Consider the following 57,191-nt stretch of genomic DNA (forward strand, 5'->3'; position numbering starts at 1 on the left):
TAACTAAAGTTTGAAAAACCGAAATTCATCCTGTTAATTTAAACACAAAACAACTTCTTTGTGATATAATATCTACGCACTATTTAGAGGAGGTTTTCAATATGAAGAAACACATCAAGACACTGACAAAAAGCACTCTAAAGAAAAGCGTTATCAAGGGAGGCTGCGGAGAATGCCAGACATCCTGCCAGTCCGCGTGCAAGACTTCCTGTACTGTTGCAAATCAGGAATGTGAGAATGCAGACAGATAGATAACGTGAAGTGAAGGGCGTGATGATGCATCATTCCCTTTTCTTTTTGCCCTATCAGATCAGAGATTCAGGAGGAATGGAAATGATACATAAATACAGAATGAACGGCCTTAATATCGTCATGGACATCAACGGAGGTTCCGTCCATGTGGTGGATGACATCACATACGAGCTGCTTGACCACTACGAGGATTTCAGAAGCGGTGCCATAGACGAAACCGAGATCTATATCAGAATGTCCGGATACGCCATGGAGGAGATCAAGGCTTCCCTTCAGGAAGTGAAGGAGCTGGAAGAGGAAGGTCTCCTTTATACGGAAGACACCTATCCCGATATGGCAGGATTCAGAAACAGAAAGCCTGTGATCAAAGCTCTGTGCCTGAACATCGCCCATGACTGCAACCTGAAATGCAGATACTGCTTCGCGCAGCAGGGTGATTTCGGAGGAGCAAAATGCCTTATGCCTCTTTCTGTTGGAAAGAAGGCACTGGAATTTCTTGTGGCGAATTCAGGAAACAGAAGAAACCTCGAAGTGGACTTCTTCGGCGGAGAGCCGCTCATGAACTTTGATGTGGTGAAAGAACTGGTCCATTACGGAAACAGGCTGGGACAGGAGCATAACAAGAACTTCAGGTTCACCATCACCACCAACGGAGTGCTTCTGGACGACAGAAAGATAGATTTCATCAATGAATACATGCATAATGCCGTGCTTTCTCTGGATGGAAGAAAGAAAATCAACGACGACATGCGTCTCACCATGGTGGATACAGGCAGCTATGACCTCATCGTGCCCAAGTTCAGAAGACTTGTGGAGAAGAGAGGAAACAAGACCTACTACATCAGAGGAACCTTCACCAGAAACAGTCTGGATTTCTCCGAAGATGTGAAACACTTCAAAGAACTGGGCTTTGTCCATACCTCCATGGAACCCGTTGTTTCAGCAGATGAGAATCCATATGCCATCCGAGAGGAGGACCTTCCGGAAATCCTGGCGGAATATGAAAAGCTTGCCCTGGACTATGCGGAAATGAAGGTCAAAGGAGATCCCTTCAGCTTCTTCCATTTCATTGTGGACCTTACCCAGGGACCCTGTGTGCTCAAGAGAATCACAGGATGCGGAGCCGGCACCGAATACCTCTCCATCACACCTGAAGGAGACATCTATCCCTGCCACCAGTTTGTAGGAAATGAAACCTACAAGATGGGCAATATCATGGAGGAAGAAGTGCATCTGCCTAAGGAAATGCAGGAACACTTCAAGAACGCGCATGTCTACACCAAAGAAGACTGCAGAACCTGCTTCTCCAAGTTCTACTGCTCCGGGGGATGTCATGCCAACGCCATCAGTTTCAACGGGGATATCCACAAACCCTACAAGATCGGCTGTGAAATGCAGAGAAAACGTCTGGAATGCGCCATCATGATTGAAGCGAAGAGAATGCTGGAAGGCCCTCTGGAGGAGTCCTCCACAGAGACAGACGAGCAGGTGCTTTTCCTATGATGAACTATGACAGGCTTCCGCTCATTAAAGGCCTGAAAGACTATATGGAAGAGAAGAATGCGCGATTCCATATGCCGGGACATAGAAACGAGGACAGTGTGGAGGAATTTTCCGTTCTGAAGGAGAACCTCTACCGTTTCGATGTCACCGAGGTGGAAGGCACGGACAACCTTCACTATCCGGAGGAGATCATCGCCAGGTCCCAGAAGCTTCTCTCAGAAGCCATGGGTTCCAGAGAGAGCCTCTACTGCATCAACGGAAGCACCGCTTCCAACTACGCCATGATCTTCGGACTGCTGAAAAGAGAAGACACGGTGCTGGTGCAGCGAAACTGCCACCAGAGCATCTACCATGCCATTTCTCTTCTTGAGCTGAAACCGGCCTATCTCATGCCCGAGATGATAAAAGAGTTCAATCTGCCTTCTTTCATAACCCTGTCAGAGCTGGCTCGAGTGCATGAAGCGTATCCCGAAGCCAAAGCCGTGATTCTGACTTCTCCCACTTATCATGGAATCGTCACAGACCTGTCACCTCTTGCAGAGTACTGCGAAAGACATGGACTGTATCTTCTGGTGGATGAGGCCCACGGAGCGCACTTCCCTTTTTCACCGCTGCTTCCTGATTCTTCCATGAAGACAGGCGCCCACGCTTCCAGTGTCAGCTTTCATAAGACGCTGCCGAGCCTTACCCAGGGATCTGTACTGAACCTGTCGGAAAAGCTTACGGAGGATGAAATTTATCGGATCAGGCACTACCACAGGGTTTTCCAGAGCAGCAGTCCTTCCTACCCTCTGCTCGCCTCCATGGAAATGGCAAGATATTATATGGAGGAAAACGGAGAAGCTCTGTACAGGATTCTTCTGGATCGGGTTGCCCGCCTGAAGAAGGATCTGAAAAATATTTCAGGTATCCGGATCCTCGACAAAGAGCAGGTTCCTATTTTTGATGAAACAAGACTTGTCATCGGCACTCCGCTTCCCGGTGCGGAGATGGACAGAATCCTTCGGGAAGAATACCATATACAGTGTGAAATGAGCGAAGGAAGGAGTCTGATCTTCATTCTGACCCCCTTTGACACGCAAAAGGACTTGGAAAGCATTTTTCATGCCCTGAAATCCATCCGCAGTAAACATGAAAAGAGATGGCTTGAAGAGGAAGAGGTAGAAGAACCACCGCATCCTATGAGCAGCCATACTCCGGTGCGCAGGTACACGGAAGACGATACGCTCTATCTCCCCGCTGAAGAAGTGCTTCTGAAAGATGCTTCCGGTAGAGTCTCCATGGAAAAGGTCGTGCCTTATCCGCCGGGAATTCCGCTTCTTCTGCCGGGAGAAGTGATCACAGAGGAGATCCTTTCCGCACTTACGCTATACCTTTCGCAGAATGCGAATCTACTGAAGACGCGTTCTATCAGAAAAGACCGCCTTTCCGTTGTGAAGGAAGGTTCCATGCAATAATTTCCATCAGAAAAGGAAGAGCTTCTTATCAGGTTTTCATGATAAGAAGCTCTTCCCTTATTTTCTCAGATTCTGGATATGAAGTTTCCGTTTTCCTCTTTCAGGATGGGATCGTCCGATGTTTTTCGGAGTATCTTTCTTGCCCTTTCCTCCAGCTCTTCGTTCCCTCTCGCATATCCGAAGATCTTCAGCACTTCAGCGATGAGACTATCCTCCGGAATGGAAACCTGCTTTTCCACCACATCTTTGACGGCCAACTGTATTTCTTCTGGTGGAATGTCTGCCGCCTCTCTTTTCATTTCCCTGGTGGCATACCTGTAGAAGGTCACACCGGCGTCCTTCACCTCTCCATAGATGTAATACTGCCCGTCCTTTTCCGCGATCTCATATCCGAGACCGGAAAGAATGCTGTCGATGGTATCCACGCTTTTCTGGGTGTATCTGACGCCAAATGCCTTCAGTGTCTGTCTGTAGAGTAGATTCAAGCTGATGGGCGCCTCCACATGAATGATCTTCATCAGGGCGTCTTTGATGTCTCTTGTGTTCTTGGGCATCCTGAATTCCTCTGCGCTCATGGGTCTGTGTTCAAACTTCGCTTCCACATAGGACCTTGAAATACCGTCTTCCAGCGAAGCGCTTTCTTCATGATGGGCATCCTGATGGATGAGATTGCCTGTTTTCAGATCTTCCTTCTTCTCAGAATCCTCTCTTTTCAGATTTCCGCTTCGGATCTCTCCGACCTTCTCAAGAATCTTCTCCACTTCCCGCTCCCTGTTTTCCATCCAGTCCATGGGATAGACTTTCATGAGATGCCAGCCGAGCCCCTCCAGCACCATTTCCTGTAGGATGTCACGATCTCGTGCGCTTTTCGCATTTCTGTAGGATTCACCCTGACAGAGAATGCCAAGCAGATATTGCTCCGGATGCTCCTCATCCACCACAGCCAGGTCCACTTTATATTTTGATGCGCCTACCCGGATATCCGTTTTGAGTCCTCTGGCAGCCAGTTCTTTTCGGATCGCATCGGCGAAGGTGTCCTTCCGGGCACGGGACTTCACCTCTACAAGATCCACAGGCTGGCTTCCTCTTCGCGCATACTCCAGAAAGCCCTTCAGATCATGAATACCCTGGGAAGAGGTTCTGGAAGTATCCATCATTTCAGGCCGGATGCTTGTGAAGATCTTCATCTCCTTCTTGGATCTCGTGATGGCGACGTTCAGTCTCTTCCATCCGTTTTCCCGGTTGAGCGGTCCGAAGTTCAGTGTGATCTTGCCTTCTTCATCAGGACCATATCCGATGCTGAACAGAATCACATCTCGCTCATCTCCCTGGACATTTTCCAGATTCTTCACGAAAACCGGTTCCTCCATGGCAAGGATTCTTTCTTCGATTTCAGGGTATGCCTTCAGCGCTTCAGATAGAGTATCTTCAATCATGTCTTTCTGAGCCATGCTGAAGGTGACGACGCCGATGGAATCCTCTCTTCTTTTCTCATCCTTCAGTCGCTCCATGATCTCACTGACCACCGCTTCCGCTTCCTTCCTGTTTGCTCGGGTTCCTCCACGGCCATAGGTGGCGTCCACATACTGATAGCTCACCTTTGATTTCAGCTCTCCTGGTGATGGATAGGTGTAAAGATCATTATCATAGTAGGTTCTGTTGCTGTAGGCGATGAGACTTTCATGACGGCTTCTGTAATGCCAGAGCAGTGATGTCTCCGGCATGGAAAGTGCCAGAGCGTCCTCCAGTATGTTATCCAGATCCTCCATAACCCCGTCTTCTTCTTCCAGCTTGCCGCTGGCAGTGCTGAAGAAGGTGGTGGGCGGCAGCTGCTTGGGGTCTCCTACGATGACCACTTCTTTCCCTCTGGCCATAGCACCGACGGATTCTGCCGTAGGCATCTGGGATGCTTCATCGAAGATGACCAGATCAAAGTACTCTCGTGACGTGCCAAGATACTGGGCCACAGATAGCGGACTCATGAGCATGCAGGGTGTGATCCGTGGCAGAAGGTTCGGCAGTCTGTCAAAGAGCGTCCTTAAAGTCATGCCGCGGCCACCGCTTCTGATGGCTCTCTGTAGTATGCCCACTTCAGAAGATCCGTTGGCTTCTTTCATCATATTCGGTACCCTGGATGCAAGAACATGCTGTATTTCCCTCTTGGCCAGGTCCTCGTACTTCGCCGTGACTTCCTTGAAGTAGGCGATCTTCTCCTTATACTGCCTTCCTGTGACCTTCTGCAGGAGCGGTTCTTCAGATAGGATATAGAGGAATGCGCCTTTATACAGGGTCTTCTTCAGTGCATCTTCCGCTTCCTTTCCTGAAAGGCTTCCGTTTTCAAAGGCTTTGATCATCGGTGTCAGCTTGTTTCTTTCCGACTTTTCCACGAGCCTGTTGTAGGCCGTCCATTCTCTCAGTTCTTCCAGGTTGTAGCTGTAGGTGGTGAGTCTGTCGAAAAGCCGATAAGCCCAGTTCCCTTCCAGCTCAGGAAGGCTTTCCACCTGAAGTGAAAGTTTCTCTTTCATCCTCGAAAAGTCCTTCTCGAAATCCTCATAGGTGTCCAGAAACTGTTTTGCTGTCTCCATGGGTACTTCTTTAAAAACAGCTGGAGCACGCTCCTCTCCTTTCGGGTCGAAGAGACGGAAGAGGGTCCGGAATTCCTCCATCTCTTTCATGATGCTTCTTAGAAGAGAGGAGGTTTTTTTCTCGGGGCTTGGGATTTTAGTTTCAGGAACCGGGAATCCTCTTAAGGCCTCTTCGATCTCCGATTCCAGCTTCTTCTTCTCTTCCATCTGGTTGAGAAGCGTCAGCGCTTCTTCTTCCGTCACATCCTTTCCTCTTCTCTGAGCGGACAGGACTCTTGTGACCTTTTTTCGGGTCATCCCTCTGAAGAAGATGAACTTTTCCTCCGCCTGGAGAAGGGTATCTCTCAGATCCTTCTCGTTCAGGAGAAACAGACTGGGTTCATACTCCCTGAGCAGCGCTTCCTCCAGATTCTCCTTCTTTTCCGTCAGAAGAACTGCATGATGAAGTTTCTCCATGCGGTACCCTTGCTCATGGAAAAGGAGTTCTCTGAAAAGCGTCGTCTCTTTCAGCTTCTTCATGAGCGCATGAAGGCTGTCTAGCTTCCTCTTCTGACTGATGTCCGAAAGAGACAGTTCTTTCATGAGCGCATCCGTGATGCTGCCCAGTTTTTCGGCTTTTCCCCTCAGCGCGCTGATTTCTTTTTCCACCTGACTCTTCAGATCGAAGGTGTACGCTGTAATGCCGATGCCTTTCAGCGGTGCATCCGCATATTCTCCCACTTCCTGTGCGATGGAGGTAAGTTCTCTGCCCAGAAGAAAGAGCTCCTCTATCCTTGTTTTATCGAGATCTTCATAACGGATTTTCAGTCCTTCTATTTCCGGAGCATTTTCCAGATATTCCAGTTTTCCCATGAGTTCATAGGCGTTCCTGTCGAACCCGTAGGTCCGATACAAGGCCGCTACCACTTCATTGAGTTCCCCTCTGAGCTTTTTCAGCTTCTCCGCTTCAGCTTTGAAATCCACTTCCCCTTTGGAGACCATCTTCGTGGTCTCTTCCAGTTTCTTCAGAATATGCGTCTTTTTACTCTTATTGGAATGCACTTCCAGTGAAAAATGACCCAGTCCCAGACCTTCCAGTCTTCTCTGAACCACGGACAAAGCAGCCATTTTCTCCGCCACGAAAAGAACCCTCTTCCCCTGGTAGAGCGCATTGGCGATGATGGTGGTGATGGTCTGGGATTTCCCGGTGCCGGGAGGTCCGTGCAGGACAAAGGACCTGCCCTTTACGGCCGCATCCACGGCCTGAAGCTGACTGGCATCCGTACTGACGGGAAGAAGAATTTCTGAAGGTGAAATCACCTCATCGAGCATGATCTGATCCCGGAGTATCTTCTCCGCATCAAAAGCCAGCTTACCCTCCATGAGAGATTGAATCACTTTGTTTCTTCTCAGCTCCTCCCCATGATTCCTGATGTCGTTCCACATGATGAACTTGGAGAAGGAGAAGAGTCCCAGATGCACTTCATCCAGCACATCCCATCTCTTCTGACTGAGCACCGCATTTCTTGCAATGCTCATGACCTTCATCACATCGACACCTTTCTCATCCAGTGGAAGTTCGGAAAGCCCCTGTATTTCCAGTCCGAAATCCTGCTTCAGCTTTTCAAGCAACGTGATGTTCACTAAAGTATCTTCTTCTCTTGCCGAAATGCTGTAGGCGTTTTTGCCCACCTTTTTCTTCATTTCCACTGGAATCAGAAGAAGCGGTGCAAATCTTTCCCTGGTTGACCGGCTGTTTTCATACCACTTCAGTACACCCATGGTCAGAAACAGACTGTTGGCCCCTGATTCCTCCAGATGGATTCTGGCATCTCTGTACATCCTTGTGAGTTTCTTCTCCAGATTTTCCCCATCAAGAAGGGTGCGAAGTTTTCTCTGCTGGAATTCTCCTTCCAGCAGTTCCCCATAGACGGAAAAGTACTCTGCAGCTTTCCCAGGGCCTTGCCCTTCTCTCTTTTCATGATCCGAGACTCTGGGAAGCAGCTGAAATTCTTTCCCTTCGTAGAGGATGTCCTCCAGGGCACGCTGATCCTTCACCAGAAGTTCTATGCCCTTTCTCCCGGGAACGTAGTTGAGCAGATTGTTCCTGAGACTGAGGTCCAGAAGCTTTCTTTCCCAGAGGGTCTTTCGGTCCACCGTCTTTTCCGTAGTCTCCTGAACCACTTTCACCACTTCCTTCAGCTCAGGAAGCCGTTTTGTCCGCTCCTCCAGATTCTGCTCTCTGACCTTCACATACTGTCCATCCACCAGTAGCCGTTCCGGCAGCGGCGTGATTCCGCCCGCTCTTGCTCTCTTCACATCAATGGTCATGATGAAGTCCTCTTCGCGAAGAAGATGGTTCTTCGCATTTTCTTCTGACTGTGTGAAGGTGAAATTCTGCCCGCTTCGGATATCTGTGGTTTCCAGAACACCGATGATGCTCATGCCTTCCGCAGAGCGTTTGGTCAGTGAGGAAACATCATACTCCACCGTATCCTGAAAGAATTCTTCCTCCTGCCAGTATCCGAGAAAGGAATGCCCTTTTATGAGAACAATCAGAGGATGTATGGAAACTGCCTCCAGGCAGGATGCGAAGAGAAGCGTCAGGTCCAGACAGGTACCCATCTTCTTTTCCAGCACTTCACTGGAAAGCCGTATTCTCTGTCCTCTGGCCACAAAGGACGCAGGAGGACCTATGTAGGTGATCTGCTGATTCCGAAGGGCTGTGAACACTGCATGGACCTGTTCCCGAACACGGTTCACATCACCGCTCTGATATCCTTCAAAGGAAGGATCTTTACCTGATTCCTTCAGGATATGAGAGGCTTCCACAAGGATATTGTCTATGGCAGGGTGATTCGGAGTCACAAAGGCTGCAAGCACCTCAGGCATGGTATCCATCCCCTGCCATTCATTGTAGGCAAGGACATGCACCTCTCTGGTCTCTTCCGCAAGCTCTTCCCCTTCCCGCTGGATGGTGATCGTCAGCTGGGTGGTCATGGCTTCCGTGAGATGAAACAGATACTCCGGATTCAGCTCCATGGGAATCTCACCCAGGTCCACCTGAAGGCCGGGCGGCATCACATCGATGGTTCTGCTGAAGTCCTTCGCGATATCTTCCTGGAAACGGACGATGACCTCGATCTGCTCCATTTCATTTTCTGTCTGATTCATGATTGTGATTTTACGTATAAACGGGATTCCGTTTAATACCATGGCGTAATTCAACGTATCGGAGTAATCCACTTCTATGCCCAGCGGCTTTCTGATTTCCATATGTCCCTCCTTAGACTCTTCTACTTCCATTCTAGTACATTATCCGAATATTTTGTAGATATTTCCATTCTGAAAAGATTTTGGCATCTTTTTGTAATTACTTTGCTTCACGAAGCATATACAATGAACTTAGGAAAGAGCACGAAAAATAGACGACGATGGACACGACCTTACACAAATCCATAAAGGGGGAAAACAGCATGAAAACCGGAAAGAAAATCTTCATCGGCATCAGTTCCATACTCCTATTGTCTTTCATTGGTGTCTTCATCTTCACGCTTCTGGGCGGAAGTCTTGTGAAGAACGCCGTAGAAGACTCCATGGGCTATGCACCTGGCATGCCAGTGGAATCACCTGCAGAGGTACCATCCTATGACGAATCAGGGGGCGACTACGAGCAGGGATATGGACGCGACGGCTCCATCGGAGACAAAATCATCGGAACCTACTCCATGAACTTTGAAACGCTGGAGTTTCAGGAGACCATCACAGATCTGGAAGCTCTGGTAAGTAAATACAACGGCTACATCGAGAATTCCCAGATCTACAACCAGTCTTCCAGTGAAGGCAGAGTCTATAAATATGCAAGGCATACCCTTAGAATTCCAAAAGAAGACGTCATGGCCTTCAACACAGAACTGAAGCTTATGGCCCACATGGTGCAGGAAAACTCCAGTGTGCAGAATGTCACGAGATACTACAGAGATACGGAAACAAGACTGGATACGCTGGAAGCGCAGAGAAAGAGACTGAACGAACTCTATGAGCAGGCGGAAAGAATCGAAGACATCATAAACATTGAATCCAAACTCAACGACATCATCTATCAGATTGAATCTCTAAAGGGAGAGCTTCAGTATCTGGATGAAGAGATCAACTACAGCACCGTGACCACTTATGTCCAGGAAGTATCGAAACTCACCACAGGAGAAAGCATTCAGGCTTCCTTCAGCGAACGGATCAGTAACGCTCTCAGCGAATCCGTCTATTTCTTCCAGGAAGCCATGATCAGTTTCTTCATCGTACTGATCTATCTGGTACCGTTTCTTGTGATCTTCGGCATTCTGGCTTATGCAGGAAACAAGATCATCAGAAGAAGAAAACCCAAAGTGAAAAGCGGATCTTCCGGAAACTCCCATATTGAAGAATCAGAAAGCGGAAAGCAGTAATATGACTTCAGCTGGAGAGGAGTATGAAGGATTTCATCACACTATCTCATAACCGTTTATTTCAGAAGGAAAGTGCAAATCGCTTTCCTTTTTCTTTTTGTGTATGGATAACCGGCGGAAGATGGACTAAAATGGGAAGTGAAGTTAACCATCAGCGGGTTTCGAGAAATCTGCTGAATTGAATTTAGGCGGTGCATAAAATGAAACTAAACGGAGACCGAATCAAGGAACTGACCCTGGACCTTGTAGGAATAAGAAGTGTTGTGGGAACCAGTGATGAAAACAACGTGAGCGAAAGAATACAGGAGATCCTTCTAACCCTTCCCTACTTCAGAGAAAATCCGGAACACCTTTTCTATGTGGAGAACAAGGACGATCCTGCCGGGAGAAAATCTCTCATGGCCATGGTGAAGGGAAAGAAGGACCAGAACAGAAAAACCGTGGTGGTCATCGGTCATATCGATACCGTGGGCACATCTGATTATGGAGATCTGGAAGATCTTGCTACGGATCCCGTTGCACTTACAGAGAAGTTCAATGAGCTGGAACTCCCGGAACGTGTAAGAGAAGACCTGGAATCGGGAAATTATCTCTTCGGCCGAGGCGTTCTGGATATGAAATCCGGGGTCTCCATTCTGATTCATCTGCTGGAAGAGGCAACCAGAGAACCGGAGAATTTTTCAGGGAACCTGGTAGCGTCTTTCGTTTCCGATGAGGAAGGCAATTCCAGAGGCATGCTTTCCTGTGTTCCTGAGCTTGTGAAGCTGAAAAAGAGATACGGTCTGGATTACCAGATCGCTCTGGACACGGATTACACCTCCACAAGGACCCTTATGGACCCCAACCGTTATCTTTATGCGGGAACCATCGGCAAGCTCATGCCTTCCTTCTATATCGTCGGAAAGGAGACCCATGTGGGAGACCCTTTCGGAGGACTGGATTCCAACGAGATCGCAGCGGAGCTCACGCGAAGAATCAATCTCAACGTGGAGCTTTCCGATGACGTCATGGGTGAAGTCACGGTGCCTCCAGTGACCTTGAGGCTAAGAGACCTGAAACCGGAATACTCGGTGCAGACCAATCGGGACAGTTATGTCTACTTCAATTTCGCCACCCACGGAAGCACGCCTTCGGAGGTGCTTCATAAGCTGATGCATGTGGCCAATGATGCATTTCTTGATGTCATCGAAAAACTGAACAGACAGTATCATGCTTTTACGCAAAAGATGAATCTGCCCCATAAGAAACTTCCCTGGGTGAGTAAAGTCTATACCTATGACGAAGTCTATGATGCTGTGGCAGAGAAGATTCCTCACATTAAGAACGTGCTGGATGACTATGCGAGAGGACTTATGGATAAAGGAATCACGGATGAAAGAGAAGTATCGCTTCATCTTGTGAAGAAACTCCATGGCTTATGGGGGAAAAAGGATCCCATGATCATCCTCTACTTTTCACCCCCTTACTATCCCCATATGGCGGTCAATGGAAAGAATGAAGTGGAAGAAACCCTCATAAGAACATTGAAGGGCTTTTCCGACGAAACGCTGGAAAACCCCATCCGTTTCAGAAAGTTCTATCCCTATATTTCCGATCTCAGTTACTTCTCCCTGCCGGATGAAGCCTCCGTCACGGACCTCAGAAGGAACATGCCGGGCTTCGGCATCTCCTACACCCTTCCACTGGAGGACATCAAGGAGCTGAGCCTTCCCGTCACGAACATCGGACCCTATGGCTTCGATGCCCATCAGTTCACCGAGCGCATCGAGGTGGAGTATTCCTTCTACAGACTTCCCGATCTCGTACTGAAGACTGTTCTCGAGATGCTGAAATAATCCTCTCTGAAAACGGAAGAATCATAAAAAAGCGTTGCAGGATCTCATTTCAGCCTGCAACGCTTTTACATTTGAACTTATTTCTCTGACATTCCCCTACTCCATTTTGCTTCTGCTTCTGAGGAGTCCCACGAGGCCAATGATGGCTGCAAAGAGAAGCCCTGCCAGTGGCCAGATGATCCAGGTGAAGCCCCAGTTTCCTGAAGTGAAGCTCCAGTAAAGATAAATGATCACAATGATCGGCCAGTAGACGCTTCCGATGGTCTCCGTTTTTCGGGCTAGGACTCTACCTTCGTCCGAGTACTCCCCTTTCTTCAGCAGGATGTCATAGGCAGACTGCTTCATGCCAGCAGTGATGAAAAGATAGACAGCCGCTCCGACTATGAGAAGAAGCACCACAACGCCGATGTTCATGATATTGTCTCCGATGTCAAGGATGCCCAGCACCAGTAACGGAACTGCACTGAGGATGTAGAGCACCACACCGATGGTGATTTTGGTCATCTTCACCATGCGATAACGCTCTTCTTCAATTTTCACATAGCTTTCAGCCTGATAGTCCAAAGTGAAATTACCGTTTTTCTCCAGATCGTATCGACCAGACTCCACTCCGCTCATGATAAAGAGTCCGACAGCCATGGCCACCATGGATAAAAGCACCACAAGTCCCAGTGCTGTGCCTCCATTGCGTATGCCGAAAAACTCCTGATTTTCCGTATCGGAAAGTAAGATCAGAAGCAGTGGTGACCATATGGTCAAAACGACCCCGATGCCCACCTTGTAGGATGCCCTGATTCTGTTTGTTACGAAATCTCTGGCCAGTTCTGATGGGATCACCCTTTTATCCGGCGCTTCAGATGCGTCTTTCATCGTCTGAGTCAGACCCAGCTCCTCCGCAACTTCATTGAGATTACCGAATTCCGAGATCACGATGCCCACTGCCTCATTTTCCGTTCTGCCTTCGTTTTTCAGCTCGAGGTACTTGTCTTCCATCATGTTCAGAAGTTCCTCTTTCGCATGCAGAACCTCTCTGTTCTTCGGCAAGTTCATAAACATGTTCTCAAGATAGGTTTTAATGGTTTCCATTTTCACTGCTCCTTTCTATGAATCTCTCTATGACTTCTTTTGTCAGTTCCCATTCTCTGCATTTTTCTTCATAAAACGCTTTTCCCTCTGCTGTGATCCGGTAATAGGTTCTTCTCTTCCCGCTGGTTTCGTCTCCGTAGAATGAAGTGACATATCCGTTTTTTTCCAGTCTGGAAAACACAGAGTATAAGGTGGTTTCCTTCATGATGTATTTTCCTTCACTGGTTTCCCTGATTTTCTTGGCAAGCTCATATCCATAGGATGGCGCTTCAAGGAGAAGATAAAGGATCATGGTATCATTATATCCTCTTAAGACGTCTGAACTGATCAAATGGATCCCTCCTTCAAAATTATTCCATCTGGTGTAGTAGTTTTACTTTATCAGATGTAGTACATCAGGTCAAGTACTTTTTTCAGATATCCTGCACATTTAAGAACCTGAGAAGAAGCAAAAAAAAGGATACAGCAGGCAGCACCTAGTGCCGCGCCATATCCTTGACATTCATACGCTACAGTTCCGCTTTCCAGTAGACTTTTCCGAAGGAGCGGAATCTTTCATATCTTCTGGTCAGAAGCTCTTCGACAGATAAATCACCCGCTCGTTCCAGAAACCTTGAAAGGGTCTCTGAGACATCATGCATGACTTCTTCCAGATTTTCATTGATGTCACCCTTCTCTGATATGATTCCTTCGATGATTCCCAGTCCCAGAAGATCCTCTGCCGTGATCTTCATGATTTCACTGGCTTCCCTGGCTTTGGACGGATTCTTGTACAAGATGGAAGAGAATCCTTCCGGGGAAAGGATGGAATAGATGGCATTTTCCAGCATATGGACTTCATCTCCTGAAGCCAGTGCCAGTGCACCACCGCTTCCACCTTCTCCGGTGATGAAGGAGATCATAGGCACCTTCAGGGTTGCGCTTTCATGAAGGCACCTGGCAATGGCCTCTCCCTGTCCTCTTTCTTCCGCTTCCACGGCGCATCCTGCCCCTTTGGTATCAATGAACATGATGACGGGACGGTTGAATTTCTCTGATGCTTTCATGAGCCGCAGAGCCTTTCTGTAGCCTTCGGGATTGGGACTTCCGAAGTTTCTTATGATATTCTCCTCGATGTCTCTTCCGCGGGTGATGGTGATGACAGTGACCGGTTTTCCCTTGAAGAAGGCAAGGCCTGCCACCACCGCCTGATCGTCTCCGTAGAGACGGTCTCCTTTCAGCTCCGTGAAATCATCCAGAATGCTTCTCACATAATCCAGCGGAAGCGGCCTGTCTTTGGCTCTGGCTTTTAAAACTTTATCCCATGCACTCATCTCTTCCCTCCATGCAGCTGCAGCAGTTTACCAAGATAATCCTTCATGTCTTCTCTCTTGACCACCGCATCCAGAAATCCGTGATGAAGAAGAAACTCCGCGCTCTGGAAATCTGAGGGAAGCTCTTTTCGGATGGTCCCCTCAATGACTCTTCTTCCGGCAAATCCGATGAGGGTTTTGGGTTCGGCGATGATGATGTCTCCCAGCATGGCAAAGGAAGCCGTGACGCCACCTGTTGTGGGATCCGTTGGAATCGAGATGTAGAGAAGTCCTTTATCGGAATGCTTCCGGATGGCAAAAGAGGCTTTTGTCATCTGCATGAGCGATACGATGCCTTCCTGCATCCTTGCGCCGCCTGAAGCGGAGAAGATGAGAAGCGGCAGATTGTAGAACTCTGCAAATTCCGCCAGCGAAGCCACTTTCTCACCCACCGCTGAGCCCATGCTGCCCATGATGAAGGAAGGTTCCATGACGCCCATGGCCACTCTGATGCCGTTTATGGTGCAGTAGCCGGTAAGGATGCCCTCGAAGCTCTTTGTCTTCTTCTGGACTTTTTCTATCTTCTCCTCATACCCCGGAAAATCCAGAGGATTCATTCCGACGATGTTTCCGTTGACTTCCCTGAAGCTTCCTTCATCCGCAATGAGGCGGATCCGATCCCATGCACCCATTCTTTCATAGGTTCCGCATCTGGGACAGACCAGATGATTCTTCAAAAGATCCTCCTTCAGAATCATCTTTTCGCATCCTCTGCATTTATGCCACATCCCTTCCGGTACCGATGGCTTGACTTCCGCTTTCTCCTTTTTCTCCACTGAATGGGTATCAAGGGTAAAGTAGTTTCTTTTCTTTTTGAAGATGGCCAAAACAGATTACCCCCTTAAATGGTCCAGTGTCAGTGTATGGTACGCTCCGCTGAGAAAACTCTCGTGAGCGAGAATTTCCTCCTGATAGAGCTGATTGGTCTTGATGCCCTGGATGGTCAGTTCATACAGCGCACTTCTCATCTTGAGAATGGCTTCTTCCCGGTTCTTCCCGTGGACGATGATTTTCGCCACCATGGCATCGTAATAGGGTAGAATCTTCGATCCGGTGTAGCATCCGCTGTCCACCCGGATATCCTTGCCCGAAGGGAAATGTAGAAAGTCGATATTTCCAGGGGATGGCGCGAATCCGTTCTGAGGATCCTCCGCATTGATTCTGCACTCTATGGCATGTCCCTGGAACCGGATGTCCTCTTTTCCGAAGGAGAGCTTCTCTCCCATGGCGATCCGGATCTGCTCCTTGATGAGATCCACCCCGGTGACCATTTCCGTCACCGGATGTTCCACCTGAATTCTGGTGTTCATTTCCATGAAATAGTAGTTTCCTTCATCATCCAGGAGAAACTCGATGGTTCCTGCCCCCAGATAGTCTGATGCTTCTGCCAGAGCTACTGCGGATGCCCCCATCTTCTCTCGAAGAGGTTCCGAAAGACTCGGTGAAGGAGATTCCTCCAGCACTTTCTGCTTTCTTCTCTGAAGAGAACAGTCCCTTTCTCCCAGATGTACCGTGTTTCCGAACTGGTCTCTCAGAATCTGGAACTCGATGTGTCTCGGATTTCTGAGATACTTCTCTAGATAGACGCCATCTTCTCCGAAATTCGCTTTGGCTTCGTTCTTCGCCCCGGAAAATGCCCCTTTCAGTTCTTCTTCTTTTTCCACGATACGAATCCCTTTTCCTCCACCCCCGGAAGAGGCTTTCACAAGAATCGGGTATCCGATTTCCCTCGCCGCATGGATGGCCTCCTCATAGGTATCCACTTCCCCGTCGGAACCCGGCACCACAGGAACTCCGGCGCTTTTCGCTAAAGCCTTCGCTTTCGCCTTATCCCCCATGGCTTCCATGGTTTCTTCGCTGGGTCCGATGAATCCGATGCTGCAGGCTCTGAGAAGTCTTCGAAACAGCGGATTCTCAGAGAGAAATCCGTATCCTGGATGAATGAGCGATGCTTCTGAAAGCACCGCCGCACTGATGATGTTCTCCATATTGAGATAACTGTCCTTGGAGAAATTCTCACCGATGCAGTAGGCTTCGTCTGCCAGCTTCACATGCAGCGCATCCTGGTCCGCCATGGAATATACAGCCACAGTCTCCATATTCAGTTCATGAGCCGCTCTTAATATTCTCAGGGCGATCTCTCCTCTATTGGCTATGAGTATTTTCAATGGTATCACCTATCCTAACATGAATATTAGTTCCGCTTCGCAGACCAGAGCATCTCCTACGTATGCTTTTCCTTTTCCTTTTCCATAGGAACTTTTCAGTCTGTCTATGGTCACTTCCAGTCTCAGGGTATCCCCTGGAACCACCTGTTTTCTGAACTTCACATTATTGAGTCCGCCGAAAAAAGGGGTCTTGTCTTTATTCTCCTCCATGGACAGGATGCTGTATCCTCCTGTCTGAGCAAGGGCTTCCACAATAAGCACCCCTGGCATCACCGGATACTCCGGATAATGTCCCTTGAAGAATTCCTCATTGTAGGTCACATTCTTTATGGCCGTGCAGCTCACTCCCGGTGTCACTTCTAGGATTCGGTCGATGAGCAGAAACGGAGGTCTGTGGGGCAGCACTTTCTTGATTCCGTTGATATCTATATAGTCCATTATTCCTCCTCCAGCAGAAACAGCACTTTCCCGAAGTCCGCCATGTCTCCGTCAGAGAGCAGCACCTTTCTTATGATGCCGTCATGACTGCTCTTGATCTCGTTCATGATCTTCATGGCTTCCAGAATGCAGAGCACATCGCCCTTCTTCACTTTCTGTCCCGCTTTCACGAAAGGCTCCTCGTTTTCGGAAGGCCTGCTGTAGAAGGTTCCTACGATGGGTGAAAGGATTTTCTGATAGTTCTCTTCTGAAGCAGCGGGTTCTTCCTGAACGGCTTCGCCTCTCTGCTCATTTTTTCTGTCTTCTTTTTCCATTTCCTGCATGAGACTTCTTTTCGGTTTCGTCTCCGTGTAAGCCGGTGCGGAGACCTCTTCGGCGCTTCCCAGTCGTCCAGCGGAAAACTCGTCTCCCTTGAGCTTTACACTTAGGGTGGTGAGATCCGAGGCTTCGAATTTTTCAAGCAGCAGCAGGATATCGTTTAACTCCATCTATTTCCCCTCCCATTTTTTAAAGAGAAGCGCGGCATTGTGTCCGCCGAATCCAAGGGAATTGGAAAGAACATAAGTCAGTTCCTTTTTCAGTCCTTCTCCAAAGATGATATTGGCTTCCACATCAGAATCAAGATTACTGGTTCCGATGGTATGAGGGATGTAGCTCTCCTCTATGCTCATAAGAGAAAGGATCGACTCCACCGCGCCTGCCGCACCCAGAAGATGCCCGGTCATGGATTTTGTGGAGGATACAGGAACTTCTCTGCCAAAGAGATTCACAATGGCTCCTGACTCCAGTCTGTCGTTCATAGGTGTGCTGGTTCCATGGGCATTGATGTAATCCACTTTTTCAGGAGTGATGCCCGCTTCCTCCAGCGCCTTCTTCATGGCCATATAGGCACCTTTGGCTTCAGGGTGAGGGGCAGTGATATGGTACGCATCGGATGTGCTTCCATAACCCACCACTTCTCCGTAGATTTTCGCGCCTCTGTTTATTGCGTCTTCCAGGTTTTCCAGTATCAGAACTCCGGCGCCTTCTCCCATGACGAAACCTCTGCGGTCTGCATCAAAGGGAATGGATCCCTTCTCTGCATCCTCTGTTTCGTTCAGCGCCTTCATGTTGGAAAACCCGGCTATGGCCATAGGGGTGATGGATCCTTCGGTTCCGCCTACGATGGCCGCCTTCGCATAACCATGCTTGATGGCGCGATAGCCTTCTCCGATGGAGTGTGACCCGGAAGCGCAGGCGCTGACAGGTGCAAAGGAGGATCCCATGGCTTTATGACGAATGGAGATTTCTCCTGCAGCCATATTCACGATATTCATGGGAATGAAAAACGGTGACACTCTTCCAGGCCCCTTCCTGATATAGGTTTCCAGGTTGGACTCCATGGTTTCAAGACCACCGATGCCTGAAGAGATCAGCACACTGACCTCAAAGGGATCATATACATCAGAAAGACCTGCGTTTTTCACCGCTTCCTCCGCTGCCACCACCGCCAGCTGAGTGAATCTGTCCATTCTTCTGGCTTCCTTCTTTCCGATTTTCTCGGATAGATCGATGTCCTTCACTTCCGCTGCCAGATGGGCTTTGAATTCAGAAGCATCGAATCTTGTGATGGTGCCGATACCGTTTCTTCCGGCAAGCAGACCTTCTTTCACTTCTGCGCAATTATTTCCTATGGGTGAGATGATTCCCATCCCCGTTACAACAACTCGATTCATATTTTCTCCTCCTACATGCTCATGCCGCCATCGACAGCAATGACCTGACCTGTGATGTAGCCGCTTTCTTCACTGGCCAGAAAGTAGGCCAGCTGGGCAATGTCTTCCGTTTTTCCGAGCTTTCCGGAAGGGATTTCACCTAGAATGCTCTCTTTCACCTTATCGCTTAACACATCCGTCATTTCCGTTTCGATGAAACCTGGTGCAATGGCATTACAGGTGATGTTTCTCTTGGCAAGCTCTTTCGCCACGGACTTGGTCAGTCCGATGATCCCTGCTTTGGAAGACGCATAGTTCACCTGACCGGCATTTCCCCGAAGTCCCACCACGGAGGAGATGTTGATGATTCTTCCGTATCTCTTCTTCATCATCACACCGCCGGCAGCTTTGGTCATGAGAAAGCTTCCTGTAAGATTCACATCGATGACGTTTCTGAAGTCCTCCGCTTTCATGCGAAGCATCAGGTTGTCCTTGGTGATGCCCGCATTGTTGATCAGCGCTTCGATGCTTCCGAAGGTCTCCACGGCTTCCTTCACCATTCTGTCCGCATCTTCAGGGACGGATACGTCACCCTTGAGGCAGAGGAAAGTGGTGTTCATTTCCTTCAGTTTCTCCATGAGTTCCACGGGTTCCTTCCTGCTGTAGTTCAGGACCACATTCCAGCCTCTTTCCGCAAAATACAGAGCGCAGCCTGCGCCGATGCCTCTGGAGCTTCCTGTGATCATTACTGTTTTATTTTCCATTATTCTTCTCCTTCAGTTCCTTCACTGTCTGTTTGAAGTCCTCTACACTGTTGATCATATATACACGACCTTTCAGCCTGTTCTGCTTCACAAGGGATCCCAGCGCCTTGCCGGGTCCCAGAAGAATGTGCACATCCTCCTCTCTACTGTCGAGCCTTTCGAGGCAGTCACGGAGCTTCACAGGATGGTCGATGTGCTTCGTCAGAATCTCTCTGTAGTCCTCTCCACGCTCATAAAAGTCTCCTTTGTAGTTGGAAAGCACGGAGATCTCAGGATCATTCAGGGTGAAGTCCTTAAGATACTCCTGAAAACGGAGAGCCGCTTTTTTCATCAGCGGAGTATGAAAGGCACCTGACACAGGGAGATAGGTGATTTTCTTTCCGCCCAGTGCGCGGATTCCTTCTTCGAATTCCGCTTTCTTCTCTACTTCTCCACCCACCACAGTCTGCTTGGGGGCATTGTAGTTGGAAATGGTGACCCCTGAAATTTTATTAACCGCCTCTTCCACCTGTGCTAGGTCCATGAAGGATACTGCTGCCAGAAACCCTCTGGTCTCTTGTGCAGCTTCCTGCATGAGATCCGATCTTCTTCTTAGGATCTTCAGCGTATCAAGAGGATTCAGCGCTCCTCCATAGGTCAGCGCGCCGTATTCACCGAGACTGAGTCCCAGCGCGTGATCCGCCTCGACCCCTTCCTTCCGGAGGAGAGAAGCGATGCCGTAGCTCATGGTGAAGATGGCGATCTGGGTGTTCTCCGTTTCAGAAAGTCTCTCTTCATCCTGTAGTATTTCCAGAAGATCCACGTCGCAGACGGAGGAAGCTTCCTCGATAAGCGACCTGTACTCTTCGTATTCCTTATAAAAATCCAGTCCCATGCCCGTAAACTGGGCACCTTGTCCTGGAAACATCAGATTGATTTTCATATTCTCACGGGCAGCCACCTGGTGCCGCTCCTCCTCTTTACTCATAGGATATGTATTTCGAATCCGTCAGCAGTGTCTCAATGAGTTCTCTGCAGGTGCCTTTCTTCTTCACAAGTCCTGCAATCTGACCGGACATGAAGGATCCCTTTTCCAGGTCTCCCAGAATCACGGACTGATAGAGTGAGCCTCTGCCTAGGGCTTCGAATTCTTCAAGGCTTCCACCGTTTTTTTCCAGTGCATCCAGTTTTCTTGTCAGTTTGTTGCGCAGAACCTGCACAGGATGTCCTGTGAATCTTCCGGTGACGGTGACATCAATGTCTGAAGCTTCCAGTACCAGATTCTTGTAATTCTCATGGGCTCTGCATTCTTCCGCCGGAATGAAGTAGGTTCCCAGCTGAACCCCTTCCGCACCCAGAGTGAAGGCCGCGTCCACACCTCTGTGGTCTGCAATGCCTCCTGCTCCGATGACGGGAATGGAGACTGCATCTGAGACCTGAGGCAGAAGCACCATGGTGGAAAGTTTCCCGATGTGTCCTCCCGCTTCATTTCCTTCTGCTATGACTGCATCCGCACCCAGCTTTTCCATCTTCTTAGCCAGAGCAACCGATGGGACCACCGGAATCACTTTGATTCCCTGAGCGTGGAATGCTTCAATATATTTTCCCGGATTTCCGGCGCCTGTCGTCACACAGGCGACCTTCTCTTCCAGAACCACTTTGATGACTTCTTCCTTATGGGGACTCAGAAGCATGATATTGACCCCGAAAGGTCTGTTTGTCAGTTTTTTCGCTTCCTGGATCTCTTTTCTTATGATTTCACCCTCAGCATTTCCCCCTGCAATGATCCCCAGTCCCCCTGCTTCGGATACGGCAGCAGCCAGTTTCCCGTCTGATAGCCATGCCATGGCTCCCTGAAACACAGGGTACCTGATGCCTAAGAGCGCACATATTCTGTTTTCCATTGTTGCACCTCTTACGCTTCTTTTGCAGTACTGATATACTCGACCACATCTTTGATGGTTTTCAGCTCTTCGGATTCTTCTATGGTGATGTCAAATTCCTCTTCCAGCTTCATGACCAGTTCCACCAGGTCCAGAGAGTCAATGCCCAGTTCCTCGAAATTGGACTCCATTGTGATCTCTTCTTCTCCCAGTGTAAGTTCCTCTACTAATACCGCTTTTACTTTTTCAAAAATCATGATGATTCCTCCTAAAAATTTTTTCTATATTATTTATAATGATAGCTTTGTGAATCGGGTTTCTAGATGTTCCACTCTAAATAGACAGCACCATAGGTAAGTCCGCCGCCGAACCCTACCAGGGCCAGCTGATGTCCGTTTTCCAGTTTTCCGGACCGGTTCAGCTCATCCAGCGCAATGGCAATGGATGCGGAAGAGGTATTCCCAGTATTCTGGATGTTCACATAAAACTTGTCCATGGAGATGCTGAGTCTCTTCGATGCCGCTTCGATGATTCTGATATTGGCCTGATGGGGAACGATATGATCCAGTTCCTCCAGATCCCCTTTCCCTCTCAGAACAGCCGCTTTAAGGGCTTCCGGAAGGATGTTCACCGCGAATTTGTAGACCTCTTTGCCATCCATATGTATGAGCTGTGGCGCTGTGGAACCTTTTTCGATGAGATTGTTCACCGGGAAATCCCTAGTATGGAGGCAGGCGCCTTTCGTGCCGTCCGCTCCGGATATGATTCCTCTGATTCCGTTTCCCTTTGCAAGTACTGCCGCACCGGCACCGTCTCCGAAAAGCACACAGGTGGACCTGTCCGTGAAATCCGTGATCTTTGAGAGCACTTCACTGCCGATGACGAGAATATGGTTGATATGATCGCTCTTGAGCAGTCCTTCCGCCACTTCCAGTCCATAGATGAATCCGGTGCAGGCTGCATTCAGGTCCAGACAGGATGCATTGGAAGCACCCAGTTTATCCTGTATATAACTGCTGGTGTTGGGTACCAGAGAATGCGGTGTCGTTGTGGCCACGAGAATGTAATCCACCTCTTCCGCCTTCACTCCTGCGTTTTCCAGCGCAGCAAGCGCTGCGATATATCCTAAATCTCCTGTATTTTCCTGCCCATCGGACAGATGTCTCTCTCTGATTCCGGTACGTGCTACGATCCACTCATCTGTGGTGTCCACATATTCTTCCATTTCCTTATTTGTCATAACACGTTTCGGCAGGTAACTGCCTGTTCCTATTATTCTAGCCACAAATGAATCCTCCATTTTGATTTGATTCTAAAAATATTTGACTCTCAAACTATACAACCAGAAATCAACAGACTCAATCCGCATTAAAATGAGATTATCAAACTCATGCTCAATACATCTCGATTTTACGCCGTTTTTCAGCTATATGCTATTTTTCTGATTTTAAAGATATTATAAGATTTGACCGAAGCACTTCAAAGGGTCTGATTTACTCGTTTTCAGCACTTTTCACGATTCCCGCAATGAAAAAAGACACTTCGAAAAGTGTCTTCTGGTGCCCTGATGCGGCGGATTATATAAGGTGTTTTTCAGGCAGAGATACTGGCTTCTTCTCTTCCATGATGGCAGTTTCGGATGTCACAATACCGAGGTAAACGAAGAAAATGTAATATACCATGACCACCTGGATGTTGAAGAATGCCTGAGTCAGATAGCCGATGATCGCCGCCAGAAGTGGGACATAAGCTTCATGTTTCTTCAGATTCCTCATACCCTTCTTCAATGCGAAGAACAGAAACCCGAGATAGGCCAGGAGTGAGAAGACACCGGAGGAAACCGCTACATTGAGGTATTCATTATGGGCTTTATCCCAGTTCTTGTATTTTCCGAAATCTGACGTGATCTGTCCTCTGAAATACATCTCCATGGCCAAATACATGGTATCCAGACCGAATCCGAAGAATGGTCTCATGCGAATGAGCTCCATAACCTTCCCCCAGATATATACCCTGGAGGATCCTCCCAGATAGGCTGTCTCCTCTTCCCTGATGATGCTGAAGAAGTCGGTGAATATGGAAAGAAATCGTGAAGCAAAGATGTTTCCTGAAGTAAACACGAATAGCACGAGGATTCCGATGCTTGTCAGAAACACCATCAGCACTTTCTTCCATTGGGTTCTGGTAAATCCGCTCCGGTAATGATGGAGTGCAAGAAAGGAAACAAGAGCAAGGAAGGCACCGATCCACGACCCTCTTGTTCTGGTTGTCAAAAGCGCCAGAAACAGAATGGCATAAGCCAGGAGTCCTGACTTCTTTCCTTTATAAAAGTAGAGATAGATGGGTATAGGAATGGAGAGCACAAGATAAGAGCCCAGAAAGTTCGGGTTTCCCATGGTGGCAAAGGAGACTCCTACCCATTCCAGTGCATACAGCTCCAGCGGTACCGGATCCAACTCGTAGAACTGTAGAACAGCATATAGAGCGATCAGAACCGAGGTGACGGATACGATTGGAAAAAAGAGCTTTTCAATATTCTTCGCATTCCTGGCGATCAGGTAGGCAAAGCAGTATGTGATGAACGCCAGAAAGCCGTCATGACGATATCTGGACCCCAGGATGGAGATCTGGGGATTCAGTGAGAAGAACAGGGATAGGAGAACCAGTATGAAATACCCTGCCAGGAAGCGGTTCTCTAAGGTGTCTTCCAGGAAGGTGATCTGGTCACGTCTTCCTATGGACAGACACAGGAAAACCAGGGAGATGCAGAGCAGAGCCAGGAGCTTTGTCCTGGCTGTTTCAAGGGTTCCATCAATGGGTATGACGATGAGGGGCACTACCCCGATGAGCAGATAGAGCAGAAAATTATTCACTTTGGTTGCTTCGATGTCTCTCTTCATAGTTCCTCCAAAAATTCATGAAATACATTCTACTCGTATTATACTAGATTCCGTAATGTTTTTTATCGTGTTATGCTATTATTCTGATAATTTTAAGGTAAAATCAAGGAGACACACCGTAAAGATATGTCTCCTTTGTATTTAGCCTTTCACAGGCTCTTTGATGGTCTTGATGCGGAAGAAGAAATAATAGTATAGAAATACGATCATTCCCGCCATGAAGATCTTTCCGTATTTATTGGGCATGGCCAGAAAGGATAAAAGCATCATGGATGTGGCGAAAGTAAGCAGTGAAGCTTTTGTCTTTATCGTCATGGCTCTGTTTTCATAATAGGGCTCCAGATGCTTCTTGTAGAGTTTCGTCGAAGTGAACCAGTCATTGAATCTGTCAGACCCTCTGGCGAAACAGCCGGAAGCAAGGAGCAGAAACGGTGTGGTCGGTAAAACCGGGATGAACGCCCCGATGGCTCCAAGCCCGAAAAAAATAAAACCCAGGGTTATATAGATCACTTTCAAAGGGCAGCCTCCTTCCCTGTATTGTACAGCTTAAAATTCATTTTTCAGTATGCCATAACTGATAAATATTGTCAATTAGAAAAGAATCAGGTCTGCATCATACAGACCCGATCCCTTTCTTCATTTTATTCATCTTTAGATTCTTCTTGTATGATCATCTCCGACGGTTCTCTGAAGCTCCGCCAGACGATCCAGTCCCTCTTCGTCCACGTTTCGTTTTCGCTTCACATCATATATACCTTCCAGTTCGGCAAGTTCATCCTCGTACATTCTTACCCTCTCTGTGAGATACCTGATCTTCTTCTTGAGCAGCTTTATTTCCTTGCTGGTATTCTTGGGTTCTCTGTTTTTGAGATCTTCCCATTTTTCTCCCAATGCTTCTTTTTCTCTTGCGTCATCCTCTACTCTGGTGGTATCCATGTCTTTATTCATATGCGGGACACTGTAATCGCGTCCACTCACCTCCTTGAATATTTGCAGATGTTTCTGATGTTAGAAACAGTATACTACATGAGGATAACGTGCATAGAAACATTCTATGAACTCTTTCTTAATCTGCGTCTATCTTGTGAAGACTTCAATGGTGTCCCGCAGAAATTCCGCTGCCCCCTCTTTCTCCTTGTCATAGTATGCCTTGAATCTTTCATCATCCACATACATCTGTGCAAGGCCTCTATGGGCTTCCCTGGAATAGGTCGGCCAGTAGATGGAGATCCACTCCTTATGAAGTCTGGCCACTTCCTGAGCTTCTTCAGAGGAAGGATCTTTTTCTTCCATGGCCGCATAAAGTTTTCCCAGGATTTCCTGTGCCAGTCTTTCTGCTTTTTCATGGGTTTGCTGAGACTGCTCCGCATATTTCCGGTTGGACTTCTCTACGACTTCTTCGCCATATTTCTCTCTGATTTCCTTTCCGTACTTCTCTTCGTTGATCTTCAGGTTCTTTTCTTTCAGTCCTCTGAACTTCTCCGTATCTTTCATTGTGATCATTCCTTTCGTATCTGATATGCTCTTATCGATGGTTTCCAGCATGAGATCAATCTGCTTTCTTTTTTCAAGGAGTTTTTCCTTATGCTCCTTCAGCGTCTTCTCCCGATCATAATCGGATTCATGGAGAAGGTTCGTGATCTTTTCCAGGGGTAAATCGAACTCTCTGTAGAAGAGAATCTGCTGCAGCTTGTTGATCTCCTCTTTTCCATAAATTCTATATCCGCTGGAACTGATTCGGCTGGGAGAAAGCAGGCCGATTTCATCGTAGTACCGAAGCGTCCTTGCACTTACGCCCGCCATCTTGCTGATATCTTTGATCGTATATTCCAACTCATCACCTCCATAATCAGGATATACCTTAACGTAACGTCAAGGTCAAGCATTATTTCTGAAAAAAATAAAAAGACCTCAGTTGAGGTCTCAGAGCGCCATGATCAGTAAAACAATCACCGCTACAGGTGTGAAGAACCATGAATACTTCTGCATCTTCCGATACATGGCTGGAACTTCGATTTCCCCCTTGTATCTCAGATTCTTGAGCCGGAAGAAGAAATCAGGAAAGATCATATCCGTGATCATGGACAGCACGATAAGCCCTGCGAAGATCAGCATGGTCAGATTTCCGCGATATCTTTCATTCAGACGATTCGCTATAAGCACCAGCAGCATCGGATCCGGATTCACTTCATTGTAGGTCTCATCCGGCACTGGTCTGTAGGTGTAGTAGGTAACGGTTTCCCCTTCAGAGTTCGTCATAGTTCCGTCTGCCAATGAGAGGTTCCCGCTGTAGATCAGCGTATTCTCTGCATCAAAGACACGGATCACTTGCCCGTCTGAAGTGGACTCCACCACATATTCCTTTTCATTCCCATCCAGGGTCACTTCCACAAGCTTGTCTGCCTGACTCATTCTGGTCACCTTTATGGATGTCTTTCCGGCATCGCTTTTCCCTGTATACACAGAAGAAAGGGAGTCAGAGACTTTACGGTCTTCTCTCAGAAATGATCCGTAGTAATCCACTCCGGTCTGGAAGAAGTTCCCCAGGTAGAAATAGAGCAGGATCAGCGCTGCCATGACCATCGGAATGATCAGCAGTTTTCTATTTTTAAAATTCAAATTCAATTTATCCATACAATTATCCTTCATTTATTTACTAACAACTTTATTATTATAGCACAGGTTTACACTTTGTTAAATCTTTTAATTCCGTTTCATGATAGTAGAGTGATATCCTCCTTGATTCCGCGTTTCATCATAATGGATGCCCCTTAATTTCTGCTGAAATTCCATACCTATAGATGCTGTCACGGAAAAAGAACAGTCAGCGCATCTAAGACGCCGACTGTTCCTCAAAGAGTTCTATTTCATCTGATGTTCTGCGTTTCACTTTCTTTTCTCATGAGCCTGACCACATAGATTGCAGGCCTGTTTATGATTCTCAGCTTGATCCCCCCGATGCCCGGACTTACAATGATTTTCTTGTTTCTTTCCTCATAGACCCCTCTGGCATACCTGGGAAAGAATGTGCGGTCCGGTGAAAAAACGCCTCCAGTTACAGGCAGTCTTACAAGGCCGCCATGCACATGCCCTGAGAAAACGAGATCCGTTCCATACTCGGCATACACAGGAAAATACAGCGGATTATGGGCCAGCATCATGGTAAACCCCTTGTGAAGCGGTCCCAGACTTTTTTTCAGAGATTCCTTCGTGAGGATCTCCTTCCCTTGCGCATCATAGGTGTTTCGAAGATACCTGCGGGGAAGACGCAGTCCGTAAAGTGCCGCCTGGTCTCCTTTCCGTTCCAGAAGAACCTTCTCATTTTCAAGATGCCTGATGCCGTTACGGCGCAAAAGTGAAATGAACGCTTCCTTGTCTTTTCCATAAAGCTCATCTTCATGATTCCCGTCCACATAATAGGAAGGATACTTATGGGACAGCCCTTCAATAAGCATCTCAAACTGTCCTTTTTCAAGACTTTGTCTGCTGATCATATCTCCGGTATAGAATATGGCATCCGGATTCAGTTCCAGCACTTTACTGATCAGTCTGCTGTTTCCTCTTCCATACCTGGTGTTATGAAGATCGGAGATATGAAGGATTCTGTATTCATGAAACCCCTTCGGAATGTTTTCCGAAGAAACTTCAATCTCCTTCACAGCGAATGTATAGTTGTCAAAATAGTAGCGTAGTGCTGCCACGAGCAGCAGCGCAATCATGATTTCCATATGTGTTCCTGTTTCCTTCTGCTAATTTCCGAAATGCTGGGTTCCAAGGAGCACCTTGTATCCTTTGAAATAGGATCCGGACTCCGTGGCACGGACGACACCGATCCCGATGTATTTATGAATCGGACTCAGCATCTGCTTGTTATGGCCATCGGAGTTCTGCCATCCTGTGAATAGTTCTTCCGCATGGATACTGGTGGAGAAGGCCGAATTGGAGACAAAGGCAAGATTTTCTCCGATTCCACTGTATTTCAGATCCAGTTTTCTCCAGAGGAGATAATCAAAGGGTCTGTTGCCAAGATTCGGATTATCATGGCTGAAATAATCATACTGCAGCATGGCCAGGGATTTATACCGGGCGGACTGGGACAGATCCTCTCTTCTCTCCAGGGGATGCAGATCATATTCTTCTCTGTAGGTATTGAGTCTTTCCAGAATGTAGTCTTCCGATTCCACATCAAACGCATAGTCATAGCGGTAAGGGATTTCTCGGAAGGCTTCTTCCATGCTTCGGCTGACATAGTCCATATCAAGAGCTTCATGGGCCAGTCCTTCGGACTGGACATCTTCTGGCTCTTCTATTTCATCTGCAGGTTCTTCCTGCAGCAGATTTTCAATATACTCCGTGACATTTTCAATCACTTCATCCAGTGAATCTCCAAGAGTATCGAAGAATTCGTTGGCTTTCTCTTCAAACCTGTTGATAGACTCTTCCACGACGTTCATCTGCTCCTCCAGGTCTTTTCCGCATCCTGTCAGGAGGACGCCTGTCAGGAGCAGAATCAGCAGCAGAGGATATCTTTTACTTTTCTTCATCATGATCTCTTCCTCCAGTCAGATTATTTGCAGTCTTTGTGATTCCATTTTAGTCCAATTATATTAAGAAAACATGAAAGGCCTCTGAACAATTGCCTATATATAAAAAGAAAGCCTCCTGAAAGAAGCTTCCTTTCGTTCTTTACTTCAGTTTATCTGTCTTGGCAGTCACCTTTCTGAAACCGTAATACAGTGAGGTTCCGATTTCAAGGAGTGTGGCCAGCAGGACCACTGCCATAATGCCCTTGACGGCCAGCTGCACATTGAGATCCAGACTCATTCCGGTCTTGTCTAGTACTCCTTCGAGAAATTCGATGAACCCTCCGGCAAAGAGATTCTCATTCGTAAGTACAAGAACCGTGACCCCCAGATTCACCAGCGCATCCACTGAAGAAAAGATCCCGAGCAGTTCGTTCCATCTTCCGTAGATCAGCTTCAGTATGGACACCAGTATGCTCAGCGCACCGGAGAAGAGAATCATGAACTTGTATCTCATAATGACGTCTTCGTTGAAGATTCGTATGGTGTCGCTCCGGGTATAGACCGCAAAGAGTTCATTTCTGTATACAAAGAGGTACAGGAAGACGATGGTGAGAATCATCGTAATGACCATCTCCACCTTGGAAATCTTCTTCCGCTCCAGATTGGGAATTTCCTTCAGACTGGATACCGTAAAGGGCTTATCCATGGAATGAAGCACTTCATCCGTGGAATCGGTCCTTTCTATGATCACAAATACCACGGTTACCCAGAAGATGAAGCCTACGAGCACAGAAAAAATCGTGGTGAATCCGCTGACAATGAGCTGTACAACGCCTCCAATGGTGGAAATGCTGCCTACTTCCGTGATGAGCTCCAGTGTGAACGTGATGAATCCTATGATCACTGCAGCAAGCGCGACAATCTTAAGCACTTCCAGATACAGATGATAGACCTTGGGGCCGATGATATAGTGTTCACTGCCCATGTAGGACAGGGCAAGCTTAAAGGGACTGCCCATTTCTTCCAGAGTTCTGACGATGTTTTCTTCACTGTGGTCCTGCCCGAGCATATCATAGATATTCGCTCTCAGTTCTTCTGAGATTTCCTTCCGGTCTTTCTCCGGCAGATACTTCACGACAGCATAGATGTACCGGTCGATATGATTCATTTTGATCAGCCCTCCCTCAGAATACTTTGCATTACATCCACTGATTTCTTCCATTCCTTCTTCAGAAGTTCATAAACTTCTTCTCCGAATGAACTCAATTTATAGTATTTTCTAGGTCTTGCTTCCTCTGTGCTCCACTGACTGAGAAGAATCCCCTGTTTTTCCAGTCTTCTCAGAAGAGGATACAGCGTGTTTGACTCAATGGGCAGCTGCTCCTTCACCAGTTTTTCCAGAAGGGAATATCCGTATTCAGGTTCCTTGAGCTGGCTCAGCACGGCTAACGTAACGGTTCCACGCTTCAGTTCCACCAGAAAGGTGTTGACTAGTTCTTTTTTTGCTTCCATATTTATCACCATCTTTATTATACTGTATGTCACACAATATAGTCAATATAATACTATGTGGAAGGCAAATAAAAAAATCTAGACTTTCGTCTAGATTTCCTTATTGCTCATCCACGTGTTCTCTGATTTCCAGGATATTGTCATTATGCGCCAGATCTCTAATGACCTGGAGAATATTGAGGGATCTTGGTAAATTGATCGTATAAATGCAGCTTTTCACCCCATCCATGGCATTGGTCATGAAATGAATATCCACCACATGGATATTCTGTTTTTCAAAATACTCATTGATGTAGTCCACCGCTTTTGATCGCTTGGCAAAATCCACATCAATCTTCATGTTTGAATCACCATGGAAAAGCTTGTTCTGGATTCTCTTCAATGAAATCAGAACAAGTACACAGATGACCAGTGCTGCCAGGCTGATTACATAATAACCGTAACCTATGGCAAGCCCCAGTGTTGCCACGAGCCAGAGAGTTGCCGCTGTCGTCAATCCTTTGATGGATCCTTTGTTGTGAATGATGGTACCCGCTCCCAGAAACCCGATTCCGCTGATGACCTGAGCGCTGAGTCTACCGTAGTCCGCTCTCAGGATGTCTTTCAGATTGGGATTGATCAGTACTCTACGAATGATCTCCTCATTCATGTTCACCTGGATCAGAGAAATAACCGCCGCACCGATACACACAAGAATATGGGTCCTGAAACCGGCCGGTCTGTTCTTGTACTCTCTTTCGTAGCCGATGGCTCCTCCAGTAAAGACAGCAATGGCGAGCCGTAATAAGATTTCTTCATAGGCCATTTCGCTCACCTCTTATTTATAAACTAATCCTTATTATATCTCATCCATTTGTGAATGTAAACATTTACTTGTTAAACATCACTAAATTAATGCGAAAAATTAATATTAAAAATATTCCCGGATTTAATTATCCCCTGCTGTTCTCCTCTTCTGGAGCATGCACTCCAGAGGTGTAATCGTCAGGATTCCTGTTTCTTAGGATGCTCTTTCCAGCACCCTGAAGTTACTTGACGCTTTAAAGAACCCGCAGGTGAGGATCCAGAGGGTCCTCGTTACTATCCCTCTGAAAGTCCTGAGATATGATGAGACTTTCATACGAAAAACCGAAAAATCAAGCCTGGGCTCGTAATAGTTAGAATTTTCCATCTTTTATCATTTAACCTGTTTTAACTGGCATATAAAGGGTTTTCCGGCCCCCGGATTTCTTGATAATACAGTGGATTTTCACTACAATAAAAGTACGAAGAGGTAGACCTTTATCAGAGAATCAAGTGATAATCGATAACAGACATACAGCTTCGAGAATTCTCCAAAACAGTTCAGATTCCATTTTTATACAGTTCATACGAATCACTATCTTAATGGATCAAGACTCAATTGGAAGGATTCGCTGGGTAACTTAATTGCAGAGTCTCGAGTCTATAAGTTGATACTTGAAACGTATCGTGGATAGGCAAGAAACGGTTAAGTTATACCAAAAAAGAAAGGAGTGTACCATCATAAGTACACCAACAAACCAGACTCAGCTAGGATGGATATTCAAATAATCAATTTACTTTATGTTTTATTCTGTGAATTGGTTAAGAGAATGCCATCCTAGCGCTGTTATGCCATAGTTGTGAGACTTTCATACTCATGTCTCATTTTTGATAGTAGAAGAAAGGATGCAGGAATGCCTTTGGGGCACCTGCATCCTTTCACGTGTTCATCCAATTCACTTTATGAGGTCCAGCTGATCAGTCATAATTCACTATGAAATTTGTTACCAGCTTCACTGGAACAGAACTTCCTCCTCTTCCCTTCACGTCTTCCACCATCATGGTCGTAACATAGGGATTGACTTCATCTCTGTCGATGACGGAAAACCAGCCGATTTCCGCTTTATCTGCGGCGGGACCGATTTCCGATGTTCCGGTCTTTCCTGCCAGGGATCTGCCTGAAATGTAGGCATCGTGCCCTGTCCCCTGGGGTGATTCTACAGCCTGGGTCATATAGTAAAGGACCTGGTCTGCCGCTTCTTCACCGATGACCGCTTCGGAAACCTGCACTTCTTCATCCATGAACAGTTTCAGTGGCTTCATTTCTCCTTTGTCTGCCAGGGCTGTATAGGCTTTGGGCAGCGTCAGAGCGTGGAAGAGAACCTGTCCCTGACCGTAGCCTGAATCCGCCAGAAGCACTTCGGAGCTGATTTCTCCATCATTTGAGATCTGTGAAGTTTCAAATCCGAATCCGTGCTGCGTTTCTTCACCGATTCCGAACTTCTTCATGCCTTGAAGAAAGACTTCTTCCCCCATATCCAGGGCCATCTGCGCAAAGAAGATGTTGTCGGAATAGATGAACGCCTTTTCAATATCCACAGGCGTGCCCGGGTCCGTCACTCTGGTCACGTAGTAGTTTCCCCAGCTTTCATCCGCCTGCCACTTTGTGCCGCTGATGTCAATCTCCTTGTTCAGATCCAGTGCACCATTCTCCAGAGCGATGGCTGCCGTAAGAGGTTTTATGGTGGACCCTGGTACATACAGCTTTGTGAAACGGTTCAGCAGCGGCTTCTTCGGATCATTCAGAAGCAGATTGTAGTCCTCCTGAGTCTGACCCAGTATGAATGCATTGGGATCATAGGAAGGTGCGCTTACAAGGGCTTCCACTTCTCCACTCTTGTAGTTCACGACACTTGCCGTGCCCATTTCGCCCGTCATCTGATCATACAGCGCCACCTGTTTGTCTATGTCGATGGTCAGGATCAGATCCTTTCCTTTGTTGTTTTTGAACGTGGAGAGAACTTTCTTGACCTCTCCATTTCGATCCAGCAGAGTGACTTCCGTACCCATCTGTCCCCTCAGCTCTTCCTCATAGAGAAGCTCAAGTCCTGCACGGCCTACTCTGGTATCGATGGGGAAACCCAGGGGCTCCATTTCCTTGTACTCTTCAGCGTTCACAAGTCCCAGATACCCCGTAAGATGTGCTGTAGCGTCTTTGTAGGGATAGACGCGGTCTTCTATGACTCTGTAGATGATTCCTGTAAAACGGCTCGTCAGGCTATCCACGATGGCTTTGTCTTCCATGGAGACCTTGACCATGTCCACAAAAGTATCGTCTCTCACCCAGGAAAGTCCCAGTCGCTTTCGGATATATTCTTCCGTAAGGTCAAGGCTTTCCGCCATGACCTTGATGGCTTCATTCTTCTGTGTGCCGAGTCTTCCTGGGACCATGCCCACCCATAGCACTTCACCGTTCACAGCCACGGGGTTCATGTTCCGGTCAAAGATTTCGCCTCTCAGCGGAGGCACTTCTCTGGTTACGATCTCATCCCCGTTTTCATACTCCGGATAGATGAGTCTTGTATCGTGAGAGATTCTGTAATTTTCATTCCCTTCTTCATCTTCTTCTCTTACTACGCTCACATCCAGACTGTACTTCATTTCCTCTGCTGAACTTGTGAGAATGATGTCCATGGGAATTCTCGTGGATGCTCCTCCCATGATTTTTCTTTCCATATCGAAGGTTTCCATTCTGCTCACCATCTTCGCATCGGTGATGGGCACGGATTCATAGATGTTCTCGTAGACGGCGACATATTCCTCTTCTGTGATGGAAGCCTTGCTTCCAGCATCAAGAAGATCATACATCTTTTCAAAATCCTTTGATTCAAAAGCTTCCATATATCCATAGAAGGTTTCCAGAGGATCATGTGTCACTTCTTCATCACAGGCGCTCAGCATGAGCACCAGGGGTATCATCACTATAATCAATAATAATTTCTTCATTTGTTTTCCTCCTCATGATATACAATCACGCTACTCCTACCAGCCAATGAGTTCTCTATACCACTTGGGTATGGGTGATGATCTGTCGGCATAATCGTCCAGCGTATGTTCAATCATATTACGGATGAAATCCATACTGTCAGGGGAATGTTTCAGTGCCCAGGAGATGGATCCCACCGCATTGGTCACTGCATAGAGCTTCAGAAGATGCCAGAACTCCATGGGTGGAACCCCTTTGAAATACCCATGCAGCAGTCCCTTGGAGAACTGGGGACTGAAACTGGAATTCATGGTCATCCGATCAAATTCTTCATAGGGGTCTCCGAAGTCATATCGATTGAAATCAATGATATGGACGATGCCTTCCTTGAGAATCATGTTTCCGATATGGTAATCCCCATGAAGAAGCACCGTGGGCCGCTCATCGAGGAGATGCCTGCTTTCTTCAAGATACGGGATGTATTCCTCCAGATTCGTCATCCGGATGGGACCTTCCCTGTAGGCTCTGATTTTTTCTGTGATTCTTCTGTTGTACCTTATTCTGACCTCTTCATGGTCGGCTTTCTCCACTTCATGAATGCTGCAGAGCAGAACCCCTGCCTGAATCCCCATGTCATACTGCAGAATCGGATCCAGTCTTCCGATAGCTTCCTTAAGATCCTCTCCTTCCACATAGCTGTAGAGGATATAGGTATGTCTCTCATCCAGGACACCGTAGGAAACGGGCCTGATGAGCTGTTTCATGGGTCGTATGGACCCTATGGTCTGGAATTCCTCTTTCTGCTTATTCAGGGATTTCTTCTCGCTGATTCGCAGGGTGAATTTTTCATCTCCACGAATCAGCAGATATTTTCTATCTGTGGACCACCCTTTATCAATGGGCTCCACTATATATTCCGGGAACAATTCTCCGATTTTCTCGATCATAAACGCCTCCTTCCTGACCCGTCTGAATTCTGAAGGTACCTGATACTTCTATTATAACATCCATTGATACAGATGATTCTGAACGTTCTATGATAATTGTGTCTGTCTCAGCGCATCATAAAACAGCCTCAGGCTTTTCTTCCTGGGGCTGTTTCATGATAAGGTTTCGTTATTCTTCTATCGTTTCATCAGGCGAATATTTCAGCCAGGTCCTCTTCCGGTGTCTTGATCGGTTTCAGATCATAATTGTCCTGGAGGAACTTCAGTACATTCGGTGTCACAAAAGCCGGTAAGGTCGGTCCAAGTCTGATGCCCTGTACGCCTACAAAGAGAAGTGCCAGAAGATCCGCCACGGCTTTCTGTTCATACCAGGTGATGATGAGAGATAGAGGCAGATCGTTCACAGTGACACCCAGCTTCTCGGCAAGACCTGCAGCGATTCTGATGGCGGAATAACTGTCATTGCACTGTCCCACATCCAAAAGTCTCGGGAATCCTGCGACTTCGCCGAAGTCCAGTTTATTGAATCTGTATTTGCCGCAGGCAAGGGTCAGGATAATGGAATCCTTAGGCGTCGCCAGTGCAAATCTTGTATAGTAGTCACGGTCCGGCTTTGCTCCGTCGCATCCGCCGATGACAAAGAAATGGGAGATCTTTCCTTCCTTCATCGCTTCCAGAATCTTGTCGGACAGGCCTAGGGTCGTCTTATGACCAAATCCCACCAGAATTTCCTTCACAGGTTCGTCTTCCAGGAATCCGCCCAGTTCCAGCGCTTTATCAATGAGTTCGCTGAAGTCCTTCGTTCCATCCTCTTTCTTTGGAACGTGTTTGATGCCTTCCCATCCCACTACGTTGGTGGACCAGATCCGGTCATCATAGCTTTTCATGGGTCTCATGAGACAGTTTGTGGTCATGAGTATGCATCCTGGAAGGTTTGAGAATTCCTTCTGCTGATTCTGCCATGCTCCACCATAATTTCCCACCAGATGAGGATACTTCTTCAATCCCTCATATCCGTGGGAAGGAATCATTTCGCCGTGGGTATAGATATTGATGCCTTTCCCCTCTGTCTGCTGAAGAAGCATTTCCAGATCTCTCAGATCATGACCTGAAATGACGATGAACGGTCCCTTCTTCACATTGACATTGACCTTATGCGGGGTTGGAGGTTCATAGGTTTCGTTGTTGGCTCGGTCCAGTGTTTCCATGACCTTGTAGGAGGCTTCACCGGTTTCCAGTAGAAGCGCAATGTTCTCTTCCAGGGTCAGGGTATTGTCTGTGAGCTTATCCAGCGCTTTCAGAACAAAATCTGACACTTCTTCATTCTCATAGTTGAGAAAACGCGCCTGATGCGCATAGGCTGAAATTCCTTTCAGTCCCAGCTTTATGATTTCTCTGACACTTCTGATGTCCTCGTTGAGGTCCTCATCAAAGAAGATCCTCGCTCTTGTGGTATCTTCCATGATCTCCTCATAGGTATCGCGAAGCATGTAGGCCGCTTCCGGATTCATGAGGTCACCGTTGAATCTGATTCTCAGTTCATCTTTGATCTCCTGTGATTTTCTCAGCTGACTGAGATGATCCTTCGGGTCGAAGTTGACGTTTGTCAGGGTCATGAAAAGCGAGTCCTCGATGAACTCGATGAGCGTCGGCTCGAGGGTCTGCCCTATATCCTTCAGTCTGATGGCATAATTTGAGATGCCCTTCAGCTGATAGATCAGAAGATCCTGCATATTCGCTATTTCCGCAGTTTTACCACACACACCCTGGATGGTGCAGCCTGTTCCCTTGGCAGTCTGCTCACACTGGAAACAGAACATTTTTGTTTTCACACGTTCGTCCATTCATACATCCCCCTTGTTGATTTATGCTCTTATGATATCAAATAGAAATCTTCAATTCATCTGTAAACGATTAATTTAACGGAATCATAACAAATTCGGCGGTTTTCGATATCTGATTCACAAAGGTTCTGCGCTATAAGAGAGCCATCAGGAGCTGATTTTCTCTTTAAAATGATCATTCTTTCATCATGTCATAGTATGCATTGCAGATGACGATACAGCTGGAATGTTCCTTACAGAGGATACAGGAAATCATGGCGAAACAGACCCTAAAATAAGCAAAAACCGGGATCAGTCCTCCCGGTTCTGTGGTCTCATAGATCTTTCAGATCATGTAATGATTGTTTACAGTTCATCCCAGCGGACTTTTCCCATACGATCTTTGATGGCTTCATCCCCGATATAGACATTCATGTTCCCACCCTGCATGGCATAGGTTTCTTTTATGACGCCTCCGCTTTTACGAACCAGATTTCCGGTGAAGTCATGGACCTTCACACTGTTTTTGAGGTCTTCCGATGCCTGGAATGTGACGATATAGACTTCCTTTCTGTCAAACTTCGTCAGCGGATTTCGAAGGAAGGCATTGATGGCCGGCACGGACTTTCCTGCCCATATAGGAAACATGAGATAGACACGGTCCGCATCTCTGATTTCTTCCCAGGGTTTCCCCGTAAGTTTTGAGGACTTTCTGAAGAATGCCTGAATCGCATTCCCCTTCTTTTCCTCTTTCAGTTCTACAAGTCTGGCATCCAGCTTTTCTCTCAGAAGCTCTGCAGCTGCTCTTGTGTTGTTCGAATGAGAATAATAGACAATCACTGTATTCACTTTTTACCCCACCTTTTCCATTTCGTATTACTGTCCGGCGAAACCTAAGTCCTCCGCCACGGTTTTCATGCCTTCGATTGTATGCCCGATGACTTCATTAAGCTCCATATCGATCATTTCACAGCCCTGTAATACCACTTCCCGGTTGACACCGGCAGCGAATTTGGCCGTCTTGAATTTCTTGAGGACCGATTTCACTTCCAGATTATGGATGTTCCGGTCCGGTCTCATGAGTACTGTGGCTGTAATGAGACCTGTAAGCTCGTCTATGGTATAGAGCACCTTCTCCATATAGGATTCCGGCTTCACCTCAGTGCAGATGCCATAGCCGTGACTTTCAATGGCTCTTATGAAGGGCTCATCCGCCTGTTCTTTCTCCAGGATTTCTCTGGTCTTCACGCAGTGCATCTCGGGATATTTTTCATAATCCAGATCGTGAAGGAGTCCGATGTTTCCCCAGTACTCCACATCCTCCTCGTTTATCTTGGCGAAATACTTCATCACCGCTTCCACCGAGTAGGCATGTTTCAAGAGCGAGTCGCTTTCATTGTATTTCTTCAGCAGTGCCAGAGCTTCATTTCTTTTCATCTGTTCTTTCCCCCTGTTTCCTGTTTCATACTTCAATGATATAATCATAACGCATTTTTCAGTTTTTCCATAGAATAATCCGTTATTTTCCACTGTAAACAATTACAGATTTACAAATTTCAATCCTGTCTTTTTCCTGTTTCATGTTTTTAGGACAGTTTCACTCCTTTCATTTTAAATTGAGAAGCGATGTGATAAAATTTATCTATTGGTATAAAACAATACGATACAATGAGGAGGACTACATGAAAGACTTAAAACCTTACTTGGAAAAATATGCGAAACTTGCCGTGCAGGTAGGTGTGAATCTGAAGGAAAAAGAAGGTCTCGTGATCACTACAACCACTGACGGGCTTCAGCTCTCAAGACTCATTGCCAAGGAAGCCTACCTGGCAGGCGCAAAGCATGTGGAACTGGTTCTGAACGATGATGAGATGACCCTCATGAGATACAAGTACGGGAAGGACTTCGTCTTCGAAGAATATCCACAGTGGAAAGTATCCAACACCAGAGACATTTATGAAGACAACTATCATCACTGCTTCGTGATCTCTCCGAATCCGGAGCTTCTGAAGGAAGCGGATCCGGAAAAAGTGAAAACCAGCCAGAAAGTGGCCAGCCAGGTTGTGGCTCCTGTGATGAAGTACAGAATGACGGGAATCACCAAATGGGTCATCGTGGCTGTGCCATCCGTCGGCTGGGCCAAATCCATATTCAAGGATGAGCCGGATGAAGTGGCTGTGGAGAAGCTATGGAACTACATCATCAAGGCTACCAGACTGGACCATGAGGATCCAGTGAAATCATGGGAAGAGCACAATGCGAATCTCAAGAAGTATGAAAGCTTCCTGAACGATGCAGACTTTGAAAAAGTGCTTCTGAAAGGACCTGGTACGGATCTTGAAGTGTACCTGGCAGAAGATCACAACTGGATCGGCGGATCCAATGACAGCAATGAAGGTGTTGCCTACATGGCGAATATCCCTACAGAGGAAGTATTCACCACACCGCATGCCTACAAGGTCAATGGAACACTGAAAGCAACCAAGCCGCTCAGCGTCAACGGAAACCTTGTGGAGGATTTCGGATTCACCTTCAAAGACGGTAAGGTCATAGACTTCTATGCCGAAAAGGGATATGAGACGCTGGATAATCTCATGAAGAATGATGAAGGTGCTGTAAGACTTGGTGAGATTGCCCTTGTACAGGATGATTCACCTATTTCCAACACCAAGATTCTTTTCAACAACACTCTCTTTGACGAGAATGCTTCCGTACATTTCGCTTTAGGCAGAGCCTACGGCTATGCCATCAAGAACGGCACCTCCATGAACCAGGAAGAACTGGATAAGAAAGGCGCAAACTTCAGCCTGATCCACGTGGACTTCATGGTAGGCGGACCAGAGCTTGACATCACCGCCTACAAGAAAGATGGAACCGAAGTGGTACTGTTCAAGAACGGAAACTGGGTCATCTAAAAATCATCTGCACAACCAGAATTCACCAGCTGAATTCCGGTTCGCACAATTCTGATCCGAATTTAAAACCGCCCGCTCTTTTCGAGCAGGCGGTTTTCATTTTACAATTATTTTAGAACTTCCCGTCCAGTATGTTCTTGCCTTCGTCCACCGGAAGTTTTCCTTCCCATGCGGATTCATAACTGAATCGATATTCTCCAGAGACGAAGTCCACCTTTGCATCCACTTCATGGCGGATGAGGATGGTGCCATTGATCATGAGAACACCTGGTTCTGTCGTTCTTACGATGACTTTTGGTGGTGATATTCTGTTCTGGCTCTTATAGCCGTCCATGAATTTGAATCTGCTCTTCTCCACCAGTTTCTCGAAAATCAGATCATATTCATATCTGCTGCCTGGAATGTAATAATCAGCTGTGTCTTTTCTGCTGTCACTGAATGTCACAACCACCTTAGACTTCCCTAAGGAGGATAGATCCAGTTCACCTGACTCCTGTGCAGTGTCTGCTCCATCCAATCTACCATAGGACAGTTTCCCGGTGACATGATAGAGCTTTCTGAAGTTTTTCTCATACAGGACTTTACCGATGAACAGGAAAAGCAGAAGCAGTGCAAGTGCCGACAGTAGCACACCAAGAATCAGCATCATATTCTCTCTGAGTTTGCTTAGAAGTCTAGCTGTATTGGTGGTCACAAGGACCTTCATTTCAATGGATGTATCTGAAAGGCTGGTGAGTTCATTACTTACTTCAAAATTCACCGGTACCATCACTGGTACACCGTCAGCTTCAATGGCTGGAGTAAAGGTAAGATTCATATTCTTTTTTTCCATGGGTTCTAGAATAACTGAATCCGTGCTTAATGTACCATATTCTCCATCTGTGGCGATACGCACTACTTCTCTGTAGGGCGATGTGCTTTTAAAAAGCAGCGTAAGATCTGCATTTTCACCTTTGATGAGTTCAAAAGAAGTCTCTTCGGCATTTATGGTTACTACACCAGGTGGAAGCACTTCTGTTTTGCCAAGATTTCTTTCCAGAATGAAAAGATCTCCATTATAGGTTCCTCTGGCGCGAATGATGATATCCTGTATTCCCAGTTCGTCAAAGTTCAGTATTCCGCTGAAAATGCCATCTTCCGCTTTCACATCTCCATTTTCAATTACACCATCATCCATAAGTGGCGTTACAGCCTCTTCTCCACCCTCGTTTTTCTTCACCAGTTCATAATAATCCAGTTTCAGTTCATCTGAAACTTTGAGATTGGTGGTAGCCAGCGTGAGTGTACTGGATACGATTCTATTTTCTCCTTGGACATAGCCTATTTCCGGCAGTACCAGGTCACTTTTTATGACTGGAAGAAGTTTTACACTTACGGTCACAGATGTGGCAGCAATAACCTCTTCTCCGCTTCTTACAGAAAGATTGATTTCATAGCTGCCTCGGGTACTGGTGTCTTCAAAGACTCCGAGATACTCTTCTCCCTCTTTCACGAAAGTCATAGGCTGCAGCGTCTGTTCTCCGTTGATGAGTACTTCTCCTTCCACCAAGAGATCATCACTGGTGGTTCCTGTGAGATATGCTCTCACTTCCAGTGGTTCACCTATGGGATGGAGTGAATTATTTAAAGGACTATTGATCCAGATCTTCACAAAGAGATCTTTGGTCCCCATGATTTCGACAGAGGCATTACCCGTGAGCTTCATCTGCCAGGCACCGGTTGTTTCCTGTGCACTCTGATTGATGGTAGCTAAGGTGTAATTCTCAGTTTTTACAAGTTTCAGTCCATCTCCTGGTTCTTTCCCTTCTGGTGGAACGAATTCCACTTCCATCGGGCCACCTGAATTTCTGATGACAAAGGTCTCCTGGGAGACGAATTCATCCATGGTGAAGTCTATCAGTTTTTCACCCGTCACTTCTTCAGAGAGATTCATGAACTCGTTTCTGTTTTTCAGCTGGCTGATGATATTAAAAAAGGCCACCGCCACATCAGATGATTCGTTGTACACATTGGATGTACCAGTGGTTTCCAGTGCCAGTCTGTCCATGACTTCTGAATTCAGTGTGCCAAGGCCTACTGTATGCACAGTATATCCGGCAAGTCCTATTTCTTTTACCTTGCCCCAGAAGGACTCCATATAACCTTCCATGAAACCAGGTTCTTCTCTTCTGGCAGCATCGGGATCCGGGTCACCATCTGTAAGAAAGATAATCACTTTATTCAGATTCTCTTCTTCAATGCTTTCCATCTGACGAAAAGCCAGATCAAAGGCTTTCAGGTAATCTGTGTTTCCAAGGGCTTCCAGATTGCCGGTGACTTTATTCTTCAGTACATCCTTTCCCACATCTCCTACCAGAGCCATGGGCTGAATTTCTTCTGCCTCATTACTGAATGAGATGATACCAAGATGATCTTCCGGACTCAAGAGATCAACCAGAATATTTGCTGCGGTTTCTCTCATTAGATTGGGATCTGTAGAACTCATGCTACCGGATTTATCAACGATGAGTGAAATTGCTACATTTTCCAGTGATTTAACATCATCTGCATGGATCTTAAACGCATTGAAATTCGTTATATTAAAAAAGAGGAAAAAAAGCAAGAGTAACGCAGTTCTTCTCGTTGTTTTCGCCATTTTTCCCACCTCCAGATTACATATTATTAGAATAAACTACCTACATTTTCAATTACATTAATTACTGCAGGCCCTAAGATCACAACAAAAAGTGCTGGGAACATAAAGAATATCAGAGGGAAAAGCATTTTAATTGGAATCTTCATGGCCGCTTCTTCCGCCCTCTGCCTTCTTTTCTGTCTCATCACTCCAGACTGCGTTCTCAGCATCGTTGCAATATTTGTTCCAAGCAGCTCTGATTGTATGACAGCTGTGATAAAAGTATTAATGTCATCCACACCTGTTCTTCTAATTATTCCTTTTAAAGCTTCTTGTCTATCTCTACCTTTTGCGATATCATCAAGTGCTTTCTTGATTTCGTCACTTAAAGGTCCAGGCATCTTTTCTGCAGATTTCTTTAATGCTGTATCAAAACCCAATCCCGCTTCCACACTGATAAAAAGAAGATCCAAGAGATCAGGCAATGCACTCTGTACCTTCTTCTGACGAATCTGAGCAGTAGAGTTCAGTCTGACATACGGTAGGAAGAAACTGAGTGCACCAAAAAGAACTGCCAAAAGAATACTACCTTGACCGGTAAGAAGCCTGAAAAGTAGATAAATTAAAGCTCCCATGACTATAGCAAGCATAAATTGTATAGACAGTATAGAATTAACTGTATATTTTCTACCTACACCTGCCTGCATAATCATATGTTCATACTTTTCCTTAATTGAACTTGGTGTCATATTGCCAAGAGCATTTACAAATCTTTGATATACAGGATTAATAACTCTTTCGACAAAGGGAAGACGCATTTCATCTTCATCACTCTGTACATTATACAGTAAACTGATTTCTTCAATACGATCACGGACAACGAATCTGTTACCAAAGATCACCTGAAAGATAATAACAAAGAAGATTGTTGCAGTTGCGAATAATAAAAGATATACCATAATTCCCATGTAATTATCCTCCTATACTTCCAGTTTAACCAGCTTTGAGAGCAAGAATATACCTACAAGCATCATAAATACAGCTGATCCCACCATAAAGAGCCCTAAAACATTATCAAAAAGCTGTCCTATATAGCTAGGATTTATAATAGCTAAAAACAATGCAATTCCAACTGGTAAAAAACTAATAATTATTGCCGATAACTTACTCTGTGCTGTAAGTGTATTTACTTCTCCCTTGATTCTCACTCTCTCTCTAATAGTATTAGATATGGTATCTAACACTTCTGAAAGATTTCCACCAACCTGTCGTTGAATTATCATGGCAGTAACGAACATATCAATATCATCATCACTGGTTCTTTCAGAGAAATCCTCCAGAGCATTCTCCATGGACTTTCCTAAGGTATTGTCACGAATGATCTTCGTGAATTCATCTCCAATAGGGCTTTCCAGATCTTTACCTGCTATACTAACTGCCTGAGCAAAGCTGAGACCTGCTCTTAATCCGTTGGAAATGATATTAAGCGCTTCTGGAAGTTGAGCGTTCAGTTTTTGAGATCTTTTGCGTATGATTCTATTTACATAAACGTCAGGCAACATGAACCCAAGAATGCCTAATACAAGAGCCATAGGCACTAGACTTGTTAATAGGAGCATAATAAGAAATCCTATCAGAGCAACACTCATGGAAATCATGAAAAACTCCTGAGGTTTCATGAGTATATATGCCTGCATAAGTTTTTTCTTCTTTTTTGTGTAATAAGAACTCAATATTGATCTTTTTTCTTTTCTCTTCCTATCTCGTTCTATCTCCTTCTCTTCATCGCTGTCTTCATCATCTGCATAATCCCAGGATGATGCGATGAGTTTCATCCTTTCTTTGGTCTTTGCTCTGTTTGCAAAAAGAAAACTGTAGATGAGAATAAAAAGTAACGTCATAAAGAGAAAGAATAAAAAATATACAAGATACTTCATACACTATCTCCCCCTTGCCGCTTGAATATTTCCACCTTCATGCGATTTGAAAATACTAGTGGACAGATTTTCACCATGTGCTCTTAATTTTTCCATGTAGTTAGGCACAATTCCTGTAGGAATATGCTTACCTACAACGCCTCCTCGTTCGTCAAATCCATCATGTCTGAATACAAATAGATCCTGAAGAGTAATGGTATCACTTTCCATCCCTACAATCTCAGTAATTTTAGTGATTTTTCTTGAACCATCAGTGAATCTAGCAACCTGAACAATAAGGTTTATGGCTGAAGCCACCTGTTCTCTGATTGCTCTTGAAGGAAGTTCCATCCCACTCATCATAACCATAGTTTCAAGTCTAGCAAGGCTATCTCTTGGTGTATTGGCATGGATAGTAGTAAGTGAGCCATCATGTCCTGTATTCATAGCTTGGAGCATATCAAGTGCTTCTCCACTTCTAACTTCTCCGACTACAATTCGATCAGGTCTCATACGTAATGAGTTTACCACCAGGTCCCTGATGTTGACTCGTCCTTTACCCTCGATATTTGATGGTCGGCTTTCAAGAGGAAGTACGTGTCTCTGCTGCAGCTGAAGTTCAGCCGCATCTTCAATGGTTACAATTCTTTCAGTATCTGGAATAAAACCCGAAACGACATTAAGCAGGGTTGTCTTACCCGATCCGGTACCACCAGAAACAAGGATATTGATTCTACCACGAACACTGGATCGTAAAAGCTTTGCCATATCCATATTTAACGTACCGAATGAAATCAGATCCTCAAGCGTATATGGATCCACCGCAAACTTACGAATGGTGATGGCTGGTCCTTTGATTGAAAGTGGAGGTATAATAATATTCACACGAGAACCGTCGGGTAGTCTCGCATCGACCATCGGAGAACTTTCATCCACTCTTCTTCCTAATGGAGAAATAATCTTATCAATTGTATGTAGAACATGTCTGTCATCACGGAATCTCTTATCAGTAATTTCAATTTTGCCAAATCGTTCAATATAGATATCATCAGGTCCATTAACCATAACTTCTGTTACTGTAGGATCATCAAGAAGAGATGTTATAGGTCCATACCCAAAAACTTCATCCATCACAAGCTTATGTGCTTTCTGCTTATCTGACTGTGAAAGATGCTTTCTATTCTGATTCAGCACTTCATTGATTTTTTCGTTGACCAGATCGGAAACCATTTTTCTCTGAGCCTGATCTGTCTTATCTGGAGAAATTATAATTTCATCAATAATTCTCGCAAGAATCTCCTGAGAGAATTCTTCAATTTCTTTCAGCTTTCTTAGACTTACCTCATCATGTTCTCTAATAACTTCATTTCGCACATTGGATTCATTGATGTTAAAACCATTCAGGTTCATTTCCGTCACCTCATTTATTTAGTAGCAGTTTTCTCCACCTGATCATCTGTTACTTTCTTAGCCAATTTCTTGAAATTCTTTGCAATGGTGCTTCTGCTGTTTTTCGTCACATATGGTACTCCCTGATTTAGAGAGGACATTACACCTTTATAGTCCGCATCAATACTTGAGAAAAGAGTCTGATTCAGCGTCTTCTCAATATCACCGGCTTTGACTTCACCACGCCTGTCTGCTTTGTTAAGAAGCAACTTGATTTTTGATTTCGGATAGTTCAAATCATTTAGTGTCATCAAAGAAGCCTTGATGTTACGAACTGTAGATACTTCCGGTGTCGTAATCATAAGGAGTTTATCTGCGAAAACAAAAGCAGGATTAATTGGTTCATAGAACCTACCCGGCATATCCACAACAATATAATCATATGAATTCTGAAGTGTTCTTAAAATAACCTGGATATGTTCTGAGTTAATAAAATCATTCATCTGCGGCTCAATATTTGCAGGAAGAATTCTCACTCCTGAGTCATGCATGAGCAGATAACTTTCGATGAGATCTGGATCAATATTCTTAATGTCATTGACTACGTCGGATATAGTGAACTTCGGCTGAATGTTAAGTGCTAAAGATGCACTTCCAAAATCCAGATCAAGGTCCACAACAACGACTCTTTTTTTAGTTTCTTTTGCTAGTGTTACCGCAAGATTAATGGAAACAAACGTTTTGCCCACTCCACCTTTTGTGCTGAAAACTGTTATAATCTGTCCCAGTTCCGACTTTCTCTTTACTCTCTGTGGCACATCACGATGGAGGTCCACTCTTTTCTTATTAAGTTCATATGCCTTGAAAATCGAATCCATGAGTCTGTTTGGCACTATCGGTCTTATAACTACATCTTTTGCGCCAGAGAACAACGCTTTATGCATAACCTCTTCTCTGATCTCGTCTTCAATTAGAATAATCGCTACATCAATATGTTCTGTAGTGATTTCCTCTGCCACATCATAGCCATCCTCTTCAAAATCCTTACCGATGATCACTACACTGATATTCTCAAGATCGAGAACTCTCATGGCGTCATCTCTTGAATCCACTCGTTGGGAAAGCATAATATAGTCGATATTTTTTAGAATGCTCTCAATCTCAATTCTTTTTTCTTCATTATTTTCCAGAATCATGAGTCTTATTCTGTCCATTATGCTTACCTTCCTCTCCAAGTATTGAAATTTGTATCACCAAATTCAGTAAGTTCCACTACATTTTCATCCACTGGATTTCTTAAAGTCATATTTATTGATCCAGTATACTGTGCAAATGTAAGCACTTCTGCCTGAGATGGCGAAACTAGAAATGTAAGTGATGTTGCCACTTCAGATGGAGCTGCTCCTTCTGTTGTTACTGACACATTGGGACCTTTTTCGAGGATTTCGATATTCTGAAACTGTGTGTATGTTATCGTAAGCGAATCAGCTTCTTCTTCCGCCTCTGGATTCGTAGGTTCCACTTCTATTTCATATGTTACCAGAATATCTACTTTATCACCTTTTACAATATATCCTCCGACACCGGAGATTTCATTCATAGGAATGGTTATCGCTCTCATATTTTCAGGTATTCTGTAGGATAAGGAAGCGGACTCAGTTTCCGTGATCACCTTATTTTTTAGAACCTGCTCGTCATTATAAATAGCCATGCTCGTTGTATAGCCAATAATATCATCCACATTTCTTACTGCTTCGGGATGAACAGCTTCCGTAGGAATAGATTTTGTTGTCACCATTTCTGGTGTAACAGTCACATGAGCTGGGATTGATGTTACAGCAACGACAACATTTGAAAGATCAACCTTCACTTCCTCAACTTCACTCTTACCTTCGATATAAACATAAAGCAGGCTCATGGTAATCAAACCTAATAAAACCGCTAGAATAACAACTCTTTTCTTTACTTTCATACTACTTCACCCTACCTTACTTCACTAGTTTCGAATACCTGGAAAGCCCTTCATAGCCTGGTAACGGATCCTGATCATTATCTTTAATGACTGTAGTTAATTCAATTTTTTCACCCGTAAATTCACCTATAAGTGTCCCTTTAGCAAAATCAGGTACATAGCTAGCTGGTTGACTCACTTTAGTGAAATCTGTTTTAGTCAATGCATAGGATGACCCTACAGCATCTTTGTTATTATCATTACCATCACTGACAATTACATCATGAATTGTATAAACTGCAAAATACTGTATCGTCAGATTGATATGTGCATTAGGTTTGCTCTCCGCATCTTCGATGGCAGCTTCTGAAATCACGATTGGAATCAGTCCAGACATAAACTGTTTTCTTTCATCTGGAGTGCCTAATCCAGCTGCTGTCTTCATACGATCTTCTATTGCGTTAATCATAGAATTCGCTTGACCTGTCTCTGAAACTAAAACCTGATTGATTATGAACTGTCTATCCATATTAATTCCAGCGAGAGTGTCGTTAATTATTTTTTGACCGTTTTCACCCTCTTCTAATTTGACATAACCTCTATTTGGATCAGATACCTCACCGTTCTCTAAAGTTACTTTACCCGCGTGTAAAATTGTCTCTCCTTTTATGTAAGCTTCTTCAAGCATAAATAAAGGGAAAATCTGACCACCCGTCACTTGAGTGCTATACCCCCATGTTGCTACAGCCTGAGCTACTACATCAGAGTTATCGAATCCAATCAGTTTCGCGAAATCATGCTCTTCATTTTTAGTAACAGTCACAACAATAACGTCTCGATTTGAGACACTACCATCCGCTAGCTCGATATTCATCTTTTTCAATTCAACAACTGGCTCGCCCTCTGCGCCATTCTTAATTGCAAGACTTTTTGCTATTGATATAGCATTGGCTTTTATCTGACTAATCTGACTCGCGTCGGTTACACCTAACACTTTTTCCATCTCTTTTGCACCAGCCAAAGCTCCTGCATCCGCTGCTGTAACCATAGATTTTCTAGTATTATATAATGTACCCGCATCCACAACTAATGCTGCCATACCAAATGCTACAAAGAGAAGAAATAAAGCAACGATAGGCAGAACTGCTCCTTTTTCTTCTTTAATAATTCTAAATCTCATTGTCTTCGCCTCCTATTCCAATCTCATAGTTGCTTTAGCTGACATCTGTTGTGGTCCTGTAACAAAAAAACCGATTAGTGGCTCTACTTGTCCATCAACTTCGATAATAACATTTCTGATATTATTCAGTGTATCAATATCGGAATCATAACCTACGCTCGTGACTATCACTCCGCTTGTTCCTGAAAGTGCGCTTGTAACAGCTTCCTCGGCTTTAGCTTGATGATTTATGTTTGAAACCGCAGCAACTCTCGCTCCTTCCCTTGCTGCACTAGTAAGAGAGATTCTGGCATTAAATAGCCACCCGAATTCTATAATACCAAGCAAAAATAAAAGTAGAATAGGTAACACCAAAGCAAACTCAACTAGCCCTTGTCCATCATCATTTTTATTGAATTTTAATATTCTATGCATTAAAACCACCTCAGGTTTATTGATCAAAATTGTATCAGACTATCTAGTCCAAATATTAAAACTGATAGCGTTCCTGCTGCTATGGCTATAGCGTAAGGAATATATTCATTTTCTTTTTCTGTCTTGCTTTTAACAAAATAAATCTGTTTTTCAAGAAACCAATCTTTCCCTGATATCATATAAAATAATTCCAATAAAGGCTTGATTAAAATACCTATAGTATTTATGATTATGTTAATAGAATTACCTTTAGCTATTATATATATAATTACGAGTACTCCCCCTGCTATCGAAGTTGCTAATCCGGAAGCTAACACAACTCTCCACCCCATCAATGATCCTATCGCAGCCATAAGTTTTACATCGCCCGCTCCTATTCCTCCGTAAAAATATGGAATTAAAAAAACAGCAAAGCCAATCAGAAAACCCAATACACTGAATAGGAATCCGTCTAACCCACTGTTTAAAGTTGACCATATGACACCAATCAATATGGTAGGCATTGTTATTCGATTAGGAATCTTCTTTTGTGTCCAGTCGTAATAAACAGAAAATAAAAGTAATAGAACTAAAACTAAAACACTAAAGCTAAATTGCATTAAATCACCTACAAAACATTAATCATTTTCTCTTTCATAACTTCATATAAATTAAACAATGATTCACCAAAAAGTATCATTATAGTGATTCCACTAATAACTACTAATGATAATATAAGCGAATATTCGATCATACCTTGTGCAGTCGTATCTTTAATGAGATTCTTTATTATTCTCATAAAATATAACCTCTTTTTTATAAGACCCCCTATTAAATAGGGGGTCTATCCAAAATTTTGAATTATACTTCCCCAGGTGCAGCGTCTAGTTCATCAGTAACACTCTGGAAGACAGCCGCAATTCTTGGACCTAGAATTACTAATACAGCAATTGCAGCAACAGAAATCAGCGCCAAAATCAAACCATACTCAACCATACCTTGCCCTTCTTCGTCATTCCATAACCTTTTTAAAAATTCCATGATTGACCTCCTTAAATATTATTAAAAATTGTAATAACAGCAACATATAATGTCAATTTTCTGTTATTTTCATTTTAATCTCGTAATCGACTATTGTCAATAGATATTCTTCTATATTTTATTGTATAGCTTAGTAAATCCAAGAAACAAAAACATATTTTCGACATGAATTATTCTAATTATACGAATATTTCTACATGTATATTTGAATTTTCAACACTTGCTTTGTTTATATTCAATAATCAGAAAGTATTCAGCACAGAAGGTTCATAAGTCGAGTAATTCCTTTGAGCAGCAACCCACTTTTCAGATCAAGCGTTAATGATACTTAAATACATTTTAAACAGAATTATTTATGAATTCTCCTGTATTTTTCTAATATTTTTTTGAGAACATCGCTGATTTTAACTGGTTTTACATCAGATTGATGTCTAAGTGTTATCACTTTATACATATTAAATTATAATTCTCTCGCACCAATGTCGAAAATCGTCACTCGAACCTTATGACATCACCAATCTGCACTTTACCACTTATATCGTTTTCATTACCCTCGATAACATACCTGGCCCCTTTCACAACGGATCCCACCTTTCCAGGCTTCATTCCGTTTATGATCTGAAGCACTTCGTGTCTCTCTGATAAAAACACCACATCAATGGGAAACTTCATATTGAATGTATGAATACTGCTGCAAGGCTCAATCTTCAGTCCACTGCCAGGATCCAGTTGTTTCTTTCCCATGAGTCCGAAAAATCGCTTCATGAATGTATCCGCAATCTTGAGCTCCTCCAGAACAGTTTCTCCAGTCGTATCATTGATCACCCTCATTATATACGATCCCCCTACAGTTTGTCTCACCATTCACAATATCATCTTAAACCTATTATAACCTATAGTCAATATATAGGAAACTGCTTTACAGTGTAAAGAACAATCTGTTTCAAGATATTCCAGGTTTCAGCATCATTCTCAAAGGGTAACCCGTTACCTTCCCCCTCATGGTAGATCTTTCTCTGATTCACAATGAATTACCATCATCTCCTGAAGCCGGAATCACCTCTGAAGGACTGGTTTCTGAATATGGAGGTATTCAGTTTTTCACCGTGTGCATTCAGATTCTCGATATTTCCAGGAACGATGCCAGTAGCCACATGGCTTCCTTTTACACGTCCGTTTTCATCGAAGCCATCATGCCTGAATTCGAAAATGTCCTGAAGCGTAACCGTCTGCCCTTCCATGCCCAGCACTTCCGTGATCTTCATGACCTTTCTTGACCCATCGTTGAATCTGCCGATCTGGACAATGAGGTGGATGGCAGAGGCGATCTGCTCTCTGATGGCACGGGATGGAAGATCCATACCCGCCATCATGACCATGGTCTCCAGTCTTGACAGACTGTCTCTCGGTGTATTGGCATGCACCGTTGTCAGAGATCCGTCATGTCCTGTATTCATGGCCTGAAGCATATCCAGTGCTTCTGCGCTTCTGACTTCTCCCACGACAATACGATCCGGTCTCATTCTCAGAGAATTCACAACCAGCTCTCTGATCCCGATTCTTCCCTTTCCTTCTATATCAGCAGGTCTCGTTTCAAGTTTCACCACATGATCCTGCTGAAGCTGAAGCTCCGCAGCATCCTCTATGGTGACAATTCGCTCATCATGGGGTATGAAGCTGGACATGATATTAAGAAACGTCGTCTTACCTGAACCTGTACCACCGGATACGATGATATTGGTCCTGCCCTTGACACTGGCCTTGAGATAGGTGGCCATATCCATGTTCAGCGTACCAAAGGAAATAAGATCCTCCAGCGTAAAGGGGTCTGCTGCAAATTTTCTGATGGTGATGGTCGGACCATTCAGCGCCAGGGGAGGAACAATGATATTCACACGAGACCCATCCTGAAGCCTGGCATCTACCATGGGTGATTTTTCATCCACTCTTCTTCCGATAGGTTCTATGATTCTCTGGATCACATGCAGCACATGCGCATCATCCCGGAAAGACACCTCTGATTTCACAAGCTTTCCTTTTTTCTCTATATAGATGTTGTCCGGTCCATTGACCATCACTTCAGAAATGTCATCATCTTCAAGCAGCGGCGTGATCGGTCCGAGTTCATAGATTTCATCCATGACGGTCTTCACGATGTTCTGCTTATCTATGAAAGAAAAACTTCTGCCGCTCTTCTCAATGACTTCACCTGTGATTTCTGTAACTTGAAGTGACACCTCTTTCTTCTTACTCATGTCAGGACTTTTCATGTTCACTGACATCTGCTGAATAACGTTATCCAGAACTGTCTTGATGGTTTCTTCCATTTCCATCCTGCGCTTCGCTTTGAATTCCTTCGCCGCATGGTCTTCACTGAATTTCACGATATTATCCCTGTTCATTGAAAAACTGCCTAAACTCATAATGGACCTCCTTCTGCTGCTTTTTCTCTGTCACAAACCTGAATCACGATAAGCGCTTAGTACTTTAACGTGTTTCCGGATTCTCTGAAAAACCGACTTGAAATATATTAAAAATATTCTCTACATTTCACTATACTAAAATTCTATAAGTACGTTTTGTTAATGTCAAACAATACTTTTCGAGATATTTATTACTTCTATTAAACTTATCTTTCATTCGACAGAATGATGTTCAATATCCGGTGACAATTCGACCCTTGTTGCAAGACATTCTCTAATGACACTTTAACTTCAGGTTCGAATCTGCATGATTCGATATGAATCACATTATAAGATATATTTTATGACATATTATTCGCACTATATGCTGTATTTCTTATAGACATTAAAACAGCGAAAAACTTTTCGACTTTCCAGGAAATCTTTCTGTTTCTGCATAAATTCACAGCAGATATACCAGAATCTCACTCCATTACCCGGAAACTCATTGACTTCCATCTATACCCGCGTATATTTATGAGCGCTTAAAAAAGAAGATACCTCATTTCTGAAATATCTTCTTTCATTATTATTGTCTATTCTTCTGCGTATTGGAGCTTACTTGGTGAGCTTATCCATGATCATGATGATCTCACTGATTTTTTCGCTCTGCTCTTCTGTTCCGAAGGCGCCATGTACACAGTGGTTGAGATGATCATGCAGTATTTCCGCATTGACCTTCTTCAGGATAGCCTGTGTGGCCATGAGCTGATTGGATATGTCTACACAATATCTGTCCTCTTCCACCATTTTCAGAAGTCCATCCATCTGTCCCCTAGCTGTCTTTAAGAGCTTCGTGATCCGGTCTTTATCGGCCTGCATCTAGATCGACCTCCTATCCAAATATACTCTTCTTTTCAGACACGGAAACCAGTTCCAGTTCCACTTCCTTCAGCGCTTCTTTCATGGTCTCCTCTGAAACTTCTCCTGTCATATCCACCACTGCATTTTTCTTGCCCAGGTCCACTTTCGCAGAGGATATGCCTTCCAGGCCTTCCAGAGCTCTTGTGGCTCTTCCTACGCATCCCATACAGTGCATTCCTTCAATTCCTAATACTTTCTTCATTTCTCAGTCTCCTCTTTTTTTTATATTCTTTTACTCTGTTTCACTGTTATTATGATTCTGTCTGATTTCTTTCATGCAGCGGCTTGAAGAACTTCAGTCTCAAAGCGTTGGTTACAACGAATACTGAACTTAAGCTCATGGCTGCTGCCGCAAACATCGGGCTTAATTTCCATCCCAGCGAGAGATAGAACACACCGGCTGCCAGTGGTATGCCAAGGACATTGTAGAAGAATGCCCAGAACAGGTTCTGCTTGATGTTCTTGATGGTGGACCTGGAGAGATGCACTGCCGTCACGGCATCCAGAAGATCGTTCTTGATCAGCACGATATCCGCTGATTCAATGGCAATGTCTGTTCCTGCACCGATGGCCACACCCACATCCGCTCTTGTCAGCGCTGGTGCATCATTGATGCCATCTCCGATCATGGCCACTTTGTGCCCCTTCTCCTGAATGGCTCTCACTTCTCTTTCCTTGTCCTGTGGAAGGACTTCGGCGATGACCTTGTTGATGTCAAGCTGCCTTCTGATGGCTTCCGCTGTTCTCTTGTTGTCTCCAGTTAGCATGACCACATCGATACCCATCTTCTTGAAGAGGTCAATGGCCTGTTTGCTGTTCTTCTTCACCACGTCTGCCACGGCGATGATGCCGAGCACTCTTTCATTGTCTCCGAAGAATAGTGGTGTCTTTCCTTCACTCGCCAGTCTGTCTGATTCTTCCTGGAACTGTCCAAGCTCGATGCTTTCCTCATTCATCAGCGCCAGGTTTCCGGCGATGTAGGGCTTTCCTTCAATGAATGCCGCGATACCCATACCGGATACGGAATTGAAATTGTCCACTTTCTTAAGGGTCAGTCCCAGCTCCTTGGCCTTCTCCACCACAGCCTCTGCCAGAGGATGTTCCGATGGTTTTTCGATGGAAGCCGCAATGAGGATCAGTTCTTCTTCTGTCATTTCACCGTTGGTCAGAATATCGGTCACCACAGGTTTTCCTTCTGTGATGGTTCCTGTCTTATCCAGTACCACTGTATTGATGGAATGCATGGTTTCCAGCGCTTCCGCTGATTTCACCAGAATTCCGTGCTGCGCACCTTTACCGGTTCCCACCATGATGGCTACCGGCGTCGCAAGACCCAGTGCACAGGGACAGGAGATGACCAGTACCGTGATGGCCAGGGAAAGCGCAAATTCAAAGCTGTATCCCATGAGCATCCATACGATGAAGGTCACGATGGAGATTGCAATGACCGTTGGCACAAAGATTCCGCTGATCTTGTCTGCAAGTTTCGCGATTGGTGCCTTGGTGGCGTTGGCATCTTCCACCAGCTGGATGATCTTGGCAAGGGTGGTGTCGTCTCCGACCTTTTCCGCTTTGAATCTGAAATATCCCGTCTTGTTGATGGTGGCTGCAATGACCTTGTCCCCGATGGTCTTTTCCACCGGAATGCTTTCACCTGTCAGCGCGCTCTGGTCCAGAGAGGAAGAACCTTCCACGATAGTACCGTCCACCGGTACGCTCTTACCAGGCTTCACAATGACCACATCTCCGATGACCACATCTTCAATGGGCACTTCCACTTCTTCTCCGTTCTTCACGATGAGTGCGGTCTTCGGTGCCAGGTCCATGAGCTTGCTGATGGCCTCTGAGGTCTTGCCCTTGGATTTCGCTTCCAGATACTTACCGAAAGTGATCAGGGCCAGAATGGTTGCACCACTCTCAAAATAGAGATCATGGGCATACATATGGACGATTTCCATGTTGCCATGACCCAGACCATATCCGGTTCTGAAGATGGCATAGATTCCGTAGATGAATGCCGCCGAGGATCCGATGGCGATGAGAGAATCCATATTCGGTGCTCTCAGCCAGAGTGCCTTGAACCCCACTTTATAGTACTTCATATTCACATAGACGATGGGAATGGATAGAAGCATCTGGATAAATGCGAAGCTTACGGCATTCTCTGTGCCTAAAAGCCAGGAAGGAATCGGTAGTCCCACCATATCTCCCATGGCGATGTACATGAGTGGTATAAGGAAAATGAATGAGACTTTCACTCTGTATCTCATTTCCTTCAGTTCTTCTTCTATGGGGTTCACTTCAGAGACCGCTGATCTCTTCTCCCCTTTCTTCTTATGGACCTGCGCCCCATAACCCGCCTTCTTCACTGCTTCGATCACAGATTCTTCCGGCACATCGCTGTCATAAGCGATGGTCATGGAGTTGGTCATTAAACTGACTGTAACACTGGATACCCCTTCAAGCTTCTTCACAGACTTTTCTACAGCTGCGGTGCAAGCCGAACAGGTCATTCCGGTGACATCAAATTTCTGTTCCATGTTAACCTCCTTACCCCACCCCCTGGGGGGTGTGTTCAATTAGATAATAACGCGAACACAGGTCTTTGTCAACTAGAACCATTTCTTTTTCTTGAAATAATAGATCATGGCCGCTGCAATGGCAATCATGACGATCCAGGCGATGGGATATCCCCACCTGGAATAGAGCTCCGGCATATACCTGAAATTCATGCCATAGACCCCCGCAATGAAGGTCAGAGGGATGAAGATGGTGGAAATGATGGTCAGAACCTTCATGACTTCATTGAGTCTGTAGCTGATGCTGGACAAGGTGATTTCGATGAGCGAGGAAAGCACTTCACGATAGGTCTCCGTGGATTCCACGATCTGCACCAGTTCCTTGTTGAGATCCTTGAAATAGAAACTGGTGGCATCGGAGATCTGAGTGACTTCTTCTTTCCCCAGCCACGCCGTCACTTCTCTTAGGGGCCATACGAACTTGTGAAGATAAAGAAGATCCTTCTTCAGAAGCCGGATTTCCTTCAGCTCCTCATTGGAACTGCTTTCCAGAACCTCATATTCGATGAAATCGATACGCTCTCCGATATAGGAGAGAATATGGAAATACTCCTCCACCAGAGCATCTATGAGATTGTAGAAAAGAAAATCCACACTTTCCTTCCTCACCATGCTGCCTTCTTTTCGCAGCCTCATTCTCACCGGATCAAATACATCCCCTTCTTCTTCTCCGAAGGTGATGACATAGTTTTTTCCCAGAATGAAACTCAGCTGCTCCGCTTTCATGACCTCTTCCTTATAGTAGATCATCTTCACGATGCTGAAGATGTAGTTCTCATACTCCTCCACCTTGGGTCTCTGCCCTTTCAGGATGATATCTTCCTTCACCAGAGGATGAATATCGAAAAGTGTGCAGATGGTCTCCACCACCCTGCTGTCATACCCTTCATCGATGTTGATCCAGAGATTGTACCCCTCTCTCCCTTCAATGAAGGATTTCTGCTCCATGAGCTCTTTTAATGTCACCGTCTTCTCCTGCATGATTTCCTC

The 57,191-nt window shown here is 45.3% G+C and carries 51 protein-coding genes; 6 read left to right on the forward strand and 45 right to left on the reverse strand.

The genetic code is table 11. From position 1 onward, the window contains the following. The first annotated feature begins 101 nt into the window (after positions 1-101). The 3 genes from scfA (at position 102) to ACHAL6_RS11080 (ending at position 3,212) form a co-directional block, all read left to right on the forward strand. On the forward strand, positions 102-251 hold the full coding sequence (gene scfA / locus ACHAL6_RS11070) for a six-cysteine ranthipeptide SCIFF (RefSeq protein ID WP_207600223.1): 150 nt from the start codon (positions 102-104) through the stop codon (positions 249-251). 76 nt (positions 252-327) lie between these two features. After that, positions 328-1,755, forward strand: coding sequence for a thioether cross-link-forming SCIFF peptide maturase (gene scfB / locus ACHAL6_RS11075; RefSeq protein ID WP_395270733.1), 1,428 nt, complete (start codon positions 328-330; stop codon positions 1,753-1,755). After that, a complete protein-coding gene (locus ACHAL6_RS11080; RefSeq protein ID WP_395270734.1) occupies positions 1,752-3,212 on the forward strand; it encodes an aminotransferase class I/II-fold pyridoxal phosphate-dependent enzyme in 1,461 nt (486 codons plus the stop codon). Before scfB ends, ACHAL6_RS11080 begins: the two co-directional genes overlap by 4 nt. A 65-nt stretch (positions 3,213-3,277) precedes the next feature. Here the strand turns inward: ACHAL6_RS11080 and ACHAL6_RS11085 are convergent, their stop codons facing one another. Then, complete coding sequence (locus tag ACHAL6_RS11085) at positions 3,278-9,052, reverse strand: DUF4011 domain-containing protein (RefSeq protein WP_395270735.1); 5,775 nt, start codon at positions 9,050-9,052, stop codon at positions 3,278-3,280. Positions 9,053-9,252: 200 nt separating this feature from the next. Between ACHAL6_RS11085 and ACHAL6_RS11090 the strand changes: the two genes are divergently transcribed. After that, positions 9,253-10,221 carry a DUF4349 domain-containing protein gene (locus ACHAL6_RS11090; RefSeq protein ID WP_395270736.1) on the forward strand — a complete coding sequence of 323 codons (969 nt, stop codon included), beginning with the start codon at positions 9,253-9,255 and terminating at the stop codon, positions 10,219-10,221. A gap of 200 nt (positions 10,222-10,421) precedes the next feature. After that, positions 10,422-12,056, forward strand: coding sequence for a M20/M25/M40 family metallo-hydrolase (locus ACHAL6_RS11095; RefSeq protein ID WP_395270737.1), 1,635 nt, complete (start codon positions 10,422-10,424; stop codon positions 12,054-12,056). 96 nt (positions 12,057-12,152) lie between these two features. Here ACHAL6_RS11095 and ACHAL6_RS11100 read toward each other — a convergent pair whose 3' ends face one another. From ACHAL6_RS11100 to ACHAL6_RS11235, 28 genes are all read right to left on the reverse strand, one after another. Further along, positions 12,153-13,142, reverse strand: a complete 990-nt coding sequence (locus ACHAL6_RS11100) for a permease prefix domain 1-containing protein (RefSeq protein ID WP_395270738.1) — start codon at positions 13,140-13,142, stop codon at positions 12,153-12,155. Beyond that, positions 13,129-13,473 carry a PadR family transcriptional regulator gene (locus tag ACHAL6_RS11105; protein ID WP_395270739.1) on the reverse strand — a complete coding sequence of 115 codons (345 nt, stop codon included), beginning with the start codon at positions 13,471-13,473 and terminating at the stop codon, positions 13,129-13,131. Before ACHAL6_RS11105 ends, ACHAL6_RS11100 begins: the two co-directional genes overlap by 14 nt. A 178-nt stretch (positions 13,474-13,651) precedes the next feature. Further along, a complete protein-coding gene (gene accA / locus ACHAL6_RS11110) occupies positions 13,652-14,455 on the reverse strand; it encodes an acetyl-CoA carboxylase carboxyl transferase subunit alpha (RefSeq protein ID WP_395270740.1) in 804 nt (267 codons plus the stop codon). After that, on the reverse strand, positions 14,452-15,321 hold the full coding sequence (gene accD / locus ACHAL6_RS11115; protein WP_395270741.1) for an acetyl-CoA carboxylase, carboxyltransferase subunit beta: 870 nt from the start codon (positions 15,319-15,321) through the stop codon (positions 14,452-14,454). Before accD ends, accA begins: the two co-directional genes overlap by 4 nt. Positions 15,322-15,327: 6 nt before the next feature. Beyond that, complete coding sequence (accC, locus tag ACHAL6_RS11120; protein ID WP_395270742.1) at positions 15,328-16,662, reverse strand: acetyl-CoA carboxylase biotin carboxylase subunit; 1,335 nt, start codon at positions 16,660-16,662, stop codon at positions 15,328-15,330. 9 nt (positions 16,663-16,671) lie between these two features. Further along, positions 16,672-17,103, reverse strand: a complete 432-nt coding sequence (fabZ, locus tag ACHAL6_RS11125; RefSeq protein ID WP_395270780.1) for a 3-hydroxyacyl-ACP dehydratase FabZ — start codon at positions 17,101-17,103, stop codon at positions 16,672-16,674. Beyond that, positions 17,100-17,588: an acetyl-CoA carboxylase biotin carboxyl carrier protein gene (accB, locus tag ACHAL6_RS11130; RefSeq protein ID WP_395270743.1), complete on the reverse strand. Its 489-nt coding sequence runs from the start codon at positions 17,586-17,588 to the stop codon at positions 17,100-17,102. Before accB ends, fabZ begins: the two co-directional genes overlap by 4 nt. Continuing rightward, positions 17,589-18,815 carry a beta-ketoacyl-ACP synthase II gene (gene fabF, locus ACHAL6_RS11135; RefSeq protein ID WP_395270744.1) on the reverse strand — a complete coding sequence of 409 codons (1,227 nt, stop codon included), beginning with the start codon at positions 18,813-18,815 and terminating at the stop codon, positions 17,589-17,591. Positions 18,816-18,826: 11 nt separating this feature from the next. Further along, positions 18,827-19,561 carry a 3-oxoacyl-[acyl-carrier-protein] reductase gene (gene fabG / locus ACHAL6_RS11140; RefSeq protein WP_395270781.1) on the reverse strand — a complete coding sequence of 245 codons (735 nt, stop codon included), beginning with the start codon at positions 19,559-19,561 and terminating at the stop codon, positions 18,827-18,829. Then, positions 19,548-20,498, reverse strand: a complete 951-nt coding sequence (locus ACHAL6_RS11145) for an ACP S-malonyltransferase (RefSeq protein ID WP_395270745.1) — start codon at positions 20,496-20,498, stop codon at positions 19,548-19,550. Before ACHAL6_RS11145 ends, fabG begins: the two co-directional genes overlap by 14 nt. A 19-nt stretch (positions 20,499-20,517) precedes the next feature. Beyond that, a complete protein-coding gene (gene fabK, locus ACHAL6_RS11150; protein WP_395270746.1) occupies positions 20,518-21,441 on the reverse strand; it encodes an enoyl-[acyl-carrier-protein] reductase FabK in 924 nt (307 codons plus the stop codon). An 11-nt stretch (positions 21,442-21,452) separates the two neighbouring features. After that, positions 21,453-21,677: an acyl carrier protein gene (gene acpP, locus ACHAL6_RS11155; protein ID WP_395270747.1), complete on the reverse strand. Its 225-nt coding sequence runs from the start codon at positions 21,675-21,677 to the stop codon at positions 21,453-21,455. 62 nt (positions 21,678-21,739) lie between these two features. Continuing rightward, positions 21,740-22,705, reverse strand: coding sequence for a beta-ketoacyl-ACP synthase III (locus ACHAL6_RS11160; protein WP_395270748.1), 966 nt, complete (start codon positions 22,703-22,705; stop codon positions 21,740-21,742). A gap of 292 nt (positions 22,706-22,997) precedes the next feature. Further along, positions 22,998-24,320, reverse strand: coding sequence for an O-antigen ligase family protein (locus ACHAL6_RS11165; RefSeq protein ID WP_395270749.1), 1,323 nt, complete (start codon positions 24,318-24,320; stop codon positions 22,998-23,000). 141 nt (positions 24,321-24,461) lie between these two features. Continuing rightward, complete coding sequence (locus tag ACHAL6_RS11170) at positions 24,462-24,836, reverse strand: YbaN family protein (RefSeq protein WP_395270750.1); 375 nt, start codon at positions 24,834-24,836, stop codon at positions 24,462-24,464. A 135-nt stretch (positions 24,837-24,971) separates the two neighbouring features. Then, positions 24,972-25,268 (reverse strand): hypothetical protein, encoded by a 297-nt coding sequence (locus tag ACHAL6_RS11175; protein ID WP_395270751.1) that lies wholly within the window; start codon positions 25,266-25,268, stop codon positions 24,972-24,974. A gap of 129 nt (positions 25,269-25,397) precedes the next feature. After that, positions 25,398-26,153 carry a MerR family transcriptional regulator gene (locus ACHAL6_RS11180; protein WP_395270752.1) on the reverse strand — a complete coding sequence of 252 codons (756 nt, stop codon included), beginning with the start codon at positions 26,151-26,153 and terminating at the stop codon, positions 25,398-25,400. A 90-nt stretch (positions 26,154-26,243) separates the two neighbouring features. Then, positions 26,244-26,954, reverse strand: coding sequence for a hypothetical protein (locus ACHAL6_RS11185; RefSeq protein ID WP_395270753.1), 711 nt, complete (start codon positions 26,952-26,954; stop codon positions 26,244-26,246). Between the two features lie 233 nt (positions 26,955-27,187). Then, complete coding sequence (locus ACHAL6_RS11190; protein ID WP_395270754.1) at positions 27,188-28,048, reverse strand: metallophosphoesterase; 861 nt, start codon at positions 28,046-28,048, stop codon at positions 27,188-27,190. Positions 28,049-28,069: 21 nt separating this feature from the next. After that, a complete protein-coding gene (locus ACHAL6_RS11195) occupies positions 28,070-28,867 on the reverse strand; it encodes a CAP domain-containing protein (RefSeq protein ID WP_395270755.1) in 798 nt (265 codons plus the stop codon). Positions 28,868-29,006: 139 nt separating this feature from the next. After that, positions 29,007-30,014 (reverse strand): hypothetical protein, encoded by a 1,008-nt coding sequence (locus ACHAL6_RS11200; RefSeq protein ID WP_395270756.1) that lies wholly within the window; start codon positions 30,012-30,014, stop codon positions 29,007-29,009. 5 nt (positions 30,015-30,019) lie between these two features. After that, entirely contained in the window at positions 30,020-30,358 is a 339-nt protein-coding gene (locus ACHAL6_RS11205) for a PadR family transcriptional regulator (RefSeq protein ID WP_395270757.1), read from the reverse strand. Between the two features lie 100 nt (positions 30,359-30,458). Then, on the reverse strand, positions 30,459-31,163 hold the full coding sequence (locus ACHAL6_RS11210; RefSeq protein ID WP_395270758.1) for an MgtC/SapB family protein: 705 nt from the start codon (positions 31,161-31,163) through the stop codon (positions 30,459-30,461). A gap of 956 nt (positions 31,164-32,119) precedes the next feature. Further along, on the reverse strand, positions 32,120-34,147 hold the full coding sequence (locus ACHAL6_RS11215) for a penicillin-binding transpeptidase domain-containing protein (protein ID WP_395270759.1): 2,028 nt from the start codon (positions 34,145-34,147) through the stop codon (positions 32,120-32,122). Between the two features lie 36 nt (positions 34,148-34,183). After that, a complete protein-coding gene (locus ACHAL6_RS11220) occupies positions 34,184-35,074 on the reverse strand; it encodes an aminoglycoside phosphotransferase family protein (protein ID WP_395270760.1) in 891 nt (296 codons plus the stop codon). 188 nt (positions 35,075-35,262) lie between these two features. Beyond that, entirely contained in the window at positions 35,263-36,918 is a 1,656-nt protein-coding gene (hcp, locus tag ACHAL6_RS11225) for a hydroxylamine reductase (RefSeq protein ID WP_395270761.1), read from the reverse strand. A gap of 345 nt (positions 36,919-37,263) precedes the next feature. After that, the gene (locus tag ACHAL6_RS11230) at positions 37,264-37,746 is read right to left on the reverse strand and encodes a flavodoxin family protein (protein ID WP_395270762.1); all 483 of its coding nucleotides are present in this window, start codon (positions 37,744-37,746) and stop codon (positions 37,264-37,266) included. Between the two features lie 27 nt (positions 37,747-37,773). Beyond that, positions 37,774-38,334 (reverse strand): HDIG domain-containing metalloprotein, encoded by a 561-nt coding sequence (locus tag ACHAL6_RS11235; protein ID WP_395270763.1) that lies wholly within the window; start codon positions 38,332-38,334, stop codon positions 37,774-37,776. A gap of 245 nt (positions 38,335-38,579) precedes the next feature. On the opposite strand from ACHAL6_RS11235, the gene ACHAL6_RS11240 reads away from it, so the two are divergent. Further along, positions 38,580-39,812: an aminopeptidase gene (locus tag ACHAL6_RS11240; protein WP_395270764.1), complete on the forward strand. Its 1,233-nt coding sequence runs from the start codon at positions 38,580-38,582 to the stop codon at positions 39,810-39,812. Between the two features lie 112 nt (positions 39,813-39,924). Here ACHAL6_RS11240 and ACHAL6_RS11245 read toward each other — a convergent pair whose 3' ends face one another. From ACHAL6_RS11245 to corA, 16 genes are all read right to left on the reverse strand, one after another. Then, positions 39,925-42,447 carry a VWA domain-containing protein gene (locus ACHAL6_RS11245; RefSeq protein WP_395270765.1) on the reverse strand — a complete coding sequence of 841 codons (2,523 nt, stop codon included), beginning with the start codon at positions 42,445-42,447 and terminating at the stop codon, positions 39,925-39,927. A gap of 26 nt (positions 42,448-42,473) precedes the next feature. Further along, positions 42,474-43,394, reverse strand: a complete 921-nt coding sequence (locus tag ACHAL6_RS11250; protein ID WP_395270766.1) for a type II secretion system F family protein — start codon at positions 43,392-43,394, stop codon at positions 42,474-42,476. A 12-nt stretch (positions 43,395-43,406) separates the two neighbouring features. After that, entirely contained in the window at positions 43,407-44,363 is a 957-nt protein-coding gene (locus ACHAL6_RS11255; protein ID WP_395270767.1) for a type II secretion system F family protein, read from the reverse strand. A 3-nt stretch (positions 44,364-44,366) separates the two neighbouring features. Continuing rightward, positions 44,367-45,752 (reverse strand): CpaF family protein, encoded by a 1,386-nt coding sequence (locus tag ACHAL6_RS11260; protein ID WP_395270768.1) that lies wholly within the window; start codon positions 45,750-45,752, stop codon positions 44,367-44,369. A gap of 14 nt (positions 45,753-45,766) precedes the next feature. Continuing rightward, positions 45,767-46,945 carry an AAA family ATPase gene (locus ACHAL6_RS11265; RefSeq protein ID WP_395270769.1) on the reverse strand — a complete coding sequence of 393 codons (1,179 nt, stop codon included), beginning with the start codon at positions 46,943-46,945 and terminating at the stop codon, positions 45,767-45,769. 5 nt (positions 46,946-46,950) lie between these two features. Then, the gene (gene cpaB, locus ACHAL6_RS11270) at positions 46,951-47,703 is read right to left on the reverse strand and encodes a Flp pilus assembly protein CpaB (RefSeq protein WP_395270770.1); all 753 of its coding nucleotides are present in this window, start codon (positions 47,701-47,703) and stop codon (positions 46,951-46,953) included. A gap of 16 nt (positions 47,704-47,719) precedes the next feature. Further along, on the reverse strand, positions 47,720-48,862 hold the full coding sequence (locus ACHAL6_RS11275; RefSeq protein WP_395270771.1) for a pilus assembly protein TadG-related protein: 1,143 nt from the start codon (positions 48,860-48,862) through the stop codon (positions 47,720-47,722). A gap of 12 nt (positions 48,863-48,874) precedes the next feature. Then, positions 48,875-49,276, reverse strand: a complete 402-nt coding sequence (locus ACHAL6_RS11280) for a TadE/TadG family type IV pilus assembly protein (protein ID WP_395270772.1) — start codon at positions 49,274-49,276, stop codon at positions 48,875-48,877. 23 nt (positions 49,277-49,299) lie between these two features. Next, positions 49,300-49,875: a prepilin peptidase gene (locus ACHAL6_RS11285; RefSeq protein WP_395270773.1), complete on the reverse strand. Its 576-nt coding sequence runs from the start codon at positions 49,873-49,875 to the stop codon at positions 49,300-49,302. Between the two features lie 241 nt (positions 49,876-50,116). Further along, positions 50,117-50,296, reverse strand: a complete 180-nt coding sequence (locus ACHAL6_RS11290; protein WP_395270774.1) for a Flp family type IVb pilin — start codon at positions 50,294-50,296, stop codon at positions 50,117-50,119. 492 nt (positions 50,297-50,788) lie between these two features. Beyond that, positions 50,789-51,127, reverse strand: a complete 339-nt coding sequence (locus tag ACHAL6_RS11295) for a DUF192 domain-containing protein (protein WP_395270775.1) — start codon at positions 51,125-51,127, stop codon at positions 50,789-50,791. 206 nt (positions 51,128-51,333) lie between these two features. Next, positions 51,334-52,719: a CpaF family protein gene (locus ACHAL6_RS11300; RefSeq protein WP_395270776.1), complete on the reverse strand. Its 1,386-nt coding sequence runs from the start codon at positions 52,717-52,719 to the stop codon at positions 51,334-51,336. A gap of 597 nt (positions 52,720-53,316) precedes the next feature. Then, positions 53,317-53,580, reverse strand: coding sequence for a metal-sensing transcriptional repressor (locus tag ACHAL6_RS11305; protein WP_207600515.1), 264 nt, complete (start codon positions 53,578-53,580; stop codon positions 53,317-53,319). A gap of 13 nt (positions 53,581-53,593) precedes the next feature. Further along, entirely contained in the window at positions 53,594-53,824 is a 231-nt protein-coding gene (locus ACHAL6_RS11310) for a heavy-metal-associated domain-containing protein (protein ID WP_395270777.1), read from the reverse strand. 49 nt (positions 53,825-53,873) lie between these two features. Beyond that, a complete protein-coding gene (locus ACHAL6_RS11315) occupies positions 53,874-56,162 on the reverse strand; it encodes a heavy metal translocating P-type ATPase (RefSeq protein ID WP_395270778.1) in 2,289 nt (762 codons plus the stop codon). A gap of 72 nt (positions 56,163-56,234) precedes the next feature. Continuing rightward, positions 56,235-57,191: magnesium/cobalt transporter CorA (gene corA, locus ACHAL6_RS11320; protein WP_395270779.1), on the reverse strand; the 957-nt coding region annotated here is incomplete at its 5' end.

The sequence above is a fragment of the Proteiniclasticum sp. C24MP genome (genome assembly GCF_043951855.1).
Taxonomy (GTDB): Bacteria; Bacillota; Clostridia; order Clostridiales; family Clostridiaceae; genus Proteiniclasticum.

Coding starts and splice junctions, on each gene's coding strand:
- scfA (WP_207600223.1), top strand. CDS start 102: ATGAAGAAACACATCAAGACACTGACAAAAAGCACTCTAAAGAAAAGC.
- scfB (WP_395270733.1), top strand. CDS start 328: ATGGAAATGATACATAAATACAGAATGAACGGCCTTAATATCGTCATG.
- ACHAL6_RS11080 (WP_395270734.1), top strand. CDS start 1,752: ATGATGAACTATGACAGGCTTCCGCTCATTAAAGGCCTGAAAGACTAT.
- ACHAL6_RS11085 (WP_395270735.1), bottom strand. CDS start 9,052: ATGGAAATCAGAAAGCCGCTGGGCATAGAAGTGGATTACTCCGATACG.
- ACHAL6_RS11090 (WP_395270736.1), top strand. CDS start 9,253: ATGAAAACCGGAAAGAAAATCTTCATCGGCATCAGTTCCATACTCCTA.
- ACHAL6_RS11095 (WP_395270737.1), top strand. CDS start 10,422: ATGAAACTAAACGGAGACCGAATCAAGGAACTGACCCTGGACCTTGTA.
- ACHAL6_RS11100 (WP_395270738.1), bottom strand. CDS start 13,142: ATGGAAACCATTAAAACCTATCTTGAGAACATGTTTATGAACTTGCCG.
- accA (WP_395270740.1), bottom strand. CDS start 14,455: ATGAGTGCATGGGATAAAGTTTTAAAAGCCAGAGCCAAAGACAGGCCG.
- accB (WP_395270743.1), bottom strand. CDS start 17,588: ATGGAGTTAAACGATATCCTGCTGCTGCTTGAAAAATTCGAAGCCTCG.
- fabF (WP_395270744.1), bottom strand. CDS start 18,815: ATGAATCGAGTTGTTGTAACGGGGATGGGAATCATCTCACCCATAGGA.
- fabK (WP_395270746.1), bottom strand. CDS start 21,441: ATGGAAAACAGAATATGTGCGCTCTTAGGCATCAGGTACCCTGTGTTT.
- acpP (WP_395270747.1), bottom strand. CDS start 21,677: ATGATTTTTGAAAAAGTAAAAGCGGTATTAGTAGAGGAACTTACACTG.
- ACHAL6_RS11165 (WP_395270749.1), bottom strand. CDS start 24,320: ATGAAGAGAGACATCGAAGCAACCAAAGTGAATAATTTTCTGCTCTAT.
- ACHAL6_RS11175 (WP_395270751.1), bottom strand. CDS start 25,268: ATGAATAAAGACATGGATACCACCAGAGTAGAGGATGACGCAAGAGAA.
- ACHAL6_RS11185 (WP_395270753.1), bottom strand. CDS start 26,954: ATGGATAAATTGAATTTGAATTTTAAAAATAGAAAACTGCTGATCATT.
- ACHAL6_RS11190 (WP_395270754.1), bottom strand. CDS start 28,048: ATGGAAATCATGATTGCGCTGCTGCTCGTGGCAGCACTACGCTACTAT.
- ACHAL6_RS11195 (WP_395270755.1), bottom strand. CDS start 28,867: ATGATGAAGAAAAGTAAAAGATATCCTCTGCTGCTGATTCTGCTCCTG.
- ACHAL6_RS11200 (WP_395270756.1), bottom strand. CDS start 30,014: ATGAATCATATCGACCGGTACATCTATGCTGTCGTGAAGTATCTGCCG.
- ACHAL6_RS11205 (WP_395270757.1), bottom strand. CDS start 30,358: ATGGAAGCAAAAAAAGAACTAGTCAACACCTTTCTGGTGGAACTGAAG.
- ACHAL6_RS11210 (WP_395270758.1), bottom strand. CDS start 31,163: ATGGCCTATGAAGAAATCTTATTACGGCTCGCCATTGCTGTCTTTACT.
- ACHAL6_RS11215 (WP_395270759.1), bottom strand. CDS start 34,147: ATGAAGAAATTATTATTGATTATAGTGATGATACCCCTGGTGCTCATG.
- ACHAL6_RS11220 (WP_395270760.1), bottom strand. CDS start 35,074: ATGATCGAGAAAATCGGAGAATTGTTCCCGGAATATATAGTGGAGCCC.
- hcp (WP_395270761.1), bottom strand. CDS start 36,918: ATGGACGAACGTGTGAAAACAAAAATGTTCTGTTTCCAGTGTGAGCAG.
- ACHAL6_RS11235 (WP_395270763.1), bottom strand. CDS start 38,334: ATGAAAAGAAATGAAGCTCTGGCACTGCTGAAGAAATACAATGAAAGC.
- ACHAL6_RS11240 (WP_395270764.1), top strand. CDS start 38,580: ATGAAAGACTTAAAACCTTACTTGGAAAAATATGCGAAACTTGCCGTG.
- ACHAL6_RS11245 (WP_395270765.1), bottom strand. CDS start 42,447: ATGGCGAAAACAACGAGAAGAACTGCGTTACTCTTGCTTTTTTTCCTC.
- ACHAL6_RS11250 (WP_395270766.1), bottom strand. CDS start 43,394: ATGGGAATTATGGTATATCTTTTATTATTCGCAACTGCAACAATCTTC.
- ACHAL6_RS11255 (WP_395270767.1), bottom strand. CDS start 44,363: ATGAAGTATCTTGTATATTTTTTATTCTTTCTCTTTATGACGTTACTT.
- ACHAL6_RS11260 (WP_395270768.1), bottom strand. CDS start 45,752: ATGAACCTGAATGGTTTTAACATCAATGAATCCAATGTGCGAAATGAA.
- ACHAL6_RS11265 (WP_395270769.1), bottom strand. CDS start 46,945: ATGGACAGAATAAGACTCATGATTCTGGAAAATAATGAAGAAAAAAGA.
- cpaB (WP_395270770.1), bottom strand. CDS start 47,703: ATGAAAGTAAAGAAAAGAGTTGTTATTCTAGCGGTTTTATTAGGTTTG.
- ACHAL6_RS11275 (WP_395270771.1), bottom strand. CDS start 48,862: ATGAGATTTAGAATTATTAAAGAAGAAAAAGGAGCAGTTCTGCCTATC.
- ACHAL6_RS11280 (WP_395270772.1), bottom strand. CDS start 49,276: ATGCATAGAATATTAAAATTCAATAAAAATGATGATGGACAAGGGCTA.
- ACHAL6_RS11285 (WP_395270773.1), bottom strand. CDS start 49,875: ATGCAATTTAGCTTTAGTGTTTTAGTTTTAGTTCTATTACTTTTATTT.
- ACHAL6_RS11290 (WP_395270774.1), bottom strand. CDS start 50,296: ATGGAATTTTTAAAAAGGTTATGGAATGACGAAGAAGGGCAAGGTATG.
- ACHAL6_RS11295 (WP_395270775.1), bottom strand. CDS start 51,127: ATGAGGGTGATCAATGATACGACTGGAGAAACTGTTCTGGAGGAGCTC.
- ACHAL6_RS11300 (WP_395270776.1), bottom strand. CDS start 52,719: ATGAGTTTAGGCAGTTTTTCAATGAACAGGGATAATATCGTGAAATTC.
- ACHAL6_RS11305 (WP_207600515.1), bottom strand. CDS start 53,580: ATGCAGGCCGATAAAGACCGGATCACGAAGCTCTTAAAGACAGCTAGG.
- ACHAL6_RS11310 (WP_395270777.1), bottom strand. CDS start 53,824: ATGAAGAAAGTATTAGGAATTGAAGGAATGCACTGTATGGGATGCGTA.
- ACHAL6_RS11315 (WP_395270778.1), bottom strand. CDS start 56,162: ATGGAACAGAAATTTGATGTCACCGGAATGACCTGTTCGGCTTGCACC.